Source organism: Legionella navarrensis, from assembly GCF_052527415.1.
This window is the reverse complement of record NZ_JBNVZR010000002.1, coordinates 170,731-228,401: the sequence shown is the minus strand read 5'-3', so window position 1 is coordinate 228,401 and position 57,671 is coordinate 170,731. Positions and strand designations below refer to the sequence as shown.

Here is a 57,671-nt window from a genome sequence, read left to right as displayed (position 1 = left end):
GCTGAGGGTATCCGTCAACACCAGATCGGATTCGTTCGCTGCCGTACCAATAACGGCCTGCAGGCTGTAGTCAATGGTGTCGCCTGCCGCAACAGCAGTACCGGTTGCAGGACTGGCAGATTTGCTCACCGCGATAATGGCTGGCGCTATCGGATGTGTGGTCGTACAGTTCGTACAGGTCGGTGCGGTAGCACTGCCACCCGTCGGTACGACGCTGTTATCTACCGAGACCGTTGCTGTCTGATTCACCGTGGCCGGATAGGTAAAGCTGTAAGTACCCGGTGCCGTGCCAGCCGGAATGGTACAGGTAATCACCTGACCCGATGCCGTACAGCCGGCCGGCAGGGTTCCGATGGTTTGGCCGGCACTCAGGGTATCGGTTAAGACCAGATCCGATTCGTTCGCTGCTGTACCAATAACGGCCTGCAGGCTGTAGTCAATGCTGTCACCTGCCGCAACAGTGGTACCCGTCGCAGGATTAGAGGATTTACTTACCGCGATAATCGCGGGGGCTATCGGATGAGTGGTCGTACAGTTCGTACAGGTCGGTGCGGTAGCACTGCCACCCGTCGGTACGACGCTGTTATCTACCGAGACCGTTGCTGTCTGATTAACCGTGGCCGGATAGGTAAAGCTGTACGTGCCAGGTGCCGTACCAGCTGGAATGGTACAGGTAATCACCTGACCCGTAGCCGTACAGCCGGCCGGCAGGGTCCCGATTGTCAGGCCGGCACTCAGGGTATCGGTCAGCACCAGATCGGATTCGTTGGCAGCCGTGCCAATCACCGCCTCCAGGCTGTAGTCAATCGCATCACCTGCGACAACAGTGGTACCGGTCGCAGGAACAGACGATTTGCTCACCGCAATAATCGCGGGTGCAATGGGATGTGTGGTACTGCAGTGCATACAGGCAACCCCAGAACTACTGCCACCAGTGGGTACTACCTTGTTCTTGATTTGCGTGATGGCCGTCTGATCCACCGTTACGGGATAGGTAAAGGTATATGTTCCCGGTGTTGAATTAGCGGGCAGAGTACAGGTGATGACAAGGCCTGCCACCGTACAGCCTGCCGGCAGGGTTCCCAGCGTCTGGCCCGCACTTAAGGTATCCGTCAGTATCAAATCTGAGTCGTTGCCAGAAAGACTGATGTCTGCCTGCAGCGTATAATCAACCGTGTCACCTGCCGCAACAACGGTACCACTCGCAGGGTTTGATGATTTGCTCACCAGAATGGTCGCTGGAGTAACCGTATGAGTTGTGCTGCAGTTCGTGCACGTTGGCGTGGTAGCGCTGCCACCGCTCGGCACCACCGTATTACTCACCGTGCCGCTTGCATTACCATCAACCGCAACATCATAAGTAAAGGTATACGTACCCGGTGCCGTGCCGGCTGGAAGGGTACAGGTAATCACCTGACCCGATGCCGTGCAACCTGCCGGCAGGGTTTCCAGTGTCTGGCCGGAACTCAGGGTATCGGTCAGTACCAGATCAGATGCGTTGGCCGCCGTACTGATTATCGCCTGCAGGCTGTAATCAATGGTAGTACCTGCGTCAACTGTAGTTCCGGTCGCAGGAACAGACGATTTGCTCACCGCGATAATCGCGGGGGCTATCGGATGCGTGGTGGTGCAGTTTGTACAGCTCGGTGCCGTGCTGCTGCCACCGGTTGGTACGACGCTGTTATCAACTGAGACCGTCGCTGTCTGACTCACCGTTGCCGGATAGGTAAAGCTGTAGGTGCCAGGTGCCGTGCCAGCCGGGATAGTACAGGTAATCACCTGACCCGATGCCGTACAACCGGCTGGCAATGTTCCTATGGTTTGGCCGGCGCTCAGGGTATCGGTCAACACCAGAGGGGAAGCGTTGGCCGCGGTGCTTATCACCGCCTGCAGGGTGTAGTCAATAATATCGCCCGGGACAACGGTGGTACCAGTCGCAGGACTTGCTGATTTGCTCACCGCGATAATCGCGGGGGCTATCGGATGCGTGGTCGTACAGTTCGTACAGGTCGGTGTGGTAGCACTGCCGCCGGTCGGTACGACACTGTTATCTACCGAGATCGTTGCTGTCTGATTCACCGTGGCCGGATAGGTAAAGCTGTAGGTACCAGGTGCCGTGCCGGCTGGTATGGTACAGGTGATCACCTGACCCGATGCCGTGCATCCTGCCGGCAACGTTCCTATGGTTTGCCCGGCGCTCAATGTATCCGTCAATACCAGAGGGGAGGCGTTGGCCGCCGAACTGATCACTGCCTGCAGGCTGTAATCAATGCTGTCTCCTGCCACAACGGCCGTACCGCTCGCCGGACTGGCGGATTTGCTCACTGCAATAATCGCGGGTGCTATCGGATGTGTGGTCGTACAGTTCGTACAGGTCGGTGCAGTGCTGCTGCCGCCCGTCGGGACAACACTGTTGCTCACCGAGCCGGTTGTGGTCGAGTTCACCGTGGCCGGGTAGGCAAAACTGTAGGTCCCAGGTGCTGTACCGGCTGCAATCGTACAGGTGATCACCTGACCCGATGCCGTACAGCCTGCCGGCAGGGTTCCTATGGTTTGCCCGGCGCTCAGTGTATCCGTCAGTACCAGAGGAGAGGCGTTGGCCGCGGTGCTTATCACCGCCTGCAGGGTGTAGGTAATGCTGTCGCCTGCTCCCACGGCGATGCCGGTAGCGGGATTGGATGATTTGCTTACGGCGATTATTGCCGGTTTGATCGGATGCGTTGTTGTACAGGTTGAACAGGTCGGTGCAGTGCTGCTGCCACCCGTCGGTACCACCGTATTACTCACGGAGCCCGTCCTGGTCGAATTCACCGTAGCCGGGTAGGCAAAACTGTAGGTACCCGGTGCTGTACCGGCTGCAATCGTACAGGTAATCACCTGACCCGAGGCCGTGCATCCTGCCGGCAGCGTTCCTATCGTTTGTCCAGCGCTCAGGGTATCCGTCAATACGAGAGGAGAGGCGTTAGCCGCGGTGCTTATCACCGCCTGCAGGGTGTAGGTAATGCTGTCGCCTGCTCCCACGGCGGTGCCGGTGGCCGGATTAGACGATTTGCTTACTGCAATTATTGCCGGTTTGACTGGATGCGTTGTTGTACAGTTTGAACAGGTCGGGGCGTTGGTGCTCCCACCCGTCGGGACAACACTGTTGCTCACCGAGCCGGTCGCGGTCGAATTCACCGTAGCCGGGTAGGCAAAGCTGTACGTACCCGGTGCTGTACCGGCTGCAATGGTGCAGGTAATCACCTGGCCCGATGCCGTACAGCCTGCCGGCAGCGTTCCTCTGGTTTGCCCGGCACTCAGGGTATCCGTCAATACCAGAGGGGAGGCGTTGGCCGCCGTACTGATTACCGCCTGCAGGGTATAGGTAATGCTATCGCCTGCTCCTACCGACGTACCGGTGGCCGGATTGGACGATTTGCTCACCGCGATCGTTGCCGGTTTGACTGGATGCGTTGTTGTACAGTTTGAACAGGTCGGGGCGTTGGTGCTCCCACCCGTTGGTACAACACTGTTGCTCACCGAGCCGGTCGCGGTCGAATTCACCGTGGCCGGGTAGGCAAAGCTGTAGGTACCGGGTACCGTGCCGGCCGGAATGGTACAGGTAATCACCTGACCCGAGGCCGTGCATCCTGCCGGCAATGCTCCTCTGGTTTGCCCGGCACTCAGGGTATCGGTCAATACCAGAGGGGATGAGGTGTTAGTCAAGCCGATCACCGCCTGCAGGGTGTAGGTAATGCTGTCGCCTGCTCCCACCGACGTACCGGTGGCCGGATTGGACGATTTGCTCACTGCAATCGTTGCCGGTTTGATCGGATGCGTAGTCGTGCAGTTCGTGCAGGAAGTGGTAGTCGTACTGCCGCCACCGCTGACAACCACGGAATTGCCTACAGAACCTGTCACACCAGGGTTGACGGTGGTCGTGTACGTGAAATTGTAGGTACCAGGTACTGTCTCTGCCGGTAGCGTACAGGTAATCACCTGCCCCGCAATGCTGCAGCCGGGAGGCATGGCTCCCGCCGTCTGCCCGGCAGTTAACGTATCCGTCAGAATTAAATTGGCCGCATTAGCTGCATTGGAAAGAACCGTTTGCAGCGTATAGGTAATCGTGTCTCCCGGTAAAACCTCTGTGCCTGTAGCCGGGCTGGACGATTTACTGACCGCCGCCGTTGCCTGAATCCGGGTGTTGGTCATCGTACAGAGAACGCTGGTATCGCTTACGCCTATGGTTAACTGATTCCCTGACAGAGGGGTATCGTTTCCCGTACAACTGAGCGTACTGTTGTAATTACTGGCCGAACCAGTGGTAAATGACTGCGAGATGGTTCCAACGTCACCCGACAAGAGGCTGACAGCCGAACTGGTTGTTGAGTTGTTCCCTGTCGAAATCGAATTGACGGAGGTGTTGCTGGGAAAGCCGGAACTGGATAAGGTGACCGCGTCATTAACCTTTCCATTGACCCATGTTGTTCTCAAACTCAGGCTTACCGGAGCTTTATTGGTGAACGTACAGGTAATGTTTGAGCCTGACACCGTTGCCGCTGCATTCAAGGTGACCTGACGTGAGCCCAGGTTAACCGTTGCTGTTCCACCCGATCCAAGCCCCGTGCAGGCAATGTCAGTCAGCGTAAAGCCCGCGACGGCTGCTTCTGTGATGGTAGTAGCCACACCAATTGATGTTAACGTTTGCGTTGTACCAGTTCTTATCGTACCAGGTGTAACCGTAGTAATCGCTTCCGCGCTGTATCCGTTTGTGCCAGTGAAATTGAAGGTACCTACGCCGCCTGTTGATCTCTTGCGGATGCGCATGGTGGGGTTTTCCCATTGAATGACGGCCATACCATCACCGCCGGGACAGCTCGAACCCGCACAATAGCCGCCAACAGCAATACCCGCGACGTATTGTGCGTCAGTGTTACCTTGCGGTACCCCACCTGCGTTGGCGGTACCGCTGCCTCCAGCAGAGCTACCGCCAACACTGCCAATAAACCCCGAGCCACCGCCACCGCCACCATTTGCGGTATTAAGAGCACTGGTAGGCTGGCATGGGCCACCACCACCGCCGTAATACCCACCGCCGCCACCGCCGCCACCTTCAGAAACAGCTGAAGTATCGCTTCCACCCGCCCCTCCCTGGTATTGGCTGCCACTGGTTGCGGGGGTGGCACAGGGAACAGGTGTAGAAACCGTACCGCCGCCAAATGAAGACGTTCCGGGAAGCCCTGTTCGGGTGCCACCCGTGGCACCCGAAGTACCACCACCACCTCCTCCCGGACCATAATTTGCGTCAAGGAAGCCTGTGGCTCCAGAGCTGGCACCGCCACCCCCTCCCGCAGACAACAATAGCGTGCCCGAAAAAGGCGCACCTCGCCAGATAAAGGTACCGCCACCACCACTGGAACCCCTCGCAAGGACACCTGCTCCACCAGGTCCGCCACCGCCAAAGGTACCTGTAAGGCTGGCTGTCTGCCCTCCCTTTCCTACCGTAATATTAAGTGTTTCGCCTGGTGTTACAGCAACAGCAGAGGCCAGAGTATAGCCGCCTGCGCCAGCGCCAGGGGACGCAGAATATGTCCCGTCAGGCCCCCCTCCTCCAGCCCCCCACAGTATCACATAAATAACCGTCACCCCGGAGGGCACAACAAAGGTCTGGTTAGCACCCGAGGCGGTATAGCGCCTGCATGAATCATATCCTGAGGAAGGTGTGCACGAAGTGACGGCAAATCTGTTTTGTTTCTGGGGTTGCTCCTTAGTTAACAGGGTTTGCAGGACATCGGCTGGATTGGCAAAAGGATTATCAAAATGAATGCGTGCGTAAGCCGGGGATAAAAAATTATCCCCGACAAAAACCAACAGCAGAACAAAAATTCTGCTCCAAAAAGTCCATTTCATTCTCATTGTGCCGAAATATAGTCCAGTTAAGCTTCGCTTCAATGCACATCCTGTTAATAACAGTCCATCATACCTGACTTTCCGGCTTCTGCGCGAGAATAATTGTCAATATTTCATTAACCTACCGGCATGCCGACATCAGGTATTTCTCAGAATCAGAGCCAGTATCGCGATAAACACAATCAATATCAGCGCCAGAACCCCAAGCGTTGAAAAGCTCTTGCTCAGATTTTCCCGGCTGAACAGATCCGGTCTGTTTTTAACCGTGCGGTATGTGTACCAGACAATCAAACCCGCCCCCAGCAAAGCCAGCAGTTGATAAAAAGTTTCCATTACTTACTCCCTGTTTTTTCAAATGCGAACGCATCCGAATACAATCTTGATTCAGCCACACCCGCGGCAACCAGAGCATCACGGGTGGCGTAGACCATGTCAAAAGGACCGCTGATGACTATCTGATAATCGGATAAGTCACGTGCGTGATTCTGCAGCACCAGCCCCGCCAGCGTCTCGGTCGAGCCAGGAGCGGACAACAAGGATTGATAGCGAAAATGACTGACATGAGCCTGCCATTGCCTGACCTTCTCGTCCAGATACAAATCGCTCTGCGACCGCGCACCCCAGTATAATGCAAACGGCCGTTGATCGCCGCTTGCCAGCAACTGTTCAATCATGGCATTGATAGGCGCAAAACCCGTGCCCCCTGCGATAAACAGGATGGGTAAGTCCGAGTCCAGTCGATCCAGATGACATTCTCCAAAAGGCAGGCGAATGCGCACAGTGCCTGTTTGCCTGATCTCCGTGAATAAGGCCTGATTGCAGGTATTCTGCGGATCATGGCGTATATGCAGTTCATAATTATGCGCACCCAGAGGTGCATTGGCAATGGAATAGCTCAGCCATTCTCCGGCCGACATCAGCTGCAGGTATTGTCCGGCCTGGTAATCCATGTAGCGCTCAGGCAGAAGATGCAACACCAGGATTTTATCCGTCACCGGATTAATGCGCGTCACCTGGGCATCCATTTCCACACTGTTCATAAAGAAATTCCCAAATCCTGCCAGTAAGCATTCACCGTATTTAACACGTCCTGGTCCATCACGATGGGCTTACCCCACTCTCGCTGCGTTTCACCCGGCCACTTGCTGGTCGCATCCATACCCATTTTGGAACCCAGCCCCGACACCGGCGAGGCAAAATCGAGATAATCAATAGGCGTGTTGTCGATCATCACCGTGTCTCGCAGGGGATCCATGCGCGTGGTCATGGCCCACACCACATCCTGCCAGTTGCGTGCATCAATGTCGTCGTCGCAGACTATCACAAACTTGGTGTACATAAACTGACGCAGAAAAGACCAGACCGCCATCATGACGCGTTTGGCGTGTCCGGGGTACTGTTTTTTGATGGTGACAACCGCAAGACGGTATGAACAGCCTTCCGGTGGCAGATAAAAATCCACGATTTCCGGGAACTGCTTTTGCAACAGCGGGATAAACACCTCGTTCAGGGCCAGACCCAGAATCGCCGGCTCATCCGGCGGACGGCCGGTGTAGGTGCTGTGGTAAATCGGATTTTTGCGCTGCGTCATGCGCTCCACCGTAAACACGGGAAAAGACTGCATCTCGTTGTAATAACCGGTGTGATCGCCGTAGGGACCTTCCAGCGCCTCTTCATTGGGATCGATGTAACCCTCCAGGATGATTTCCGCACTGGCCGGTACGTGCAGATCGTTACCGATACAGCGCGTCAGTTGTGTACGCTGCCCACGCAGCAGACCGGCGAAGGCGTATTCCGACAACGTATCAGGAACCGGCGTTACCGCGGCGAGAATGGTGGCCGGATCCGCACCCAGGGTCACGGCAATGGGAAAGCGCTCACCTGGATAACGCTGTTTCCAGCTTTGAAAATCCAGCGCGCCGCCGCGATGCGACAGCCAGCGCATGATAAGCTTGTTGCGCCCCAGAACCTGCTGACGGTAAATGCCCATGTTTTCCCGGTTTTGATCCGGTCCTCTGGTGGTCACCAGCCCCCAGGTGATCAGTGGCGCCACGTCACCCGGCCAGCAGGTCTGAATGGGCAGACGCGCCAAATCAACCTCATCATGCTCCCAGACCTCTTCCTGGCAGGGGGCACTGCTGACGTATTTCGGTGCCATGGTGAGTGCGTGCTTCAACAAAGGCAGCTTGCTGAAGGCGTCTTTAAACCCCTTCGGCGGCTCGGGTTCCTTCAGTGCCGCCAGCAGTTTGCCTACCTCGCGCAACGCGGCGATACTTTCCTCTCCCATCCCCATGGCTACCCGCTCCACCGTGCCAAATAGATTGGCCAGTACAGGCATGCCGGCACCTTTAGGCTGGGTAAAGAGCAGAGCCGGCCCACCGGCGCGCAGCGTCCTATCACACACAACCGTCATTTCAAGGTCGGGTGAAACCGGGTAATGAACCCGGGTCAGCAGACGGCGCTGCTCCAGTTGATCGATAAAGTCCCGTAAATCAGCGTATTTCATGGATGCTCATTGGTTGGAAAAATAAAAACAACGGTGATTATGACATAGGCCTGAGGATAAAAGGTAGGCGCAGACTGTCTGATACACAAATATACTGCGCTGGATAACAATATCCATTATATTTAATGAGGCCTCAATCCTTGCTGTCAGGCTGAGATCGTGAGTGGGCTATTTTAGCGACACCCCTGTTAACATTTTATTTTTGAGATGGACATCATAATGAATACGATTGGAATATTGCGGGCTATACGAACAGATGAGCTGGACATGATACGGCAATGGCGAAACGAGCCGGGAGTCAGGGGAAATATGTATACCAGCCATCTTATCTCCGCCGACGAACACCTCAAATGGTGGGAGCGGGTCAGTGCCGACGAAAGCTGCCGGTATTTTATGTACGAATACGAGGGCAAGGCGACGGGAGTTGTATGGTTTTATGCCATAGACAAAAACAGCCAGAACGCTTTCTGGGGATTTTTTGCCTCCCCTGATGCCCCCCGGGGAACCGGCTCCCGCATGGAGCGGCTTGCCCTGGATTACGCGTTTTCTACCCTGAAATTAAAGAAACTGTCCTGCGAGGTTTTATCCAATAATCCGGCCGTCGTGAAACTGCATCTCAAATTCGGGTTCCGGGAAGAAGGGCTCTTTCATAATCATCATTTTAAAAATGATGCCTTCCTGAATATTCACCGGCTGGCCATCTTTCCTGATGACTGGGAGCGCAAAAAACGGGAAATGCAGGAAGCTGTCGCATCATAAATCGCTCTGTGCCGGACAAAAACTCCGAACTGTCATTCCCGCGCAGGCGGGAATCTATCCTGGAGCTGGCCCCGAGCCTGATTTGACCATGGATCCCCGCCTGCGCGGGGAGGACAAATGATGCACTGAGCATAAATCGTCTGAAAGTTACTTCACCAGAAGCCTCTCAATCTCAAAAGCCTCGGCGTATTCAAAGCCATGCGTAGCCCCACGAAGCTGTGCCAGAGCCTTGACGGTTTCGTAGGATCGGCTGTGAGGATGCGCCCTCATCTCTTCATGATAAAAGCTCAGGGCCCGCATCTTGTTCTCGATAAATGCGCTGATGTTCACAATCATATTGGGATTGAATTTTGGCGTGGAGCAGCTGTTCCACTCCGTGCTTGAAAGCACTTCAAAACAATAAACCGCTTCAATACTGCTGCCGACCATAGGTCTCGAACAGGTCAAAACCGCCTGATGCGTCACCCGATGATCCACATTCAGATCATTGCAAAAATGCGTGTAGATGATCTGCGGCTGCGCTGCCTGAATAATCTCAGCCAGGGGCTTCACCACCTCCAGCAGAGGCACGCTGTCCATTTGATTATCGGGGAAATCAAGCTGCCAGATCTTACTCACCCCCAGATAATCGCAGGCATCGAGGCAGGCCCGGCTGCGTCCATCTACCTCGTCGCCTCGGGCAGACTCTCGTGATCCAACACCATTGGTCATAAACACAACGGACACCCGATCACCCTGAGCCACATGCCTGGCCATTGTGCCGGCACAACCCAGCGCCTCGTCATCAGAATGGGCGGCAACTACCAAAATATTTTTCATGTTCTGATTCTCCAAATCCCGGTTCGATAAAGACGCGGCAAAGCAACCGTCAGTGCGCCGGGCCTGCTCAGGCTATTATTAACAGTCCTGAAGACAATGCTGGTTTATAACGGCCAATGCCTGCTCATGCAGGGCCTTGTCGCGTGCAATGATTAATCCGCTGCTGTTTTCAAACGAGCCGGAAAAAGGAATTGCCCCGCCCCGCAAATCGCTCATGATCCCGCCTGTTTCATGCAATATCACTGCAACAGGTGCGACATCCCAATCACGAAATAAAACATCCTTTACAAATAAATCCGCACCGCCATCCGCCACCATGCAGGCTTTTAAGCCAAAGGATCCACACTCAAGGTATTGGCTTACGTTCATGGCCTGAAACAGGGTCTTGGCCACGCGTTGTGGCTGGGGGTAATTGTCAATCAGGTTGATGCGGCTGCTTTGCCTGAGGCGTGGCAAAGGCGTCCCGTTCCGTTTTGCGCCCTTGCCTCTAATCGCTGTCCAAAGCCTGTTTAAGACTGGTGCATACACGGCACCATATACCGGAACATTATTTTCAATATACGCTGCCTGGGTCACAAAACCGTCAAAACCATGATACCAACTGGCGGTGCCGTCAATAGGATCAATCAGCCAGTAGGCATCTGGTCGCTCAGCATGATGACTGGTATCTTCTTCTGACAGAATCGTGGCACCAGGAAAATGCTGCAGAATCATGTCGGTCAGACGTTGGTGCGCTTTTAAATCAGCGCTTGTCTTAAAGGCACTCGGCTCCAGAACGGAACGGGCCTCATGATCGTCACGCCAGGAACTGATGGCCTTGCCCAGCGCAACAAAATCCTGCTCAAACCTGTCGAGATTTGTTTCATTCATAAAATAGCCGCCATATAGTTATTCAACGCCCGTCGCAAATCATTATCTGGTTTGACGCCTCGTGATTCCAGTGAGGCCAGATCAAATGCGAACTCAGGATGCGCAATGGCGCAGTTGAACTCTGTTTTGAAGTGCTCATTACAATAAGACAATAAGCGATTGATAGAATAGACGTCAGGATACGCCACATTCACCGGATTAAATCCAGTGAATGTGGTTTGTGACAACTCATAGATGATCCGGGCGGCATCCATAACATCCATCGCAGCCCATATAATGGGCTTATCCGGAAGGCTCGGCGTTTTGCCATCTCTCAATGAGTGAATCAGATTGGCAATAAGACCAGATTGGCGATTTCCGCCAAACAAACCGGGAATCCTGACAGCCAGCGAATCCCGGCCACTTTGCCTCAGCAATAACTCGCCCTCATATTTACTGCGTCCATATTCTGAGGAGGGATTACCCGCATCAGGCTCCGAGCGTGACAGTTTCGTCGATTCACCATACACAGTCATCGATGAAATGTAGATTATCGGGCAATCGGTTGCCGACAGGAGGTTATCCAGCATCCGGGTATTATTGAGCGAAAGCTCTGCCTTCTGATAATCGGCCAGGGACTGCGGCACAAATGCCGCGCAATGGATAAGCAAATCGGGCGACAGTGATTTAAACCGCTCAGTAACCTGCTCTTTGTCTGCCAGATCGCAGGCGGCCTTATTGCCATCCGTGGTGCGGACAAGCTCCACAACAGGGGTGTTTTCCTGCTGGAATACCGAAACAAGATGCCTGCCTAAAAAACCATTGGCGCCTGTAATTACAATTGTCATCAGCTCAGATCGTCCCTGATTTATTAAACCATGCTCCAGTCAATCCACTGATCCGCCTTGATATCAACCCGCGCTTTCTTACCCAGCAGATTGTTTTTCTCATGCGGCTGAATGCCGGTACCGGGTCGCTTGGTTACCAGCATGGCCTCCGTAATGATATCCCCGGTTTTAATGTCCTGCTTCGCATGCAGGGAACGCCGGCCATTTACAAAGGTATCCATCTCTTCAATTCGCGGACCGTTTTTCGCACCATCACCCATGGCACCTTCAATTTCACGGATTTTTCGCATCATGGTGCATAATTCATCTGGCTCCATGGCAAAGGCATGATCAGGACCAGGCAGATTTCTATCCAGTGTGATGTGCTTCTCGAGAATGGAGGCTCCCATGGCAACGGCGGCCAGAGGAATGGTGTCGCCCATCGTATGATCAGAGTAACCCGTGACAACATTAAACGCCTGCTTCATAGACAGCATCGCTTTCAAATTGGACAGATGTGCTGGTGCGGGATACAGCGACGTGCATTGAAACAGTGCAATTTTGTTATTGCCTTCCTGGCGACACACATCAACCGCACGTTGAATCTCCATCCAGTCAGCGAGGCCCGTGGACAAAAGTACGGGTTTGCCGGTCTTCGCAATGTAGCGCACCAAATCGAGGTCAGGAATATCAAAGGACGCGACTTTATGTGCCGGTGCGCCAATAGCCTCCAGACCATCGACGGCATCATAATCACAGGGGGAGGAAAAGAAAATCACGCCCTTTTTCGTTGCGTAGTCACGCAGGGCCTGCTGCCAGTCGCGATTAAGCTCCAGCGTACGAATCAGTTCGTGGATATTGTCGTAGCCCTTTAAATAGTCAGGCATATGGGCATATCGGGATACATGATTCGAGGCCTTGAAGGTCTGGAACTTGACCGCATCCACGCCGGCTTCTGCCGCTGCATCGATATGCTGAAGAGCCAGGTCAAAATCCTGGTTATGATTGGAGCCAATTTCGGCAATCACAAAAACCGGATGCCCATCTCCAATTGTCTTGTCTGCTATTGTGAATTCCATCTCGCAACTCCTTGTGCTATGCCGGATATATATTATTGAACCAGTTTCTTTTCAGACAAATGGTTTCGCGGGGGAGGAAAATCGAGTCCTGGTCCACGCGGGCCTCCGCAAAGGGATCAAACCCTGCTGCGACACTGAGGCAGAAGGTTGTCGATATGCGAGGGTTTATTTCGAATGGTAAAACCTGACCATCGGCGGTCAGCATACACTGAATGTTGTATACGCCATGTGGCTTAAATACCGCATGAAAGGCTTTTACGTATTGAATGATATTTTCATTGAGATCAGTTCTTGCCCGGATGGTTATTCCCCGTTTTTGCTCAATCAGGACAGGAACAATGGCGGTCAGTTCACCCTGCCTGTTTCCAGCAACCAGAATGGTATATTCATCCCCCTTACCCAGCTGCTGAGCCAGTAAGGTTTCAGGCTGTGCCTTATACAATAACTGATAGGCGGCAATCTCCTGTTCCGACGTCAACACACAGACACCGCGGGAGCCTCTGCCAGAACGTGGCTTGACAATTAACGGAAAACCAATCTGGGCGGCCTCTGTTACCGGGCGCGTTTGCGGCACACTCAGTCCGGCTTTCTGCAGGGCATTCATGCAGTCAAGCTTGTCCAGCATCAGTCGAACGAAATCAGCAGGCGGCGCAAAAATTTCGGGGAGGTTTTTATGGCGGTTATCGCAAAGGACGGGCAGTTCTTCATCCACACCAGGAACAATCATATCAAGCTGCAGGCTGTCGCTGATTTCTGCCAGGCGGCTCAGGAACTGAGGATCATTGGCAAAGGGCAGCGATACTTTTCTGTCTGCCGGAATGCGGTCATCAATCGAATCGACACAGGCATCACCGAAATAGAGATCGTACTTATTGGATAAGAATCGCCAGAGCGCTTCCGTCGCCGCTCCCCCACCACCTGTAAAGAGTATTTTCTTTTTCATAGTATTCAATGGTCACTCATTGGTTAAAAATCCTGTTTTTACATCTGCTCATCATGCCGGGCATGAAAGATGGCTGATTTCATTCAGCAAATCCTGTAACAACGCACCATTGGCGCTAAAAAAATCATTTTTAGACTGCAGGCGCCTGATAATATCATCAGGCAGGTGATCGATGGTTTCTGCCAGGCGTGAGGTATCGTCGACGTATACCACCAGGTCTCGCTCGCTCAGGTCCTGACAGATCTGCTGCTGGTTGTCGGCCGCCTTGACAATAATCGACGGCAGCCCAACGTACAGTCGCTCAAGTATGCTGATTCCGGCAGCACTGATGGCCATATCAGCCTTCATCATCAAATCGAAATAGTAAGCTGGCTGAATATGAAAGTGGATATCAGGCCAGTCGCGATATTTATTGATAATATCGTCAATATAAGGGTTTTGCGCCCCCAGCACCACGTCCACGCGGCATCGGCTCCAGCGCGACTGAATCAGCTGAGCCAGCACAACATCTGTAAGATTTTTCGCATCCATCGAACCAAGAAAAACCAACAGAGAATGCACAGAGGATATCGGAGAGGCCTTTTTATCAAGACGTCCTCTGCGCACAGCTGCCAGGGCCGGATTGATCAGGGCATACCGCAGTCCCAGGAGTTTTTTACAGGAACGCGGAACCAGGCTGTCATAGCGGTTGAGGTAGTTATTGTAGGGGTTGTAATCCAGAAGTACATCACACTCGTGTGGCCGGTTGGCCAGGTCATCGATAACCATTAAGCGTTTGACATGGGCCTTAACGGCCAGCTCCCAGTCCCGGTTCAGGCCATACACGTCAGTGATCAGCAGATCGACCTCGTGTCCCGAGATGGCCGACAGCGTTTCGTCTGCGTCCTGCTGCTGGCTGACACCCAGCCATTTAGCGTAATCATCGTTTGCGCCAACAACAGAGTAAGCCTGTTTCTGTTGGGCTGAATAGGGAAGTAATTTACAGGCATGGGAATGCTTTAAGATCAGCTCATGGCAATTGCCGGGCAAGTCGCGACAAATAAAAAATACCGAATGGCCGGCATCCCTCAGACTGTCTGCCAGCACCATGCAACGCATGACATGACCAGAACCAATCAATATTGATGAATCAGCGCGAATAACAATCTGCATCCCTGTTTTTCCAATGTGACGTGTTTCATTTATCCCTGTAAGCAAAATCATGCTATCAGACTACTATTTACGAATCCAGAAATATTCCAGAAGATTGTTGCACTGAGGACTGAAAGGATTAGAATCAAAGGCAGGATTAATTTCAGAAGGATCTACCTGCCATGATGGTGCTCAACGATATCGACGCGTTTATCAAATCCGGTAATTTTCATTCAGCGGAAAGTCTGGCCATGCAGGCCGTTCTGGATGATCCGGACAACCTGGCCCTGCGATACAGACTGGCCTCAATTTACCTGCGCCAGAACAACCTCGAAGAAGCGGAAATCCAGCTTCAGTATTCCTATGAGCGAGCACCGGATCAGGTAGCAAATCTGGCCACCTATGCAACTGTTCTGGCACGATTAGGCAAGTTTGAACAGGCACTTTCCATTATAAAAAAATACGAAGAAAAGGCAGACATCAATGCCCGGATACTGTACACAAAAGTGGATATATTTGTTCGTCTTTTAAACTGGCCCATGGCTAAAAAATATATCACCCAATATCGGGAGGCCTTTGCGGAAAGTCTCGCCGTTGAGCTTAGCGCCTGCAATATTCATATCAAGCTGCGCGAGTTTGATGAAGCCCAGACACTGCTTGAAAAACTGCTGAAAAAAAATCCGGATAATGCCCGGATTAAAACCATGCTGAAAGAAGTGGAAGTCGAGTCTATTCGCTATAACAATTCATTGGAGCATGTCAATCAGTCGAGTAACAGTAATCTGACAACCTACCATGATTATTTGCTCAATGCCGATATCATCCGTGAATTTCAGAATGAGCGGTTATCCTGTGAAAAATATCGTGAGACCATGCAGCGCTTTCCAGACCGGATTGAGCCACGCATTCGTCTGATTGAGCAGCATCTGGCGCAGGGCATGTTCGATGAGGCGGCCTCATTATGGTCAGCTGTTCTTAATGATTTTCCCTACCATAACAGCCTGCTTTCACTTGAAAGAGCAACGCAGAGCTATTCCTGTGAAAAACAAATCTCCGAGCTTCTTTCTGAGACGAGCAGAAAAATACAGGAAAACGTCGGGAATGCAAACGGTCTCAAAAAAATTGCCATCATAGGCGGCTCCAACAGCATTATGCTGAAAGGATGGGCGCCCGCATTTAAGGAAAGCCTGCAGAGACTATACGACGTAAGCGTTAATAACTTTGGCCTTGGCGGCATTTCGAGCCTGTATGGTTTAACCATTATCAAGGAAAAGAAATTACTGGAACAATATGATCTGCTTATTTTTGAATACACGCTGAACGATGTCTACTTCAACAGCATTGATGGTTATCCGGAAGAGCTGATTCGTTCCATGACGGAGGAGCTGGCAAGATCAGCAGCCGAGTCGCGCTGCAAACTGCTTTTTCTTGAATTTGTGCCATTAAGTGAACTGGACAGACATCTGAAAAACGAGTCTGTTGTTCCCAGTATTTACAAAAAAACGGCTGAAAAATATAACATCAATTATTTCTCTGTAACGGACTATATAAAAAGCGAAAATTATTCCCGACCTAACATGGAGCAGCTCTATACCGATGAAATGCACTATACCTCAGGCTTTTCACATAAACTGTGTAATGAGCTGATTGGCTCGGTTTTCAGTAAGACCCTGTCGACAACGACCCATGCCCCCACCGAAGATACCAGCGATCCCTGCGACATTAAGCTGGATAAAATCAGGCTGTTAAAACCCGATCAGGTAAACATTAACGGCAATTGCAGGGAAATATATCGTGAAACAGCAATCATCAGAGCCAGTTTTTTAAATATTGATAAAACAGCGACAGTCAGTTTTGATCTCAGGCCGGGAGAGAGTCTTTTGGGGCTCATGATCAATTCGACGATTGCAACGGGATATATCAAGGTTCAGTTTGGAGAAGACAGGCTGTTCATCAAAAACATTTATGCGAACAGACCATCCAGCGACCATGAAAAACCAAGGATATTTTTAAGACAGTTTTCGCAGATCCTGCAGGCGAAAGAAACGACCCGGGTTATCATTACCCCCAATGTTACGGAAGACGACATCAAGAACCTGCCTGTTGATGTCACAGCCTACCCAGCCAGTACCCTTTGTCCGCTGGAGCAGCAGGAACTGGAGTTTTCAGGCATATTGATTGCCTGATTGCAGGCGTGGAAAAGGCTACGCTCCCATCAATGACTGGTGCGTGAGCGTAGCCGTTACAGGTTGGGCCTTGGCCTATTGGCACCTAATTAATTTGCTTCATTATTGCCCACTCTTTTTTGGTAACTCACCACGTCATCCCGAGCGCAGCGAGGGAGCTCCCTGCAGTGGCACATATGATAAGGATTGAGCCTTATCAGTTCCATCCAGCCTGTATTTTCTGATACGATTCCTGTGTTATCAGGAATCTGCGGTAACAACACAGTCCAATACAGCAAGGAATAGTATAGATATTCATACGGAATCATATGTTTACCTCTTGGCCAATAAACACCATAATGTTTTGTATACTGGTGTTACCAATGATTTGATACGCCGTGTTTATGAACACAAAAATAAACTCGTGGCTGGATTTACCCAAAAATACAATGTGGATCGACTGGTTTATTTTGAAGTTTGTTCAGGTATCGTTGTGGCCATTGAGCGTGAAAAACAAATCAAGGGGTGGTCTCGAAAAAAGAAGCATGATTTGATTAATTCATTGAATCCTGAGTGGAACGATTTGTATCGTTCGATATGTTACAGATCCTGCCACTGCAGGGAGATCCCTCGCTGCGCTCGGGATGACGTGGTGAGTTTGCAAAAAAATGGAATCAGCCTGGACGCCAACTTACCGCGGCTTGTTCACGGAAAATCAAGCAAAAATCCAGGTCTGACTTGAAGGGCCGGATTTATATGGTTAGGCCTCACGCCAGGGCCATTCGTGTCCTGGCATTCAGCTGCTGAATCAGCGTTTCATCCGTCTTGTATTTCAGTTGAATCCCGGAATTCAGCGCAGCAATGTCCTGATTTTCATCAAGCACCTTGAAAACGTTAGCGGTTGTTCTTTCGAGGCCCTCCGCTTTCAGTTTTCCACATAATGCTTCAAACATGTTCAAATCATCCGCGTAATCCAGCGTCAGGCGATAATTTCGAATCAGATTTTCAGGTAAATCAACATAATTTAACTTGAAAAACTCCGGATTATTCTCAAAATACCAGGTCATATACTCAGAAAGCTCGGCGCGATTAAAATAAGCCAAAACGCGCTTTAAGGCTGTCGCATTAATAATCTGGCAGTTGGTACCAACAGCAAAATGATTGGCTGTTGTGTAATCCGCGCCTGATTCAAAATGGCTTTTTAACAGCGCTTCAGCAATTTCTGGAGAAGTCAGCGGGCAGTCGGCTGTCACGCGGACAATCACATCAATGCCGAACTGCTCACTCGCAGCCACATATCGTGAGATAACATCATCCGGATCCCCCTGAAAAAATGACACGCGGCCACCCAGGGTATAATTTTTTAACTCCGCATCCTCATTCAATACGGAGGTTGCCAGAATCACCACATCCTGCGAAGGAATGTTCAGACAGTTTTCCAGACACATTTCAACAGATGGCTGACCATCAATCGGCAGAACTGCTTTTCTTTCCAGGCGGGTACTCTTAAGTCTGCCGCCAACAATGACACCGATTTTCGCCTGTCTGAAATCATCCTCGCAAATGGCCGAATCCAGCTTTTTATCATGCTTCAATACTTTCTTTTGTGTCTGAATATGCCGTATTTGATTAAAGGTCAGACCTGTCTGATCAGTTCGCCTGAATTTGATGTCTGCCAATCCTAACAATTGACCGGATTGCAGGTTGTTCCGTGTTACGGGTATCTGGATACTTTTTTCCAGATAGTTCTTTTCTGCCGCACTGATAAAATATCCTTTGGAAGCCTCAAGCCAGACGCCAATTTTTTTAAACAGCATCTCAAACTGTTGTGGCTCCAGAGAGGAGTAATAATCATATTTGGTCTGCGCTCTATCAAGACAAATATGCTTTTCAAGCAAATCACAGCCATGGGCCAGAGCCAGCACGGGAATATCCAGAGCAGCCGGTGTATTGGCATCAACATGATCAGCCATGCATACCCTGTTACTGAACAGGGACTTGATCACAGCTATTTTTTGCAGGGCTGTATCCTTAACTTCTGTTGGATACGATTGAAAGCCCACCTGCAGGATGATTTCACGAAAATGAAAGGCCTGAAACTCTGCTGCCAGCCTCACCACCTCGTCAAGCTCATAACCGGAAATATTCAGTATGACGTTGAGTGAGCTCAAATCCATTTGCCTGAGCGCTTCACGTATTTCGTAGTTTTCCAATACAGAAGCCTGAATTTTAACGCCATGAATCAAATGCTGATTACTGCGCAGTACATCAATACTGTAAACATCAAAAAGATCCAGCCAGACTTTGCCTATGTCTTGATGCGCCGTTGCAATAAGCTCCTGCCAGAATGCCTTGTCAAAGGTAATTTCCTCATAGGTTTTGTACCAGGAAAAATCTTTCAGCGCGAGGCCATCCGGGGAAAATATCTGAAATTTTATCGATTTATTGGGATAGTTAAACCTGGCTCCTGCCCGGACAATTTCCTCGAGAGTCGCCTTGTTCCCCGAATGTGAGTTCGCACATTCGATAATAAGCTCAGGATAGTATTGCGCTGTCATAAAAGTATCTCTTGTAATGTTGTAATAATGCAGTCCAAATCACTGGCGCTCAAACCTGAAAACATTGGCAGGCTGATCGCTCGACTATAGTAATGCTCAGCAACGGGGTAATCAGACGCATTGAATCCCATGCGCTGATAATAGGGCTGGCGATAGACTGGAATATAGTGCAGATTTACGCCGATACCTCTGTCGCGCAAAGCCTGAAATATGGCCGCATGACCTGAACCGGTTCGCTCCAGATCCAGGAGAACAGGGTATAGGTGCAGGGCGGAGCGGGCATCTGGGTTTTGGTACGGCGTTGTAACAGGCAGATCGCGTAAACGCTCATCGTAACTCAGGCGCAACTCATGTCGCCTGGCAACAAACTCATCCAGCCGCGTCAGCTGGCTGACACCAAGAGCCGCCTGAAGCTCCGTCATTCGGTAATTGAAACCCAGCTCCAACTGCTCGTAATACCATCCGCCCGCCATGGGATTTTTCATTAACGCAGGATCGCGGGTAATCCCGTGACTGCGCAGCAACTGCATCTTTTCCATAAGAGCAGGCTGATTGGTCGTTGCCATCCCACCTTCTGCCGTTGTAATAATTTTCACAGGATGAAAACTGAACACGGTAATATCAGAATACTGGCAGCCGCCAACGGGTCGGCCCAGATATTGTCCGCCAATGGCATGAGAGGCATCCTCTATGATCCTGAATCCATACTTCTGGCCAAGTGCGTGAATGCGCGTCATATCGCAGGACTGCCCTGCCAGGTGAACAGGAATGACAATCTTCGGCAGCTTTCCTTCCTTTTCAGCCCGGATAAGCTTCTGCTCCAGGCGATCAGCGCACATATTATATGTAGCCGGATCAATATCAACAAAGTCGACCTGTGCACCACAATACAAAGCACAGTTGGCCGATGCAACGAAGGTTACCGGACTTGTCCATAACCAGTCTCCGGCTCCCAGCCCCAGCGCAAGGCAGGCAACATGCAGGGCCGACGTGGCGCTGTTCATGGCAATGGCATATTCAACACCACAATAAGCAGCGAGGTTCTGTTCAAACTGCGGGACCATCGGTCCCTGAGTCAGAAAATCAGATTTTAGAACCGCAATTACGGAATCTATATCATCCTGGTTAATATCCTGTTTGCCGTAAGGAATCATTAAAATCCATCTCCGTGATAAGTCAAATTAGGGTCAAGCCATTTCTGGCAGATTGATTCCGCATAATTTTTTAATATTTTCACATAAATGCTCAGCATACATCATATGACCATAGCGGCTTAGATGATGGCCGTCTTCGTGTACCATCTTCGCCTTATCTGCCTCATCAAATTTTTCCATGTCCATAAAAATCGACACATCCGACCTGATATGCTCACGCAGCACCTCATTAAATTCATGTATCACATCATTCTGTCTGGCATTTTTACTTAACATTCTTTCATTCGTTGGCAGCATCCCAATCACGATCAGGGGTGTTTTCGGCCCCCATCGCAGCTTGTCTTCCATAATCTTTTTTACATAATCCGTAAAATTGGATTTGGGAATGCGCGTTTCGCCATCATCTTTCAGCCAGCAATCGACGATTCCGTGATGAATGATTGATATATCGGAGCTCATCCAGGAGAACAGATCCGGTGTTATTCCCGAGGGTCGCTGTATGGAAGAGCCTCTGACCGCATAATTCGATACAATCACTTCCTCGTCCATCAGGGATGTCAGCTTTTTTTTCAATAAGAAAGGATAGGTTTGATCAATACGAAAAAAGCTTTCCGGGGAATCCTGCAGATTTTTTTGGTTCCATGGCCGCGGCAGACTGAGCGAATCAGAGGCGATTACCACATGAAAAAAATTTTTATCATCCATTTTATCGTCATCCAGTAAAATTTTATTCGATTATTTCCGCAAGCTGTTCCGAGCGCGATTGATGCGCCTGTCTGGCCAGCTGACTCAGTTGATTGACTATTTTAGATACCAGTAATTCATTATTACCAAAATCCGCATTGATATGCCTCATCGAATGAAACCAGACATCGGTGCCTGATTCGTCAATTCTGCGCCAGTGCATCTCGGCATGCGTAGAAAAAATAAACCCGGAACAGCCCAGCGACCCGGCTAAATCACTGACCACGGAATTGGGCGTTACAACGTAATCCAGGCATTTCATCAACGAGGCCACGCTGTCAAAGTCGTTAAACTGATCAATATTATCCAAATCAATCAATTTCCCGGGATAACGGGCGTTTATCCAGCTGACTTCTTCGGAAGCATCATCGTATTGCAGGCTGACAAAGGTGATGCCTGGAATTTTAAAAATGGGTTCGATTTCCTGAATCGTCAGATAATGAACATTTCTCATGGCATTTGACAGGAAACTTCGCCAGCACAGGCCAACCAGAAGGGTGTTTTTGGGAAGCTGCTGTTTCAATCTGTCCGTTTTGGCGTGATCGTATTTCAGGTAAGGCTTGCCAGGAAACGAGGAATACTGTTTTCTAAACTGCCAGATATAATCCGTGAACAGTATGATTTGATCTGCCTCACCTACGGCCTGATGACCACGGTTATCCAGTGCATTAATCAAATCATTACCTGGCAGCAGGTTATAATCTTCGCGGGGATACTGCGGTGTAAAAAACCGGGTTCTTCTGACTGGAATAAAATGAATATCGGGAAAGGTGCGCTCAAACAGATCGAGCAGACGATAGTCGCAGGTCAGTTTAAAGTTACTGGCACCCAGCGCTTTTGTCATCTCCTGATACATTGAGGCAAAACGAATTTCCTCCGCTGGACCAGAACTGAAGATGATTAACAGGTTATGGGCGCTCAGGCTGCCGGTCTGGTTGTATTTATCAGCACCGTAATAGCGAATCAGTTTATTTCTGAGTGCTGTATCAAGAAAACACCGGTAGCCTTCTTCAATTTGCTGCAGGCCAAAATGAATCGGCATGATATGCCCTTCATCCGTAATGTCTATTTTTTTAATTCTGGCCTTCCGTGCATAGCTCATCGCCTCTTCAAAACGACCCAGTCCTTTGAGAAGACGCAGCAGTTCGGTCACATTATCATGCGTATACTGCTGATGGACTGATTTTTTTATCAGACTCAGAGCCCGCTCATTCTCGCCCATGGTAGAGAGAATTTTGGAGTAGGTGACGTATATTTTGTCAGATAACTCACCCGTTTTAATGATGGTTTCCATGGTTGATTTGGCACGCGCAAGCTCATCAATCTCGAGATAAGCCAGTGCCTTGTGTATGCTTTGATCATTATCCAGTCTTAAGATCGCACGTAAGACATTGTAATATTCCGGGTTGTTAAAATATTTTTTAAATACAGCCCAGCTTTTATTAATTCTGTCTGGATTGGTCTTCAACTGTAAGACCAGTCTTTCCATAAGGTAGTCAATATTTTCTTCTGATAACTCCGTTGGCGCATTTTCCAGCTCGATATGCAGGCCTCCACGATTATGCGCCATAAACGCAATCTTCTGTAAAAAGGAAGCAATCTGAACCGCAGAATTCGTATCGAAGGTAAGCTCAGCCAGTTGAGCCATTTTCATGAATAAAACCGTGGAGGCATGACCCGAAATAAATAACTGTTTTGCAGCCTCTATGGCTTCGCCGTAGTTTTTATATTCTTTGTGGGTATCATGCAGCTGCAAAAGAACCCTGGCGGATTCATCGTTAACCAGCTTTCTTGGCAGAACGGGATACTCTGGAGGCTCTGGATTGTCCTCAGATTGCTCCATAGGCTCTTCCATGATCGTGGTCCTGGAGGCTATCAAATCTACAGACTGGCTGTATTCTTCATTCTGGCCCAGTAACCAGCTCAATTGTCGGTGAACGTAATCGCCTGGATGAAAATCATTCAGGGCCAATAACAGGTCGTTATAAATATCCTTATCAATATAATCGCGGGTTTTGGTTAAAAATATATCACGTGCCTGGCTGCTTTCAATAGCCCCCGCCATGGAAAACATGAACACGGTCTGGTACAGCCTGCCCGGATTATTATCAATCATTTTTGAGAAATTGATTTTATCAACAAGACCGTCTTTTACCGCACCCTCCAGATTGTCTACAAAAAACAATTGTGGCCAAAACATGGAGCGGCTTTTCATGGCAAGATTTTCGATATTAGTCAGCGCAAGCAGGCGGCTTTTTTCAAACAGATTATATTCATAATCGGCTTTAATTTTTAAACAGGCGGCCTTCAGCCCGCGCTCACTGTTGTTTAAATCCGCCAGATAGCGTGGGTAGATTAAATACACCCCGGCAACCAGTTCCAGCAGGGTTCGGGTGGCATCTCTTCGCGGCATTTCGGTTCGGTCATCGGTTAATCCCCAGCCGGCATAAAATGCCGCGCCAACTACGGTAACCTTTATGCCTCGAATAAGCGCTTCCAGACCGGAAAGCGAGTTAATGGTATAGACGTGATCAACCGTTTCAAGAAAATCAATAATAGGCTCTTCTGGTGAAATGATCTGCGCAAAGCACTCAACTTTTTTCCGTTTTATCTTGTTTTTTTTGTAGCCATCATAGGTTTCGGGATGGGGCCTAAACAGCACTTCGGCATCGGGATTTTCAAGCCGTGCCAATTGAATCAGCTCTTCTGTCGACCAGCCATCGGGATTGCCATAACGTATGGCGGCATCCGAATAGACCTGTCCTAATACCGCAACCCTTTTGGTCGTTTTTATGGAGTGGATAGTAGTATTGGCAGAGAAACGTGCCGGGTTATATTTTGAAATCTTCAGTTCACTGATTGTATTCAAGACCCCTTCTGCTTTTTTAAGCAAATCAGGATCCTTATCGAAAGGCCAGGTATTCAGAATGGTTTCAATATCGGAAGGCTGAGTAGAATCATAATACAGGCCGGTTTTATCAAGGCATATCGAGTAAGGCGTGGCATGCGATGCTCCCAGCGCGGAAGAACGGACAAAACCATCTTCCATTCTATAGATGGGGATATTGTTTTTTAACGCATATTTTCGTAAAAAATAACCGTCGGTAAAGCCCCAGACAATGATGACGGACGGCTTTTCTACCAGCGAATAAATGGCTTTTACAAGCCCCATGCCAACGTGTTTTCTGGGTGAAAATACGGTTCTGTATTCAGGAAGGTAATCACTGGTAAAGCCAAATTTCCAATCATTAAACCCTACCATCAGAGCGATTGGCTTGGGATCCGATTTATTTTTCCAGTTGTCACCAACAAGATATAAGCGGGCAAAACCGGAAACATCACCATAGATGATAAACGGATCGAGAAGCTCGTAGGGATATTGATGACTCAGTGGTTTTTTTCCACGTAAAAGCAGCGTTATCCGGTCAAGAAAATAAGAGCGTACTTTTTTTCTTACATCACTTTGTTTTGTCAGATAGTCTTTTATTTCTTTTATATAACGCATGACGAACCCATCTCATCCTAATTCAGGCAGCATAACTCTTAAACTGGTTAATTTTTGGTGCCATGACCACGTTCCTGTGGTCACAGCGCCAGAAAATTTAAGACTAATCCATTACCAGTTCTTCGACTTTCAGTTTTTTCCCAAGACCAAGGGCATCTATATCCGCCCTTAGTTTGCTGCCCAGGGCCATTTCGTTGAATTGCCTGATTTCTGCCATGGTGAGGAAATGATCGTTCTTACCCGAACTGTATTCAAAAGAGTCCTCAACCGCGATGCCAACCTCTCCCATCGCATTCAGGGTGTAGTTCACGTCCCCGCGATGAAATTTGATAGTCGGTCGAATAACGTAGTGATCCATAAACTCAAGAGTCAGATGGGAATCATCTGCCGGACACATGATTTCGTGCAGCTTTTCACCTGGTCTTATACCGATGTATCGTTTTTCCAGGTTGGGAGCCATCACTTCAGCAAGGTCCACTATTCGCACGGACGGGAGCTTAGGTACAAAAATCTCTCCACCATGCATGCGCATAAAGCCTTTGTTTACAAAATCAACGCCCTGATCGAGGCTGATCCAGAATCGGGTCATGCGCTTATCAGTAATGGGCAGGTAAGTCGCCTTTTCCTTGAGCAGTCTCAGGTAGAAGGGCACGACTGAACCTCGTGAACCAACAACGTTACCATAACGAACAACAGAGAAAATGGTCCCATCCTTGCCAGCCATGTTATTAGCCGCAATAAACAGCTTGTCTGAAGCCAGTTTGGTTGCACCGTAAAGATTCACAGGATTGGCTGCCTTGTCAGTTGACAATGCAATCACTTTTTTTACACGATTATTGATTGCGGCGCTGATGATATTTTCAGCTCCATGAATATTGGTTTTAATGCACTCAAGAGGATTGTATTCTGCGGCAGGAACCTGCTTTAATGCTGCGGCGTGAACGACATAGTCAATCCCATGCATGGCCTCATTTAAACGTGCCTTGTCGCGAACATCCCCAATAAAATATCTCATACAGGGAGCATTTATGAACTCACTCATTTCTGCCTGTTTAAGTTCATCGCGGGAATACACTACGATTCTGTTAGGAGAATAATTGCTCAGAACATTTTTAATGAACTTCTTACCGAAAGATCCTGTTCCACCTGTTACCAAAATATTTTTATTATTAAACATAAGGCTATCCATAATTTAAATTTAATCCATTAACTAACTCCCGCTTTCACTATCACATAAGTTTCATAAAATCTCAACCACATACGATTCACAAGGCGCGGGCTTAAATTATCGATCTGTTGGTCATACCCAATCTTTTTGCTAGAATGTCGCGATGAAGCAGTTAAAGGGATCTTATCTTTGTATTCAATGCAGATTGTCAGTTACTGCCGGGGGGATGAATTCAGCCGGTTTGCCACAGGGTTTGTTGCAGCCATCAATTACCACTCACCCGGACAGCTTGTGCACCTGCATGTTGTTAACCCCCCTCTCAGTTTTTCAGAACAGGCAGCATTACTCAGGCAATCCGCCCGCGCCATAGAAATATCTTTCAGTACAGAAACATCCCTTACCGATAATGAACAGGACTTATTGCCCATCGTCCTTGATAAGTTGAGTAACGCAGACTGCAATACCCTGTATTTGCGCATCGACAGCCTGGTACAAAAGGACCTGCTCATTTTTTTAAACAGGCTGCATGCCACATCCATTGCTTTTTCATCCAATATGTTTAATGCAATGGCTCCGCCGGCTTTATGGATACAACCCTCTCGGGCAACATTCCGCTTTTTGAACAAGGCAAGGTCACAGAATCTTAAAAATACAGCTGATTTGATGAGGCTGATAAAACGGAGCCGATCTCCGCTTTATCAGGATTTAGGACAGGATCTGGTTTCCAGTCAGCTTTCAGACCATAGTGTTGTGTGCTGCAATGCCGAAGTGCGTCCGTTTGATAACACCTTAGGTCCGTCATTGTCATCAGAGAGACGAATCGCCGTCATCACGCGCCGGGTAGATCTGCCCTTTAAAGCAGGCATAAAGTACACCTTTAACAGCGCTCTGCGTAGAATTCATGACCATACACGCCTCTTTTGGCAGTATTTTCCCAAAATTATCCGGGATGCGCATGTACTCAATAATGAAAACGCCGAAATTATCTGCCTCCCGCATGAAAAAATTACGCCTGAGTTCATCAGCGGCCTGCCACATGAGGTTATTTATCTTCCACACGGCAACAAAATTCAGTTTCAGGATGACAGGCTCTTTTTTTATATGCAGGAAATCTATCCGTTTTTTTTTACTATCGACCGTAATGGCTGGGGCTCAACCAGCTCACACTATGGGAAGCATGCTTACGAGGATATTATCGACTGTCAACAGGCAGAAGCATTCTGTCAGGAAGTAAGGCAGTGCAAAACGACCAAATATCTGCAGCAGACGGCACCCATACCGCCGTTCGACGTATTCTTTCCCCTGCAGATACCCGATGATGATTCTCTGGTCTTCGGCTCCGCCTACAGTCTTCGCGATATTGTGCACGCGGTTATCGACTGGGCTGAGCAGTATAAAATCAGGGTTCTGTTCAAATGTCATCCAATCAGACCCTCACTGAGATATTTAGGAATGAAACGGCGTTCAGCCTGGGTCCAGTTTATCAAGGCAGGTGAACTACACGACATCCTGTCGCGCGCCAGGGTTGTTTTCGTTGCCAACAGCAGCGTTGGTTTTGAGGCCATGCTGCATTTCAAACCCATCGTTCATTTTGCCCGGGCTATATATGACGTCGTCGCAACGGCAGCTGAGCCCTCTCCACAGGCCATCCAGACTGCCTACCTGGCAGCCCTGCAGCAAAGCGATTTAAAGAAACGCTACTTACAGTTTATCCAATGGTATATTTTCAATACAGGCCATCTTGTCAGGCCACCCTCGCTGTCTCTTCTCATTGACAATCAGAAAATCAAAGTCCCGGTACAAGGCTACTGCGATGAGATGATTTCTTACAACAATCTTAACACTCTGCGCGATATTTATTCGTCTCGCCACGATGGGTTTTTGCGGTACGCGATCACCCGTTTTCAGACCATAAAAAATCTCCTTGCCCAATAAATTTTCAAGAAATAACAGAGACTGTTTTTTTTTATCATAATAATTGATTTTTCGGGTGAAAATGCTAATACTGACAATGACTTTAAATCATAATATAAGGATATATAAATGAACTGGTTAATAGGATTAGGTTTAATTGCTTTGGTAATTGGCGGTGCGTTAGCGTTCTCTCACGACAGCGATAACGACGGCTACACTGGCTAAAGATTTTTCGCAGTGAGCTTCACTTCGCCTGCTCTCCTCGTAGATTTAACATTTTTGAGTACTGCTGTATTATTTTTTCAGGAAAATAATACAGCAGTACAAAAACCAAACAAAAGTGCCCAGTGATTCTGGTCCTTGTTTTTGAAAGGGGCATTGGAAATGGCGACTCAGGTCAGAACTTCCTGGCAGGTAATGAGAGCATCCATTGTTGCATTACTCATTCGAAATATACAAAAAAAATTCATTACATCCATCAACAGCAGCCGCTCAATGGGAATTTTTCTCGTTTTTTTTGAGCCTGTATTGCACGTGGTCATCTGGATGGTTATGCGCTCATCCCTTGGCATGGCCAATTCCGGCGGGCTGGCCCCGGCGCTTTTTATCATGCTGGGTGCCATATCTTTTTTGTTTATACGTAATGCTTTTCAAAACAGCACCAATTTGATCAAGGCAAACAAGGATCTTTTCAATTTCAGGCAAATAAGACCAATTGATACGCTGCTTGCCACTGTCCTGTCGGAATTTTCCATTAGTTTCATCATTTTCATGCTGATTCTTGCCGCTTTCAGCTGGCTTGGAATTCCCTGGCAGGTTCACAATCTGTTTTATCTCCTGTTAAATACCCTGTCATTTGTGTGTCTTGCGCTGGGGGTTGGCCTCACACTGGCCATTGCCTGTTTTTTCTTTACCTTCATCAAAACAACCATGACGATCTTAATGCGTATTTTTTATATGTTATCAGGCATATTTTTCAGCGCTGAACTTTTACCTGAACCACTGCGCGAGATCATGCTGTACAACCCGGTTTTTCAGTACATCGAAATTATTCGTCAGTGTTTCAGTGGAGCGACCCTGCATCAGGACTATACCGATCCGGTCTATCTGTTTAAATGCAGCATCATATCCCTGGTATTTGGACTGGGATTGTATACCGTCAGTCGTGAGCGAATATTAATTGAGATACAGCAGCGATGATCATAGCTCAAAATGTAAGCAAATCCTACAAGGTTCAGGGCCGGCGCAAACTTGTTTTTGAAAACCTGTCTTTCCGGGTCGAGCGCGGCGAGCGCCTTGCCCTGGTTGGTCCAAACGGTGCGGGCAAATCAACCCTGCTGCGCCTGCTCTGTGGTGTTGAAAAACCCAATAAGGGAACGATAGAGCGCACCAGCACCATTTCCTGGCCCGTAGGCGTGGGAACTGGGTTCATGCCGCATTTAACGGCCAGGGAAAATACAAAGTTTATCTGTCGATTAATGGAAGTTGGGCGCGAAGAAATGCAGCAGAAAATTGCCTTTATTGAGGCATTTGCTGAAATTGGCGATTATTTTGACATGCCGCTTAAGACCTATAGTTCGGGGATGCGCTCACGCGTAACCTTTGGCATTTCGATGGCTTTTGACTTCGACTTTTATGTGGTTGACGAAAGCTTATCGGTGGGTGATGGTCAGTTCAAAAAAAAGAGCGAGCAGGTCTTCGCTCAAAAATCACAGGACAAGGGCATGCTGATGGTTTCCCACAGCATGGGAACCCTGCGCAAATTCTGCAATCGAGGTATTTTTATCAATAAAGGGAACATTCTTCAGTCAAATGACATTGAGGAAATAATTGGCCTGTACGAATCCCTGACTAAAGTCGTTGCGACGGTATAAATCACGCTTGAGGATTAATGAGGAATGGCGTAGGATTAAATTTCTTTCGAATATGGACTGGTGGAAAGCCGTTTGAAAAGATTTAAAGGGATTTACAGGCAGGTTGCTGCTTTATACAAGGATAAGCGGTTTAAAAAAACCAGCAGGCGTCTTGCGAAGCTGTACCAGGTCAAACGTATTAAAAAGGCATACAGGCAGGTTGCCTCACTGTCACGCAAATACCTTGTGCCCAAAATTAATCAACAGGCAAGGCTGACCTATGCTCATGCTCATCCGGCATGGACCAGGGCCCGCTCTACCATCGAAACGCATAAATTATTCAGCGCCGTTGTGCTGGCTCCCTGGCTGCTCTGGGCGCTGTATGTTGTTTTCATACAATCTCCAATGTATGTCAGTACCGCAAAAATCATCATTGAAAAAGACCTCGATCAATCACCCATTACTATTTCTGCCGGAATTTTTGGCAGCAGCGGCCCTGCCAACACCGCTGAAACATTCCTGACCCGGGAGTATTTAATTTCACGGGAAGCCATGAGCTCGCTGCAAAAGAGCCTGGATCTGAAAAACCACTACCAGTCCAGCCGGATTGACCTGCTTTCGCGTCTTAAAAGCGACGCCAGCGATAAGGCATATCTTGATTACTATCGCAAGATGGTCAACGCCTCGGTCGACACCAAAACAGGCGAAATCGATATTGAGGTGAGGGCATTTTCTGCCGAAAGAGCGCAACAGCTGGCGGCATCCCTGATTGAAGAGGCCCGTGGTTTCGTCAACCGCGTGTCTAACACCGTGGCCGACAAACAATACGCCTTTGCCAAAAAACAACTGAAAGAGTCCAAAATCAAACTCTTCAAAATCAGCAGACAGGTGCTGGAATGGCAGAACACCAATGGCATGTTTGACCCGACTGAGTCCGCCAAGGTGGTGGGTAACGTGATGGCACAGCTCAAAAGTAAACTGGTTGAAAAGCAAACGGATCTGATTGCCTTTTCGTCGTTCATGCAGCCCAACTCCAGTAAAATTATAGCCCTGCGCGAAGAGATTGAAGCGCTGAAAACACAGATCGAACGACAGACCTCGGACCTCTTGAGCAAGCGCGAAGACGATGGGCATCTGAACCAGATTATGTCGGACTACGAATGGATCCAGTTAAAACTGAAATTTGCGCAGGCAGAATACCGCTCCGCTCAACAGGCCTTTGATGCCGCCGCCGTTAATGTGGCCAAACAGAAAAACTCGGTTATTGAAATTGAGTCGCCTAATCTGGCCGACGAATACGAGTATCCCAAAAAGTTTTATGAGCTAACCAATCTGTTTATTTTGTTGCTGGTCTTGTTCTTCCTGATCAAGATGACTATTAATATTGTTCAAGAGCATATTGACTGATGAAAAATATGAATCGCCTGTTTCTCCTGCTGATCTGCCTTGTCGGTCTGATCTGTTTCAATCCGCTCTTTGCTCAGGCTGCGGCCAACACGCCGTCCGGGCTGTCCGACAGCGAAACCAATGCCGGGCTGATTGCCTTTGATCAAAAAAACCATGAGGATGATGACGACGACGAGTCAACCAGTGCCACCCAGTTTTCGTCACTGGCATTTTCATCGCCTCAAAACACACGTCACTCCAATAACAACATCAAAATTAACCAGCAGGATCGTGTCGGTGCGTTTATACATGACCAGTTGCCTGTTTTTGGGCAAAATCTGTTCGGCACGCAATGCCTTAAATTCAAACAGACACGCTTCTTTAATCCGAAATACCTGATAACCGTGGGCGATCAGATCAATCTGCAGATGTGGGGCGCCTATCAGTTCAATAAGGAGCTGCTGGTAGACACCCAGGGGAATATATTCATTCCCGAGGTAGGCCCGGTCAAGGTAGAGGGCGTTGAAAACCGTCATCTGAATAATGTGATTCAACTGCATGTTAAAAAAATATTCAAACGCGACGTCAGCGTGTACGCCGATCTGGTATCGGTACAGCCGGTACAGGTTTATGTGACGGGCTTTGTTAATTCCCCAGGCCTCTACGATGGCCTGTCGTCCAACTCCGTAATTTATTTTCTCTGCGCCGCGGGCGGCATTAACCTGAAGGAAGGCAGCTTCCGCAGCATTCATGTCCTGCGTAACAGCAAGGTCATTCATGATATAGACCTGTATGATTTCATCCTGCGCGGCCAGATAGAACCCTTCCAGCTGCATCAGGGCGATACCATCGTGGTTAACTCGCAAAAATACAACATTTCAGCCGCGGGAGCGGTCAAAAACCCCTATCAATACGAATGGAAATCCAAAACCATCACCATGGCAACGCTGGCCAACCTGGTAAACGTGGACCCCAGCGTCACCTTCGTCCGAATACAGCGTAACTCCGGCAACAAACCCCTGCTGATTTACAAACCCATCAGCGAAGCGATGCGCATGGATCTGCAATCTGGAGACAGCGTCAGTTTTGTTGCCGACAACGAGGTTGAGCAGATCATTGTGACGGTCAAAGGACAGGTGAAAGGACATCATCAATATGTGTTGAAAAGCGGCTCGACTCTGGCGGATTTGATGAAGCAGGTACAGGTAACGCCGGAAGCGCGCCTGCAAAACCTGCAGCTTTTCCGCGAATCCATTGCCAAACAGCAGAAAGAGGCCATCAGCTCCAGCCTGGCTCGTTTTGAGCGGCAGGTGATGACCAGCACGCCCACCTCCGATGAGGACGCCAAAACTCAGGCGGCTCAGTCTGATATGATCATGAAGTTTATCCAGGGCGCCAAAAATGTTAAAACCCAGGGGCAGATTGTGATTGGCGACATGTCGCGCTGGTCTGAAATTCCACTGGAAAACAATGACATCATCAACGTTCCTGCGGCCACATCGGTTGTAACGGTCAGTGGTGACGTGGTTAACGCGGTGTCCATCAAGGCCGAGCCTAATTACGGGATTCAGCATTACATCAACGCGGCAGGTGGCTTTAACCAGACAGCCGACACGTCCAAGGCTCTGTTAATCAAGCAGAACGGTAACGTCTATCTGCTGGCTCTGACGCGAGGCAAAAACAGTTCCGTCAGGATTGAGGGCGGTGATCAGATCATCATCGTATCCAAAGTCACATCAGAGGGCTGGAAGCTGACCGGAGTGATGTCCAAAATAGCCTACCAAATGGCGATTGCTGCCCGGGTAGCACTAACCGTGTAATGGATGCCGGCCATAACTCATGGCCGGGCAACAGAGCATCTGAACGAGAGCGACGTGCCCGGCCTATCCCTTGACCAGATCCGCCAGCAGTGACGGAACATCCGCGTGAATTTTTGGCAGCATGCGGTGTTCTCTGGGGACGAAACCGAAGCGCTCGCAGGTTTCCACAAAGGCAAACAGCTGATCGTAATACCCTTCAACATTCAGGAAGCCAAAAGGCTTGCTGCCCAAAAGACCAAGGCGCATGGCACTCCAGGTTTCGAAGATTTCTTCGAGCGTCCCCAAACCGCCGGGGATGGCAATAAAGCCATCGGATTTTTGCAGCATCAGATGCTTGCGTTCCGCAATAGTATCCACTATCAGAAACTCGTCCATGGTTTTCAGTGGCTCTTCGATATCCATCAAACCTCTGGGCATGATGCCGATAACCGTTCCGCCCTCTTGTTTGGCTGATATGGCCAGATCACCCATCAGACCCAGCCCCGATCCCCCATAAACCAGGGTTATTTTTCGTCGGGCAATCTCAGCCCCAAGCTCAATGGCCGCCTGCTTAACAGCCGGATTGCTGCCCTCGCGCGCGCCCAGAAACACACAAATCGATTTCATGACATCTTGTCCTTTTTTTAATTTTTAACGGTATAATAAGAATCATATCACTCAACTGGAACAAGCGTGCGTAAACTTTCTCTGATTGACAGAATGCTTAACGAAGTCGATACGGCACTCAGAACCCTGCTGCCGCCTCAAAAGCGAATCAGCAATCGTCCCTCACCAGCTCAGAACATGGATGATGCGCCTTTGTCAGCACGAGAAAAAAAACACGCCGCCGGCCTGATGCGCGTCAATCACGCCGGTGAGGTGTGCGCTCAGGCGCTTTACCAGGGACAGGCCTTAACAGCACATTTGACCAGAATCAGAAAGCAGATGGCAGAAGCCGCCGCAGAAGAAGTGGATCATCTCGCCTGGTGCGAACAACGCCTGCAGGAGCTGGACAGCAAACCTGGCCTGCTTAATCCCGTCTGGTATTTCGCCTCGTTTACGCTGGGCGCCCTGGCCGGCCTGGCAGGGGACAAAGTCAGTCTGGGTTTTGTTGCCGAAACGGAAGATCAGGTCAGTGCTCACCTGCAAAAGCATTTACGCAGACTACCGGCCCAGGATGAAAAATCACGCACCATTTTAATGCAGATGCAGGCAGACGAAGAGCATCATGCCGATCAGGCCAGAGAAGCCGGCGCCATCCCCTTGCCAGAGCCTGTAAAAAAATTAATGTCAATGACCTCACAATTAATGACTCAAACAAGTTATCATATATAGTACTGTTTCCATTTGGTTTTGACAGGTAAAAATATTTTAACTCACTGCCAGCGTACCGCGGACAAGCCGCGCTACGCTGGCGTCTTAGAGTGCCAGGAAAAAACGATGAAAACAGTATGAGAGCACAAGTATACAGGGAATGTGACTTTCCATAGGGAAGAGAGAGGGATTGCTTAATGATGCACAAGGGTTTGGTTTGGGACAGGCTGTTTCACTCAGCGGCCATGCTGTTTGCGTTTGCAGTTCTGGCATCCATGCTCAGTATTTTAGTCGTCCTGTTTCAATTCAGCGCCCTGTCGATGAAAACCTTTGGCCTGGATTTTATCTTTAGCCAGTCATGGGACCCCAACACCAATCAGTTTGGAGCGGCAGTACCTATTCTGGGCACGCTGATTTCTTCGTTTATTGCCTTATCGATAGCAACCCCCCTGAGTTTAGGGATAGCGGTTTTTTTGACACAAATCTGCCCGGCCAGAATAGTGCAACCCATCCGCATAGCTGTAGAACTGCTGGCCGGTATTCCCAGTATTGTTTATGGCATCTGGGGACTCTTTTTCTTTGCTCCTTTTTTTCAGGAAACAATAGCGCCGCTTTTAAGCAACACCATTGGGAAGCTGCCTTATATCGGCCTGCTTTTCAGTGGTCCATCCATGGGCATAGGCGTTCTGCCTGCGTCAATTATTTTAGCGATAATGGTTGTACCCTTTATCTCCGCGGTCACTCGTGACGTGCTGGACATGGTTCCCCATGAGTTAGCAGAATCAGCATATGCCATGGCAGCAACGAAATGGGAAGTCATCAGGCAGGTCATTCTACCGTACAACAAGGCAGCGATACTGGGAGCTGTCATGCTGGGACTGGGCAGAGCGCTCGGCGAGACGATGGCTGTTGCCTTTGTCATCGGCAACTCTCATGAGTTTAATCTCTCGCTTTTAATGCCCGGCTGCACCATTTCGTCCGTTTTAGCCAATGAATTTACAGAGGCTTCTGGAGGGCTTTATACCTCATCATTAGTTGAACTTGGCTTGGTTTTGTTTTTAATAACCACATTCATATTGGCGATTGCGAGAGCATTGTTATTAAAATTTGCTAAAAAAGAAGGGATTAAACGATGACAGGTTATTATCGCCGTCGGCAAATAAGTAATGGTCTCTGGTTGACTCTTTGTGTTGCAGCCGTTCTCTTCGTCCTTTTCTGGCTTGGCTGGATTCTGTATATTTTATTGCTTGAAGGACTGCGGAATTTTGAATTTTCAGTTTTTACGCAGATGACCCCACCACCCAATACAGGCGGTGGGCTGGCTAACGCCCTGTGGGGAAGCTTCTTATTGGTAAGCTTTGCGGTGTTACTGGCAACACCCATCGGAATCATGACAGGAATCTATTTATCTGAGTTTTCGCAGACGCCCATAATGTCTGCGATCATTCGCTTTACCAATGATGTATTTCTGAGCGCACCCTCTATCGTCATAGGACTTTTTGTCTACCAAATCATGGTCAGACCTGTGGGTCATTTTTCAGGCTGGGCTGGCGTCGTTGCTCTTGCTCTTATTGCGATACCCCTGATTGTACGCACTACCGATGACATGTTAAGTATCATCTCCCATAATCTGCGTGAGGCTGCCGCGGCCCTGGGAGCGTCTCAGTGGGTTATCATTGTCAAGGTTGTCATGCGCCAGGCAGGCAGGGGAATTATTACGGGTATTCTGCTGGTTATCGCCCGCATCAGTGGCGAGACAGCTCCACTGCTGTTTACCGCATTGAACAATCAATTCTGGAGCAGTAACCTGCAGAAACCCATCGCAAACGTGCCTAATGTCATCTATCAATTTGCCATGAGTCCTTATGAAAACTGGCAGCAACTCGCGTGGAATGGCGCTTTTATTATTACATTATGGGTTTTAGCCTGTAATTTGCTTATTCGGTTACTTACTAAAAACAATAAACATCGGTAAGGTTTGGAAAATGGACTCTCTTCCAGTAAAAATAGCAGTAAAAGACCTCAGCTTCTGGTATGGTCTTGATCAGGTTTTATTTAATATCAATATCACGTTCAAAGAAAAACTCATTACTTCCATTATTGGTCCTTCGGGTTCAGGAAAGTCGACTTTTCTGCGAACATTAAATCGAATTTTTGAACTGCAGCGACGGCATCGTTTAAAAGGCGAAATACTGTTTAATCAGGACAACATACTGGATAAAAACTATGATGTCCGCCTGTTGCGCAGTAAGGTAGGCATGGTATTTCAAAGACCAACCCCCTTTCCCATGTCTATTTTTGATAATGTTGCCTTTGGACTCAGACTGCGTGAAAGAGTAAAAACCAGCATCCTGGAAGAGTGTGTGGAGCGGTCTCTTCGCAAGGTAGGTCTCTGGGACGAAGTTAAAAATAAGTTATCTCACAGCGCCATAGGCCTGTCCGGCGGTCAGCAACAGCGTCTATGCCTGGCCAGAGCCATTGCCATCGAACCTGAGGTTTTGCTTCTGGATGAACCCTGCTCAGCGCTGGATCCCATTTCAACACAGCGTATTGAAGAGTTGATATTAGAACTGAAAAAAGATTACACCATCATCATTGTTACACACAATATGCAGCAGGCATTGCGAATTTCCGACTACACGGCCTACTTTTTCATGGGCAAGCTGCTTGAGTTTAATACAACCCATGAAATTTTTCACAACCCACATAACGAATCTACGCTACAATATGTGAGAGGCCGACTGGGATGACAATCAGGAGATAACAACATGGGATGTTTCTATCAAAAGGGAATGCTTGCAGGAATCCTGTTTACAGGAATGACTTTTTTAGCTTCGGCTGTAAATGCGGCAGAACTGACCGGAGCGGGCGCGAGTTTTCCGGCACCGCTTTATGCCAAATGGTCGGCAGATTATAAAAACGCCTCTCAAATCGCGGTTAACTACCAATCAATCGGTTCAGGTGGCGGAATCAGACAGATTGAAGCAAAAACAGTCGATTTTGGCGCCTCCGACATGCCCTTAAGCGCGGCAGAGTTAGACCAGCATAATCTTATGCAGTTCCCTACGGTCATTGGCGGTGTTGTTCCCATTATCAATATCCCGGGAATGGAAGCAGGCAGGCTTAAATTAACCGGCCCGGTAATGGCCGGCATTTTCTCTGGTAAAATCACAAACTGGAATGATGACGCCATCAAAAAAATAAATCCTGATATACAACTGCCTGATTTACCAATTACCGTTGTGCATCGCGCCGATAGCTCAGGTACCAGCTTCCTCTTCACGACCTATCTTTCTGATGTTGACTCCGATTGGAAAGCGAAAACGGGAGCAGGAACTACCGTCAGCTGGCCTGTGGGTTTTGGCAGCAAAGGCAATGAGGGCGTTGCCGCCTATGTTCAGCGCATCAAGGGGGCAATTGGTTATGTTGAGTATGCCTATGCCTTTCAAAATAAAATGATTTACACCCTCATGGAAAATCAGGCCGGAAAATTTGTATCTCCTGGTATTGAGTCTTTCAAAGCGGCAGCAAAATCTACCGACTGGGATAAAAAGCCTTCTTTTGATGTCATCCTCGTTAATCAAATGGATGAAGGCGCCTGGCCAATCTCAGGAGCGACCTTCATTTTAATTTACAAAACCCAGGACTCAGCCCAGACTGGCCAGGAGATTCTGAAATTCTTCGATTGGGCCTACAAAAACGGCGCACCGGCAGCGGAGTCTTTATACTATGTCCCCTTACCCGAGAGTCTGGTCAGCAAGATTCAAGACAGCTGGAAAAACTCTGTCAAAGATGCGAAAGGCCAGGCATTATGGCCGATTGCCTCTCAATAAAACAGAACCTGCGGGTCACTGAAAAAATTGCAGCCCGGATTACGACTGCGCCTAATCCGGGCCACGTGTCCGTTGTGAAATCCATGAGTTTTTGTCCAGCACAAAGAAAATTTCAAAGGATAACAAGACCTTAATTGATAAATCCCCTTCTTCTGCGATATACTCGCCGCGAATCTGAGCCAGACTTTCATCACAACACAGATTCCGAAAAGTTATTAAGGCGTAAAGGAATACAGGATGAAACTGGATTTATCTGTAAAGGACCGAACTTCTTCACTCTCAGGCGTTTCTGCTTCTGTTTTAACAGCCGTTCTTTCCCTGAACGTTATTACCCCGCCGCAGGCTCAGGCCGCTTCCCCCGCATCGCAGGAACAACAGATCAGGGCCCTTGAAGAAAGAGTGCGTGTTCTTGAAAAGCTGCTGCTTCAACAAATGAACAGCGGCAAAGTCACGGTGGCTTCGCGTCAGAAGATCGTGCCACGGAAAACCAAACCTGCCCCGCACCGGGCCAAACCGGCACCCAGACCCGCGATTGTCAAAGCAGCTCCACCTCCGCCAACGTCTGCCTTGTCAAAAAATAAAAAGATTTATTTAGACGGAATAACCATCACACCCGTTGGTTTTTTTGCCGGAGAAGGCGTGTACCGCTCACGCAGTGAACAAACGGATATCGGATCCACATTCAGTGGCATCCCGCTGGGTAACTCTCCCCTGCACTATATGAATGAAGCCAGGCTCTCTGCCCGCCAGTCCCGTCTCGGCGCACTGATGGAAGGGCAGGTCAACCCTGACACCCTGTTGTCCGGTTATGTTGAGCTGGACTTCCTCGGTAACGGCACGGCCAACTCCAATGAAAGCAATTCCTTTGACCTTAGAATGCGTGAATTTTATGCCAATGTTGACTGGAATAAGTGGGGGTTCCATCTCCTCGCCGGCCAAAACTGGTCGCTGGCAACCACCAACTTTAAAGGGATCACACCCCGCAACGAGCCAGTCCCCCCGACTATTGACGCGCAGTATGTTGTTGGCTATGTCTGGAAACGCCAGACTCAGCTGCGTATTGTGAAAAATATGGGCGAGCTGCTTACGGCGGCCCTGTCTATTGAAAATCCACAGACCACCTTTGGTGGCACCCCATGCGGTACAGCCCTGGGCAACGGCGTGCTCAGCCAGTTCTGCTCAGCCCCAGGCGTTCAGTCTCTGCCGTCAACTACAAACTTCTCGCTTAACCATAAGCCTGATGTTATTGCAAAACTGGCCTATGAGCAGGTCTTTGGCGATCATCGCGTGCACATTGAAGGATTTGGACTGTATCGCAGTATGTATAACAGAGTGCAGTGGTTCCCTAACGTCAACATCAATACGAACACACCAGCCGGAGGACTTGGCGCAGGCGCGGTTATTGAGGTTCTACCCAAACGACTTGACCTCCAGGGCAACCTGCTTGGCGGCCGAGGGATCGGCAGCTATGCATCAGGTCTCTTGCCTGACGTGACGATTGCCTCAAATGGTTCTTTAGCACCCATTCCAGAAGTTGTGTTTATGGTGGGTGCGACCCTGCATGCTACCAAAAAGCTTGATCTCTACGTGTTTGGCGGCCAGGAAAAACAAAAGGCCAGGTACTTCCAGGTTGGAAATAACTTCTTTGGCTATGGTGTTCCCAATGCCAATAATACCGGCTGTTCCGTGGAAAACCTTGGGGTTTGTGCCGGAAACACCCGCCTGCTCTGGCAGGTTACGACTGGCCTGTGGAATAAGTTCTATCAAGGCTCATATGGCGAATTACGTGGCGGTCTTCAATACTCTTACACGGTTAGAGAACTCTTTGCAGGAACGGGTGGCCAGGCCGATGTCGCTTCACCGAAAAATATTGGCTACCACACCAGTGATCACATGGCTTTTGCCAGCCTGCGTTATTATCCTTTTTATGTGCCTCCACAGCCGGTATCTGAGAGCTATACTAAATAGGAGACCGGTTAAAACAGAACTGATACGTTTAACGAGGTTATATTAAGATGGATTTTAATTCACTCTACAATCAGAAAGCGTTCCAGTCCGTTGATCGCAACTATGCTCGCGCGCTTTTTAAAAACTCTGCGCTGATTAGCCTGTTTCCTGATGAATACCTCTTTCATCAGGGAGCAATAGGTCGGGGCATATATTTTGTTCTCAAGGGAAGCATGAATGTCATCCTGGAAATTGAGCAGGAAAATAATTTACCCAATAAAGAACTTATCCTTGATACATTAGAGCCTGGTACCTGTTTTGGTGAAATATGTTTTCTTGAAGAGCAGCCCCGTACCGCAAGTGTGAAAGCGGCCGAATTCTGCGAATGCATTTATCTTGACAGACAGGTACTGTCCAATGGATTGCGTCTTAAAGACATTAACGCCTATCAATTGAACGTCAACCTGGGTCGCATGGTGGCAAGCCGGCTGGGAAAATTAAATCAGAAGATATACGAGCTCTGCAAAAGTGAGCCCTCGTTTATTGATAAATTTTCCAGTCAACGCCCTTAACGTAGCTCTGCTGTTTTGCCGTGAATGTGATTTTACCAGGCAGGATCGCAGCTTGGCATGTCAGAAAGGCGATAGATTCTGTATAATGGCATAACATGCGTGATAATCAGGGAATCAATATGAATAAGGCTTTTTTTACCGGACTATTGGCAGCCGCAGTCGCTCTGTCCCTGTATTTGTATCTGACCTGGCCTCCCGCCGCGCAACCTACGCCACAATCCGAAATTTTTAACAGCCAGATTGCTGCCTTTGACTACGATGGCCTGCACAAGGACGTGACCAATCAACGCCTGTTCAATGGCGACGCGGTTATGTTTCTGAGGTTTTCATCAGACAACAAGGTATATTTTTTCAGCTCACTGGCCGAGCTTCAGGCCTATGATCCCGGTCACAGCGGTTTTATCGCGCTGAACACGCCAGGATTTTCCGACTACATCCTCGGCCAGTACTTTAAGGACAGCCGAACGATTGAGTATCAGTCCATGCAAAAATCCGGAATTGCGGGCATCACGCTGACGTACAATGACCAGGGACAGGCGATATCGGGCACGGTCATTCTGGCAGATAATTCACATCGTAACATCAGTATCGTCCCCATCAACGACAGCTTTTTGCTGCTGGCCACCCTGAAATCATCGAGTGAGATGAATATAAATTAATGACAGGCGGCAGTGGATGTTGATCAACGGCATAGAAATTCAGCTTACGCGCAGGTTCGTTAAGCAACTGCGTTTAAGTATTCATCCGCCCGAGGGCATGGTTCGGGTTACCGCTCCCTGGTTCGTCAGTCAGGCCGAGATTCATCGCATGATTACCAGCAAAATGTCATGGATAGAAGAAAAGCAGGCCGCCTTTCGTTTGCAAAAGACTGCGCCAAAACCGATGTTTGTATCGGGCGAAACACATTATGTCCAGGGCAAGGCTCACAGCCTTCAGCTGATTGAAAAAGATGGGCGTCCGAGGGTGTTTACGCAGGAACCCTCGATGCTGATAATGCAGATTTCAGCCAGCGCCTCGGCAGCCGAGCGTGAAGCGGTACTAAACGCCTGGTACCGGAACGAACTGAAACGGCTCGTTCCCTCATTGATTGAAAAATGGGAGACCATCATGCAGGTCAAGGTACTGGAGTGGCGCATCAAAAAAATGAAAACCCGCTGGGGAACCTGTAACGCCCGCGCGCGCCGGATATGGCTGAACCTTGATCTGGCCAGGCAATCGGGCGACAGCCTGGAATACGTAATCGTCCACGAGCTGGTGCATTTTTTTGAACGGCATCACAATGCCCGGTTCAAAGCCTATATGGATACGTATTTACCAGACTGGCGTTCCCGCAAGGCCCAGTTAAATGCAATAAAGCCGTAGGTTGGGCCAAAGGCTTAACCTACAAACATAACGCCATCCTCTCAAAGCCGGAAAAGGACAGGCTGTGATGCTTTCGTAATGGCTGGGTGCTGCTGTCGAAGGTCAGTGCTGGAAAACGGTCCAGCAGGGCCTGAAACACCAGATTCATTTCCAGGCGCGCCAGTTTCGCCCCCAGACAGAAATGAGCACCGTATCCATAGCCAAGATGCGCCTGGCGCGCTTCCTGAACTATCAACTCATCCGGACGCTTAAAATAAGTCGGATCACGATTGGCGGCGTGCGTTGAAATAAAGATAACCGATCCGGCTTTAATGAACTGTCCACCCAGCATCGTATCCTGTCGGGTCACTCTGAAAATAAAGGTAACCGCCGGATCAAGACGGCTGCACTCCTCCAGATAGCGATCAAGGTACTCTCGCTGCTCAGCCAGCATGTGCCACAGACCTGGCTCAGACAATAAAATATACGCATTATTGCACAACTGATCGGTGGTGGAGACCTGTCCCGCGACCAGCATCATCACCGCCTGAGAAATAATGTCGTCATCCGTCAGGTCAAAGGCCTGTTGATGAATCAGCAGGCTGCTTAAAAAATCATCCCCGGGATGCGATCGACGCTGCTCAATCAAGCCTGCAAAATACTCATAAAGCTTTTGGGCACTGTGATTTACCTTGATCCCATCCGCATCCAGATAGCTGGTGGAGCCACCAAAAAACTGCGTCATGTTGTTGGACCAGCGGTAAAAATCCTCGCGCTCACCGGCTGGAATGGCAAACAGCTCAGCCAGGGTGCTGGAAGGGATGATCTCAGCCAAATCCCTCACAAAATCAAAACTCCCCTGTTCAATAATCTTTTGCAGGCAATGTGCAATAGCCTGTTCTATGACAGGCTTCAACTTCTCGATGCTCTGCGTACCAAAGCCATGGTAGCAGATACGGCGCCGACTGGTATGAGCCGGAGCGTCACTCATCACCATCATACGACCAACCACTTTGAAAAAATCCTGGATCAGAGACAAATTCATTTCTGGCATGCGGGATATAAAAAAGGGGCTGCGATCACAACTGAACGCCTCGCTCAACAAGACCTCTTTCGCCAGATCATAAGACGTGATCACCCAGAATTTACCTGGCTCCCACCAATAGATATCGCCCATTTCCCGTACCAGACGACTGAACTCTTCCGGCGTAGACCGCTGTTTTAACTGCATCAGTGAATACGTTGTCATAAAATCTGAATCCTTCTTAAATGCCGTGGCGTGGTTTTGTGAAAGGCATGGCGACCGTGCAGCAGGGAGACGTTATCAGCAATCAGATAATCGCCCGCCTGCCATTGGTGTTGATAACAATAAGCTGACTGACGCATTCGTGCGCTAAATCCGGCCAGAATGGCAGACGATAGCATTGGCGATTGATTCTGTACGGTCACCGTTACGGGGTTCAGATAGGTCTCACCGACTGGCTCGGCAAAGCGCAGCATGGTGCGCCCACTGTCTGGGTGTTGATTGACCAGATTCCGGGTAATATGACCGCCATAATGCGCCAGCTTTTCCGTGGCAAAACTTAACTGATACTGGCGCCATTGTGCCTGTTCTTCTGCACTGGCCTCGTCCCACACCCGCTCTGTGTTAACAAAGAGGGTTTCACCACCACTGCCTGCTTCCGGCGCTTCGATACAGTGAAATAATAAAAACCGCGGTTCCTGATAAAATGCACCATCCCAGTGCAAAGGCACATCCCCTTCAGTGAACAGATAGTTTCTGGTGTCTTTATCCACCTTCATTTCCATCACCGGACCAAAATCCCAGGACAGAAGCCTGGCCTGTGACTGGCACCAGGATAATAATCTATCCCGGTCCAACTGCTGGAAACCCCGTAAAAGCACGAGTTTTTCCTGCGTTACCGTACTCAGCACGCCCTGCAGACAAAGATCGGTCAAATGATCGCTTTTGTCCGGTCTTATCACACAGGGTTGAAAATGATTAATCCACATCAGCAGGCCTCCAGTACATAATGATCATGTTGCAGTCTTGCTCCCAGGCGCTCGGCATCGGCGCGCTTGATCAGCTGCCAGCCCTGCTGGTTTTTCAGCAGCACATTGTGCCATGGCGTGGCCCAGCGGTTGCCGGCTGCCAGAAACTGTATGCCGAGCTTCTCAGAACCACAGGGCTGCGGATGAATGGACAAACGCAAGCCCAGGGGAAAGCGGGAGGCCAGCAGATTGGACCAGGCATTGGAGCGCCGGATAACCTCATAGGTAATTTTTTTGGCTTCGTTTCGCACTTTGTTTTTTGATTGCTCCGGTTTTAAAAACAGCAGGTCTTCGGTCATAAAACGATGTATTCCGTTAAACTGATAGAGGAACGCTTTGTCCATTTGCAGGCGTCGCTGCATACGCTCCAGCGACTCACCGTACTCCAGCATCAGTCTGGCCCGCATGGCCGGCTCCTCGAGGCCGGTGTACTCATTTTCCAGCGACCAGGTGCTCAGATAGGTCAGTGACTCCTCAGCCAGAATTCGCTCAATACCCTGCTGATAAACACTGACCTCGTCATCGCTGACAAAGACCAAATCATTAAATACACGACCATCCGAACAAATCAGCAGCCTGATGCCAGGCGGATGCAGGCAGTGCAGTCGCTGACACAGGGCATTCAGGTTACGCAGCGCCATGACTTCAGCCAGATCCGGCTGAGCTGAAATAGTTTTCAGGCGGTTGGCTGATTTAGCAGGAAATGCCGGCAATATCAGCATCAAAGGCTGCTGAGTCTGGATCGCCTGCCTGATTTTTTGTTTAGGTACTGCCTGACAATTAGCGCAGGTCAATCCATGATTGCGCTTATCAAGATGCTCACTGTGCCGCACATTGGCCATCAGTATCGCCATCATGTTATGAGCCGTTGTCTCTGTCTGATTAAGTAACATGCTTTTCCTCCTTTTATTCTCTCTACTGAGCAATTTTTTAATCTTTATAATATTTGCCCTTCCAGTGCATCATTTGTCCTCTCTGCGCAGGCGGGTAGCCATGGTCAAATCAGGCTCCGGGCCAGCTCCAGGATAGTTTCCCGCCTGCGCAGGAATGACAACCCGGAGTTTTTGTTCAGTACAGACATGTTCTCAAGAGCGCTCAGTCAGAGTAGAAGGATTATTGATAAATTGATAATATCGATTTTTTATTTTGATGATTAGACAAAGCTATCATGATGGATTTTGACGCCCTGCAGGTATTTGTCAGCGTAGTTGAGCGCGGCGGTTTTCACGCAGCCGCTCATCATCTGTTTAAGTCACAACCGGCGATTAGCAGCAGCATCAAAAAGCTGGAGGAACAGCTGGAGTTCCCACTGTTTGATCGCCGACAGTATCGTCCGGTACTGACGGCTCAGGGAGAAAAACTGTATCAGCGCGCTAAAATCCTGATGACGCACTGGCGCCATATGAATCAGTTTTCTGAGCTATTGCAGGCTGATATGGAAAGTGATATCACCATCGCTGTCGACGTTTTTTTTCCGATGATCAGGCTGAAGGATCTCTTCAGTCAGTGGATGACCGCCTACCCACAGACGCACTTTCACTTTCTGTCCGAATCGCTGGGGGGTGCCTGCGAGCGTCTGACGCAGGGACATGCGGACATGGTAATCAGTGAAAACCTGATTCATCAACAGGCTATTGAAGTCATACCTCTGCATTCCGAGCCGTTACTGGCCGTGGCCAGTCCGGATTTTATTGCGCGTCATCAGGAGCAGTTATTTCATCTGGACGCACTCAGTGCGTGTCTGCAGGTGATTTTGAAAGATTCTTCCAAAACGGATTTTTCCTTTGGCGTGGTAGCGCATTGCCGTCACTGGACGGTCAGCGATGTCAGCAGTAAGAAAAACATTATTGTTGCCGGGCTGGGCTGGGGACGCCTGCCGCGTCACGCCATAGAAAAGGAGCTACAGGATGGGCGCCTGTGCCTGCTGCGGGGGCATCATTTTGACGAGCGGGTGATTAGCCTGTCTGCCATCCGCCTGCAAAAACCCTCCCACGGCCCGATCGCCGCCAGGCTGTGGGAGGATTTGCTGAATTTGAGGGCTGACCGATAATCTCCCCTATCTTCCTTCCCTTCAAAAAACGCTTAATTTACAGCGAGCAAAGGCGCTTCCTGTTCCTCATCATCGTCGTCGTTATCCGTTAACTGCGTTCTCGCAGAAGGAGCTGCCTCTGTTATCAGTGCTGGCGTAGCAGCCCTGAAGAAAGCTGGTTGCAGACATTGTTGCAGAACCTGAGCATTTTTATGCTCGTCAGATAGCTTTTGAACCAGGTTCGCCAAGGGATTAAAAATCAGCTCAATGAATTTATTAATGCAATAAACCGACAGCCATACCCCTGTCAGCTTGCCTGCAACCACTGCTGCCGTTGTAGCAATACCAGCCATAGCAGCGCTCAAGCCCATCAGAGTAAACAGCGCCGTGAAGGGGATCAAGGGGAGAACAAAGCTTAAAGCGATAAAGATCCCGACAATCAAGGCCAGACCAGCGATACCCAGGCCTAGTTTTACCCGTTCCTCTACGCGGCTGGACGGCCTGCGGAAGGCCGCCAGATACGCCTCCATTGCAGCGGCCCTGGTCTCAAGACTGTTATTTTCAATAACAACCTGTCGCAACATTGCGGCAAGCGCTTCGTATTTTGCAACCATTGGCATGTATACACTTTCTTCCCCAATCGCATTTTCCAGAGCCAATACCGTCCGCTCAATGGTTTGTTTGATCTCATCATCCAAAGCGGATTGAGAAATCCGTTTCATGGCCTCTTCCACCACCTCTTCGCTGGCCTGCATACGCGAAGCTAATGACTCATATGCAGTGCGGTGCAGTTCAAAAACGGCTTGTTCCTTACTCAGCGCCATTTTTTCCCGCTCAGAAAACAAATGAAAAGCTGTTCGTGTCACATCATCCTCCTTGTGAATTGAGTTTTGCGTCCGTACTTTACAGGGAGTACCTGTGTTTGGGAAGGGGGCGCTAGAGCGCTGAGCAATATCTACGCTGCTGTCAATGCTCTGTGTTCGCTGTAAAGGTGGGCAAAGAAGATGATCCCTCGCATCGCTCGGGATCAAAGATGGGAAAAGTTATTTAATGTGTTTACGCATTTTATGAATAAGGCGAATCTGAGCAACGGCACGGGCCAGCTCTGTAGCAGCCATGGCATAATCCACGTCTGCATTTTTATTGGCGATTTCCTCTTCTGCGCGGGCCTTGGCAGCCAGAGCAGCAGCTTCATCCAGACTGTCCGCACGTTCAACAACATCAGCCAGAACGGTGACGTAGTAAGGCTGCACTTCAAGCATGCCACCCGATACGTAATAGACTTCCTGAGCTCCACCCTGGAGTGTCACCCGGATTTCACCGGGCTTCAAAACGGTCAGTAAAGGTGCGTGACCGGGTGTGATACCAATCTCACCCAGTTCACCTGTTGCCACAACCATCTCGACAACGCCGGAATAAATGGCCTGTTCCGCGCTGACTATGTCCAAATGAGTTGTTATTGCCATAGTATCCTGCCTCATAAGGTTTTGGCTTTAGCGACCGCTTCTTCGATGCTGCCGACCATGTAGAAAGCCTGTTCGGGCAGATCATCATACTCACCCGCCAGAATCCCCTGGAAGCCTTTGATTGTATCTTTCAGGGAGACATACTTACCAGGCGAGCCTGTGAATACCTCTGCCACGAAGAAAGGCTGAGACAGGAAGCGCTGAATTTTACGGGCACGTGTTACCACACGTTTGTCTTCTTCCGACAGCTCGTCCATACCCAGAATCGCGATAATGTCTTTCAGTTCTTTATAACGCTGCAGAGTCTGCTGTACACGACGTGCAGTGTCGTAATGCTCCTGACCAACGATTAATGGATCCAGCTGACGTGATGTAGAGTCAAGCGGGTCCACGGCAGGATAAATACCCAGCTCAGCGATTTGACGTGACAATACAACCGTCGCATCCAGATGCGCGAAGGTGGTGGCAGGAGAGGGGTCAGTCAAGTCATCCGCTGGTACGTATACGGCCTGAATGGACGTAATAGAACCGGTTTTGGTTGACGTGATACGTTCCTGCAGCATACCCATCTCTTCAGCCAGCGTTGGCTGATAGCCTACCGCTGAAGGCATACGACCCAGCAGCGCGGATACTTCTACCCCGGCCAGAGTATAACGATAGATGTTGTCAACAAACAGCAGAACGTCACGGCCTTCATCACGGAATTTTTCAGCCATGGTCAGACCAGTCAGAGCAACGCGCAAACGGTTGCCTGGTGGCTCGTTCATCTGTCCGTATACCAGAGATACCTTGTCCAGTACGTTGGAATCTTTCATTTCATGATAGAAGTCGTTACCTTCACGGGTACGCTCGCCCACACCGGCAAATACGGAGTAACCGCTGTGCTCGATAGCGATGTTACGAATCAGCTCCATCATGTTTACCGTTTTACCTACACCGGCACCACCGAACAGACCAACTTTACCACCCTTGGCAAACGGGCACAGCAGGTCAATCACCTTAATACCGGTTTCCAGAAGCTCCTGGCTGCCAGCCTGATCGTCATAACTGGGAGGCTTGCGGTGAATAGCCCAGTGCTCTTCGGCACCGATAGGGCCTGCATCGTCAATCGGACGACCTAAAACGTCCATAATACGACCCAGTGTCTTTTTACCGACAGGAACCTGAATAGGCTCGCCGGTGTTCTCAGCCTTGAGACCACGCTTCAGACCGTCGGTGGTGCCCATTGCGATCGTGCGGACAACGCCATCACCCAGCTGTTGCTGGACTTCGAATACCAAATCACCGTCAACCAGTTTTAACGCATCGTTAATTTTGGGAACATTGTCACGTGGAAACTCAACGTCAACAACCGCGCCAATTACTTCAACTACTGTACCTAAACTCATGTTTAACCCTCTTATGTAGCCGCCGCACCACCGACAATTTCGGCCAATTCCTGAGTAATTGCCGCCTGTCGGGCTTTGTTATAAGCCAATTGAAATTCTTTAATCAGTTCGCCTGCATTATCCGTCGCACTTTTCATGGCGATCATTTTTGCTGCCTGTTCGCAGGCGATGTTTTCAACAACAGCCTGATAGGTTTGCAGCTCAATGTATCGCTCGAGCAGAGCATCCAGCAACTCTTTGGCATCGGGCTCGTAAATATAGTCCCAATGGTGTCCAAGGTTTTTGCTGTCTTCTTCTGCCTTGGGCAGAGGTAACAACTGTTTAACCGTCGGCTTCTGAGTCATGGTATTGACGAACTCGTTATAAACGATGTGCAAAGCGTCAATTTCACCCTGATAAAAGGCATCCAGCATTACTTTTACGGCACCAATCAAATCACTGACACCAGGCTTGTCACCCAGGTGATCAACACTGGCAATCACACGTCCGCCAACGCGCCTGAAAAATGCCTGGCCTTTTTTACCGATCACACAGACATCTACGTCTTTTGACTCTTGCTGCCATTGACGCATGTGCCTTAAAGACTCACGCAGCAGATTCGCGTTCAGGCCACCGCACAAACCACGGTCGGTGGTAACCACGATCAGCCCGACACGCTTAATATCCCGAACCGTCATGAACGGATGGCGGTACTCGGAATTGGCGCGCGCGATGTGTTTGACCACATCATATATTTTTGTTGCATAAGGTTTGGATGCGCGCATACGTTCTTGCGTTTTGCGCATTTTACTTGCTGCAACCATTTCCATCGCACGAGTGATTTTCTGCGTGTTTTTAGTACTCGCAATCTTCGTACGGATCTCTTTTGCTCCAGCCATATCTTGCTTCGCCTGTAACATTCAGGGTATCAGCACATATGCTGACACCCTGCGTAATCAATTAAACCACCAGCCAGGAATTACCAGCTTCCAGTCCGTTTAAACTCCTCAACTGCCGCTTTGAGTTGCGCTTCAATCTCATTGTCGTAAGCGCCCGCTTCGTTGATTTTGTTTACCAGAGCGGCATGTGAAGCATGCATGTACCCACGCAGTGCTGATTCAAAGCTGCTGATCTCGTTTACAGGAATATCATCCAGATAGCCTTTTTCGGCTACAAACAGAGAAATCCCCATGTCTGCGACTGTGAATGGCGCGTATTGTTTCTGCTTCATCAGCTCGGTAATACGCTGACCACGCTCCAGCTGCTTACGGGTTGCATCATCCAGATCAGACGCAAACTGAGAGAAGGCTTCCAGCTCTCGGAACTGCGCCAGTGCCAGACGTGTACCACCACCCAGCTTCTTCATGATCTTCGTCTGCGCTGCACCACCTACTCGTGATACCGACAGGCCTGAGTTAATCGCAGGACGGATACCGGAGTTAAACAAATCCACGTCAAGGAAAATCTGACCATCGGTGATGGAAATCACGTTGGTTGGTACGAATGCGGAAACGTCACCCGCCTGCGTTTCAATAATTGGCAGAGCGGTGAGAGATCCTGTACGTCCCTTGACTTCGCCGTTGGTCAGGCGTTCAACTTCTGTCGCATTGATACGGGAAGCACGCTCCAGCAGACGAGAGTGCAGGTAAAAAATATCCCCAGGATAGGCTTCACGACCTGGTGGTCTGCGCAGCAGCAGAGAAATCTGACGATAAGCCCAGGCCTGTTTGGTCAGGTCATCGTATACAATCAGCGCGTCTTCGCCACGTTCCATGAAGTATTCACCCATGGAGCAGCCGGAGTAGGGCGCGATAAACTGCAGGGCAGCTGCGTCAGAGGCCGAGGCAACAACCACAATTGTGTGAGCCAGAGCACCATGCTCTTCCAGCTTGCGAACCAGTGCGGCAATAGAAGATGCTTTCTGGCCGATAGCCACGTAAATACATTTAACACCGGTATTCTTCTGGTTGATGATGGCATCAATGGCGATAGCCGTTTTACCAGTCTGGCGGTCACCGATGATCAGCTCTCGCTGTCCACGACCTACAGGAATCATCGCATCAATCGCCTTTAATCCTGTCTGTACAGGCTGGTCAACGGATTGACGGGAAATAACGCCTGGCGCTACTTTCTCAATCGGAGACATTTTAGCCGCTTCAATAGGGCCCTTGCCGTCAATGGGATTTCCAAGGGCGTCTACTACACGACCCAGAAGACCAGGACCAACTGGAACCTCCAGAATTCGGCCAGTACAGCGGCCTTTCTGGCCTTCAGACAGGCTGGAAGCATCACCCATGATAACAGCACCTACGGAATCACGCTCAAGGTTAAGAGCCAGACCGTATATGCCACCGGGGAATTCAATCATTTCGCCCTGCATAACGTCTTCAAGACCATGCAAACGAACAATACCGTCTTTCAGGCTGACGATGGTGCCTTCGTTACGTGCTTCGGAATCTACATTAAAACTTTCAATTCTCTTTCTAATCAGTTCGCTTATTTCTGACGGGTTTAATGCGACATGTTCTGACATGAAATCTATCCTCTTTATTTATGCGGCCAAACCAGTAGCAAGTTTGTTTAATTTGCCACGTACCGAACCATCAATTACCAAATCACCGGCATGAATCACCGCACCGCCGAGCAGGTCGGGGTCCAGGGCGATATCCAGCGTGACCTGTCGTTGCAGGCGCTTGCCCAGCGACTGTATTAACTGAGCCTGCTGGTCAGCAGACAGAGCCGAGTGGCTGACAACCCTGACAACCATTGTTTTTTCCTGTTCGGAACGCAGGGCATCAAACAGTATGACAATCTGTGGCAAAACCAGCAGCCGCTTGTTGTGAGCCAGTGTCTCAACAAACGATTTCTGACAGGGAAAATCATCTGATTTTTCTGCTCCTGCCAGAGTCAGCAGCAAATCGCAGTGCTGCTGGCTGTTGGTGGCCGGATTGGTGATAAAGGAGACGGCCTGTTCGTCTGTCACCAGCGACGCCAGTGTATGCAGGTAGTTTGACCATTGCTCCAGCTTCCTGACAGACAGAGCATGTTCAAATATTGCTTTGGCATAGGGTCTTGCTATCGTTATGCTATCGGCCATGGCTAAATCTCTTCAATCAGGTTATCCAGCAATCTGCTGCTGGCCTGCGCGTCGATTTCCTGCTTTAAAATGCGCTCAGCACCTACGACTGCCAGCTGGGCAACCTGTCTGCGCAAACCATCTTTGGCACGGTTCACTTCCTGTTGAAGCTGTTCCTGCGCCAGTTTAGCCTGTTTCTGCATTTCCAGACGGGCATCTTCTTTCGCTTCTTCAATCAGCAGAGCAGCACGTTTGGTTGCCTTGTCGACGATTTCCGAGGCCTGTGCCTTTGCCTGTTTCAGCTCGTCTTTGACACGATGCTGAGCCAGTTCCAGCTCTTTACGACCACGCTCAGCAGCCGACAGACCATCAGCAATTTTATCCTGACGCTCTTTCAGAGCCTTTTCCAGCGGAGGCCAGACAAACTTCATGGTGAACCATACAAACGCGGCAAAAACCATCATTTGTACGACTAATGTTAAATTAATATCCAACGCTATTTCTCCTGTAACAGGTCAGGGCGCCAACGCACCCCTCTTCGGTGTTATCAAGAACCAAGATTGCTTAAGAACGGATTAGCAAAGGTAAAGAACAGAGCAATACCAACGCCGATCATGGTTACCGCGTCAAGCAGACCGGCTACGATGAACATTTTAACCTGTAACATGGGTACCATTTCAGGCTGACGGGCAGAACCTTCAAGAAACTTACCACCCAGTAATCCAAAACCAATAGCGGTTCCGAGTGCACCCAGGCCGATGAGTAACGCGACTGCAACTACCGTCATACTCTGAACCTGTGCTATTAAATTTGCTGCTTGCATAACAATCCCCTTAATGGACAATGATTAAAAAAACTAGTGGTCTTCGTGAGCCAGACTGAGATAAACGATAGTCAGTACCATGAAGATAAACGCCTGTAATGTGATTACCAATATATGAAATATCGACCAGCCCAGTGACAGAAGAAATTGCGCCACAGACATGGTCACCGTACCCGTAATCGTGGATGACGCAGCGTTTAAGGTCAGCAAGGCTATCAGAATAAAGATCAGTTCGCCAGCGTATAAGTTACCGAATAACCGCAATGCCAGAGAAATGGGTTTGGCAATCAGGCCAACCAGCTCGAGCAGCAGATTGAATGGTACAAAAAGAGGATGATTAAATGGCTGCATGGTCAATTCACGCACAAAACCCTTAACACCCTTGATCTTGATGCTGTAGAAAATAATCAGCACGAAGACGGCGATAGACAGACCGAAGGTCATGTTCAGGTCATTGGTTGGAACGACCTTCAGGTAATGCACACCGGTGTGCTTGGCCAGAGCGGGAAGCACATCAACCGGCAGGATATCCATGAAATTCATCACAAATACCCACATAAAAATGGTCAGCGCCAAGGGGCCAATCAGGTTGGCTTTTCCGTGGAAGCAGTCCTTGACCTGGCCATCTGCAAACTGCAGCATCATCTCGGCAAAGTTCTGCAGTTTACCGGGCACACCCGTGGTTACGCGGCGGGCACCAAAGTAAAGCAGACCCAGAACCAGAGCACCCAGAGTAATGGAAAAAAACAGGGTATCCAGATTCAACGACCAGAAACCACCGGTTGAACCCAGGGTCATGCTCTTCAGATCGAAGGTCAGGTAAGTTAAATGATGTTTGATGTAATCTGTGCTTGATGCCATTTCAGTCACTTTCGAGCCTATTTTTGTTTGTTAGCAATAATCAGTGGCGCAAACCAGTGCGACAGAACCACTGCGATATAGGTTAAAAAAAAGGTTAGAGGAGCCACCTTATAAAATACAAATACCAATGTAAACAGGGCTACGGAAAAAATAATTTTCAGACCTTCACCCACGTACATGCTTTTGGCTATCTGTCTGGCTGAGCGTGCGCCCTGGTATCGGAACACGTTTCGCGCAAACAGTAAAGCCGGCAAAAACGCGACCATGCCCCCGGCAAAGGCCGACAGAGCCTCGCGTCTGCCACTCAGCGCAAACAACGCCAGTGATATTAATAAACACAAACCAAACTGGAACCAGAGCAATCGGCTTACTTTGTGCAATTCATATCCAGCTTATATAAAATAATTTCTCGCTCAGGCAGAAAACGCTCTGCAGCACCCTTTCACGGGCGGATTATAAAGTAATCAATGTGGATAAGCAACGTCAGACATTAAATTATCACCTGACGCAAACGCGCCTCTTCTGGCAGATTTTGAACAAAGTGCCTATAATGTTAATAACGATACCGGGATGAAAAAATCCGGTAGCGGGATGTACTCAGACTGTTTGCTTTGTGCTTTTTTGTATGACGGATTACCAGTACTGCGCGGGCTGCTGCGCTGCCAAAGAACGAGTCTGATGGTCGGAAACGTGTGAATACATCATGTTCCGTATGACGTTATCTGCTTAAAGGAATCTGCTATGTCTGAAAAGCAACAAGGTACCGCTCAAAGCATGCGTGTGAAAATGCTTAACCGCTATTCTGATGGCCTTCATCACAAGCACGATAAAAACCACTCTCCCTATCGGCAACACTGTCGATCGCACCCAGTACAACACAACAATGGCTATGATCTGGAAGAAGAAAATGCTTCGACAGGCATGGTTCGTGCAATAAAATTAAGAAAAATTCGAAAACGACTGGATAAAGGTCGCATCCATTGATAAAGTTACTGTTAACCTCCAGGTTAGCCACTTCCTGGTTTGGGGCGGTTCACTGCGACCTGTTTTTAAGCAGGTCGCATGTTTTACCCACCACCAGCAGGTTTTTCACTCAAATTAAAATACCGCATCAGTTTCACAACCCGTAGAACGCCTCTGGTGCTCCTCGCTATCTCAATAACACGCAATGCCTGATGTGGTCGCACATCCCCCATGATATAGACAATACCGTCTACTGTAATGATCTTGAACTGATTAGGATCGATGGCAGAATCTGTGATAATGCGGCTGCGAATTTTGGTGGTTATCCATGAGTCATTGAGATTTTGTCCGGATTGATCTTCTACGGCAACCTGAAAAAACAGCTTGCGGTAACCTGACAGGCTGTTAATACGCTGCCTCGCGATGCGGCGCAGTCTGGCATTTGGCAGATGCCCCGCCAGCAGAACATCGCCATTAAATACCGCCAAATCAAGACAGGCGCCTTCCTGACGAAACAGTTTATCATCGAACAGGACGTGGTGTGCTGTCATGGATAAACTGTAGTCATCTATCTTTTTATACACATTATGGCGATCGTAAACCAGTGTCGCTCCTGTCCAGATACCACTGAAACAGGAGGTCAACAGGCTGGTGCCAGCCACAATGATCGACAAAAACAATCCCTGTTTTCTGCTCATATCAACTTATGTATTGAAACACCTTAACCACCTTGCGAACGCCTTTGACTTTTCTTGCAACATCAACGGCCAGATTAGCCTGTTCATGCGTTGCAATACCCATCAGGTACACTACGCCATTTTCGGTCACAATGCGAATGGAGCCAGACTCCAGTCCTTTTTTGTTGAGCATAAGGCTGCGCACCTGACCGGTGATGATGGTATCTTTAGTACGGGTACTCATACTGATGGGGTAGCCAATACTTATCTCATCATAAACACGCCTTACACCGGCTGTGTTTTGCGCCTTTTTTTCCGCCAGAACCCGCAGAGACGCGGCTGGTGTCTGCCCAACCAGCAACACAACCTGATTAAAACTTATCACGATGATGCGCGAATCATGAAAACGCGGATCTTTAACCAGTGATTTGTGTATCACATGAAAAATACGGGTATCATGCTCGAGCGTTGTCACACTGCGCTTATCATAAACAATCATTCCAGCAGCGGCACCAACCACCGCCACAGCAACACAGCCACTCAGGATCACAGAAACCAGTAACAAAGCCAGGGAACGGCACTTCATAATTTACTCCAACATTTGTCCAAACAGAGATTGATCGATTAAATCGCAAAAGCAATGCAAAATAAACAGGTGTGTTTCACGAATACGCGCATTACTGTCTGTGACAACACGCAATTCGATATCCTCCGGCCCGAGGTGATTCGCCAAAACGCCGCCATCATGGCCACTCAGCGCGATAGTATCCATGCCCCGATCGTTCGCGGCATTGACCGCACTCAAAATACTGCTCGAGTTACCGGATGTGGTCAGAGCCAGGAGGACATCGCCCTCCTGTCCAAGTGCGTGGATTTGACGGGCGAAAATCTGATCATACTGACTGTCATTGGCAATGGCCGTCAGAGAACCAATATCTGCGCTCAGACTTATCACGGGCAGAGGAGGGCGCTCCACTTCAAAGAGATTCAGCATGGCGGCTGAAAAATGCAGACAGTTGCCCGCCGAGCCGCCATTACCACAGATTAAAATCCTGCCATCGTTCAGCAGGCAATTCACCAGGCGTTGCCCGGCGTTGGCAATAGAGGCGGACAGGGCTTCCGCGATGGCCATTTTTGCCTCGACACTGTTCCCAAACATCTGGCGGACACGATCTTCCATCAACGACATAATTATAATTCCTGATTGTACGTTACGGTTTAAAAACCCATTCCAAACGCATTTTTTACCCATTCAATCTGAGCATCGTGGCCTTGGATACTGACCACATCAAAACGGCAGGAATGTGTGTTATACATCTTTTTTGTTGTCATGTAGTGCGTGGCTGTTTTCATTATTTTCTTTTGCTTGCCATAGGTAATGCTCTCCAGAGCGTTACCGTATTCAGCAGATATTCTTGAGCGGACTTCAACAAACACCAGCAAATCGCCTTCGCTCATGACCAAATCAATCTCGCCCCAGCGACATCGATAGTTACTGCCCAGCCAACGCAGCCCCTGACGGGTTAAAAAATCACGCGCCTGTTTTTCTGCGGCAAAACCAATGGTCTGTGACATGCCTTTCTCCTAAACGCTTCCATGAATGGGCACGGCCACACCATTTTTAAACTGCCCCCAGGCAGGAATCCTCGCTACCTGGCGGGCGTGGTTCAGGTACAAAATATCCCCCTGATCCTGCAGACTCATGGCTGGAAACAGCATCAGCTGATTCAGCCGGCTGGATAACCTGTAGCTGTCAGCGCCAAGGGCATACAAACGGGTGTAACTGTTAAACTGCTCCGGCCAGTTTTTATTTGCCAGCTGGTGCTTAAATACCCAGGGCATATCGCAGAAAATCAAACCATTCAAATCCCGGTCGCGCAGGGTATTGGTATTTCCGGCGTAGACGCTGGATGTAGCATATACTGGGACGTCGCCGGCAAAATAATACCTGAGCAGGGGCATGATTTGACGTGCGCGTGACGGGTAGGCTATCAGGAAGATCATATCGAAATCCTGCCGGCGCTTCGTCATGAAGGCGGCAGTTTGCCCCGGCAGAGGTTTAACCTGCTTTTCCTGAGCTGATTTTTCAGACACGTGCAACAAATCGCGTACTGCTTTGCCTAAATCGGTCGTGTTATCATAAGCCATTCGCTCGACCACCGTGGCGCCGGATTTTTGCCACTGGGCGCTGAACGCAGCAACGACATCATCACCCCAGGTACCGGAGGGAGCAATTACCAGGGCTTTCGACAAACCATTGTTATGCGCCTTAATTGCCACCTGACGTGCTTCATTGACTGGC

The 57,671-nt window shown here is 49.2% G+C and carries 53 protein-coding genes (2 of these 53 only partly in view); 19 read left to right on the top strand and 34 right to left on the bottom strand.

Annotation, left to right across the window (positions count from 1 at the left end; translation table 11 throughout):
• From ACQUTA_RS02730 to ubiD, 4 genes are all read right to left on the bottom strand, one after another.
• Positions 1 to 5,889 carry part of the coding region annotated (locus ACQUTA_RS02730) for a prealbumin-like fold domain-containing protein (protein ID WP_444986655.1) on the bottom strand (this coding region is incomplete at its 3' end). 924 nt of the annotated region lie to the left of the window's left edge, so 5,889 of the 6,813 annotated nt are shown.
• Between the two features lie 138 nt (positions 5,890 to 6,027).
• Complete coding sequence (locus ACQUTA_RS02725; RefSeq protein ID WP_444986654.1) at positions 6,028 to 6,222, bottom strand: hypothetical protein; 195 nt, start codon at positions 6,220 to 6,222, stop codon at positions 6,028 to 6,030.
• The gene (locus ACQUTA_RS02720; protein ID WP_444986653.1) at positions 6,222 to 6,929 is read right to left on the bottom strand and encodes an NAD(P)H-flavin reductase; all 708 of its coding nucleotides are present in this window, start codon (positions 6,927 to 6,929) and stop codon (positions 6,222 to 6,224) included. Before ACQUTA_RS02720 ends, ACQUTA_RS02725 begins: the two co-directional genes overlap by 1 nt.
• Positions 6,926 to 8,395, bottom strand: a complete 1,470-nt coding sequence (gene ubiD, locus ACQUTA_RS02715) for a 4-hydroxy-3-polyprenylbenzoate decarboxylase (protein ID WP_444986652.1) — start codon at positions 8,393 to 8,395, stop codon at positions 6,926 to 6,928. Before ubiD ends, ACQUTA_RS02720 begins: the two co-directional genes overlap by 4 nt.
• Positions 8,396 to 8,614: 219 nt before the next feature.
• Here ubiD and pseH point away from each other — a divergent pair, with 219 nt between their 5' ends.
• Entirely contained in the window at positions 8,615 to 9,154 is a 540-nt protein-coding gene (gene pseH / locus ACQUTA_RS02710; RefSeq protein ID WP_444986651.1) for a UDP-4-amino-4,6-dideoxy-N-acetyl-beta-L-altrosamine N-acetyltransferase, read from the top strand.
• Between the two features lie 147 nt (positions 9,155 to 9,301).
• Here pseH and ACQUTA_RS02705 read toward each other — a convergent pair whose 3' ends face one another.
• From ACQUTA_RS02705 to pseG, 6 genes are all read right to left on the bottom strand, one after another.
• Positions 9,302 to 9,973: a PIG-L deacetylase family protein gene (locus tag ACQUTA_RS02705; RefSeq protein ID WP_444986650.1), complete on the bottom strand. Its 672-nt coding sequence runs from the start codon at positions 9,971 to 9,973 to the stop codon at positions 9,302 to 9,304.
• 78 nt (positions 9,974 to 10,051) lie between these two features.
• On the bottom strand, positions 10,052 to 10,843 hold the full coding sequence (locus tag ACQUTA_RS02700; protein ID WP_444986649.1) for an inositol monophosphatase family protein: 792 nt from the start codon (positions 10,841 to 10,843) through the stop codon (positions 10,052 to 10,054).
• A complete protein-coding gene (locus ACQUTA_RS02695) occupies positions 10,840 to 11,670 on the bottom strand; it encodes an NAD-dependent epimerase/dehydratase family protein (protein ID WP_444986648.1) in 831 nt (276 codons plus the stop codon). Before ACQUTA_RS02695 ends, ACQUTA_RS02700 begins: the two co-directional genes overlap by 4 nt.
• A 23-nt stretch (positions 11,671 to 11,693) precedes the next feature.
• Positions 11,694 to 12,728 carry an N-acetylneuraminate synthase family protein gene (locus ACQUTA_RS02690; RefSeq protein ID WP_444986647.1) on the bottom strand — a complete coding sequence of 345 codons (1,035 nt, stop codon included), beginning with the start codon at positions 12,726 to 12,728 and terminating at the stop codon, positions 11,694 to 11,696.
• Positions 12,729 to 12,744: 16 nt separating this feature from the next.
• A complete protein-coding gene (locus ACQUTA_RS02685; RefSeq protein WP_444986646.1) occupies positions 12,745 to 13,671 on the bottom strand; it encodes an ATP-grasp domain-containing protein in 927 nt (308 codons plus the stop codon).
• A gap of 51 nt (positions 13,672 to 13,722) precedes the next feature.
• Positions 13,723 to 14,823 carry a UDP-2,4-diacetamido-2,4,6-trideoxy-beta-L-altropyranose hydrolase gene (gene pseG / locus ACQUTA_RS02680; protein WP_444986645.1) on the bottom strand — a complete coding sequence of 367 codons (1,101 nt, stop codon included), beginning with the start codon at positions 14,821 to 14,823 and terminating at the stop codon, positions 13,723 to 13,725.
• Between the two features lie 161 nt (positions 14,824 to 14,984).
• Between pseG and ACQUTA_RS02675 the strand changes: the two genes are divergently transcribed.
• Entirely contained in the window at positions 14,985 to 16,988 is a 2,004-nt protein-coding gene (locus tag ACQUTA_RS02675) for a tetratricopeptide repeat protein (protein WP_444986644.1), read from the top strand.
• Between the two features lie 211 nt (positions 16,989 to 17,199).
• The gene (locus tag ACQUTA_RS02670; RefSeq protein ID WP_444986667.1) at positions 17,200 to 17,709 is read left to right on the top strand and encodes a GIY-YIG nuclease family protein; all 510 of its coding nucleotides are present in this window, start codon (positions 17,200 to 17,202) and stop codon (positions 17,707 to 17,709) included.
• A gap of 25 nt (positions 17,710 to 17,734) precedes the next feature.
• On the opposite strand, the gene ACQUTA_RS02665 is transcribed toward ACQUTA_RS02670, so the two are convergent.
• From ACQUTA_RS02665 to pseB, 5 genes are all read right to left on the bottom strand, one after another.
• Positions 17,735 to 19,525 carry a cytidylyltransferase domain-containing protein gene (locus tag ACQUTA_RS02665; RefSeq protein WP_444986643.1) on the bottom strand — a complete coding sequence of 597 codons (1,791 nt, stop codon included), beginning with the start codon at positions 19,523 to 19,525 and terminating at the stop codon, positions 17,735 to 17,737.
• Entirely contained in the window at positions 19,522 to 20,679 is a 1,158-nt protein-coding gene (pseC, locus tag ACQUTA_RS02660) for a UDP-4-amino-4,6-dideoxy-N-acetyl-beta-L-altrosamine transaminase (protein ID WP_444986642.1), read from the bottom strand. Before pseC ends, ACQUTA_RS02665 begins: the two co-directional genes overlap by 4 nt.
• Positions 20,680 to 20,712: 33 nt before the next feature.
• Positions 20,713 to 21,384, bottom strand: coding sequence for a GDSL-type esterase/lipase family protein (locus ACQUTA_RS02655; protein ID WP_444986641.1), 672 nt, complete (start codon positions 21,382 to 21,384; stop codon positions 20,713 to 20,715).
• Positions 21,385 to 21,406: 22 nt separating this feature from the next.
• A complete protein-coding gene (locus tag ACQUTA_RS02650) occupies positions 21,407 to 24,928 on the bottom strand; it encodes a capsular polysaccharide export protein, LipB/KpsS family (RefSeq protein WP_444986640.1) in 3,522 nt (1,173 codons plus the stop codon).
• A gap of 103 nt (positions 24,929 to 25,031) precedes the next feature.
• Positions 25,032 to 26,105 (bottom strand): UDP-N-acetylglucosamine 4,6-dehydratase (inverting), encoded by a 1,074-nt coding sequence (pseB, locus tag ACQUTA_RS02645; RefSeq protein WP_444986639.1) that lies wholly within the window; start codon positions 26,103 to 26,105, stop codon positions 25,032 to 25,034.
• 189 nt (positions 26,106 to 26,294) lie between these two features.
• Here pseB and ACQUTA_RS02640 point away from each other — a divergent pair, with 189 nt between their 5' ends.
• From ACQUTA_RS02640 to ACQUTA_RS02620, 5 genes are all read left to right on the top strand, one after another.
• A complete protein-coding gene (locus tag ACQUTA_RS02640; RefSeq protein WP_444986666.1) occupies positions 26,295 to 28,031 on the top strand; it encodes a capsular polysaccharide export protein, LipB/KpsS family in 1,737 nt (578 codons plus the stop codon).
• Positions 28,032 to 28,394: 363 nt separating this feature from the next.
• The gene (locus tag ACQUTA_RS02635; protein ID WP_444986638.1) at positions 28,395 to 29,210 is read left to right on the top strand and encodes an ABC transporter permease; all 816 of its coding nucleotides are present in this window, start codon (positions 28,395 to 28,397) and stop codon (positions 29,208 to 29,210) included.
• Entirely contained in the window at positions 29,207 to 29,884 is a 678-nt protein-coding gene (locus tag ACQUTA_RS02630; protein ID WP_444986637.1) for an ABC transporter ATP-binding protein, read from the top strand. The genes ACQUTA_RS02635 and ACQUTA_RS02630 overlap by 4 nt, the downstream gene beginning before the upstream one ends.
• A 72-nt stretch (positions 29,885 to 29,956) precedes the next feature.
• Positions 29,957 to 31,270 carry a KpsE/RkpR family capsule polysaccharide export protein gene (locus ACQUTA_RS02625; RefSeq protein WP_444986636.1) on the top strand — a complete coding sequence of 438 codons (1,314 nt, stop codon included), beginning with the start codon at positions 29,957 to 29,959 and terminating at the stop codon, positions 31,268 to 31,270.
• Positions 31,270 to 33,069 (top strand): polysaccharide biosynthesis/export family protein, encoded by a 1,800-nt coding sequence (locus tag ACQUTA_RS02620; RefSeq protein WP_444986635.1) that lies wholly within the window; start codon positions 31,270 to 31,272, stop codon positions 33,067 to 33,069. The genes ACQUTA_RS02625 and ACQUTA_RS02620 overlap by 1 nt, the downstream gene beginning before the upstream one ends.
• Before the next feature lie 63 nt (positions 33,070 to 33,132).
• Here ACQUTA_RS02620 and ACQUTA_RS02615 read toward each other — a convergent pair whose 3' ends face one another.
• A complete protein-coding gene (locus ACQUTA_RS02615; RefSeq protein ID WP_444986634.1) occupies positions 33,133 to 33,675 on the bottom strand; it encodes an LOG family protein in 543 nt (180 codons plus the stop codon).
• A 66-nt stretch (positions 33,676 to 33,741) separates the two neighbouring features.
• Between ACQUTA_RS02615 and coq7 the strand changes: the two genes are divergently transcribed.
• The 9 genes from coq7 to ACQUTA_RS02570 all read left to right on the top strand — a co-directional run bounded on the left by coq7 (position 33,742) and on the right by ACQUTA_RS02570 (position 42,076).
• Complete coding sequence (gene coq7, locus ACQUTA_RS02610; protein ID WP_444986633.1) at positions 33,742 to 34,383, top strand: 2-polyprenyl-3-methyl-6-methoxy-1,4-benzoquinone monooxygenase; 642 nt, start codon at positions 33,742 to 33,744, stop codon at positions 34,381 to 34,383.
• A 176-nt stretch (positions 34,384 to 34,559) separates the two neighbouring features.
• Entirely contained in the window at positions 34,560 to 35,498 is a 939-nt protein-coding gene (gene pstC / locus ACQUTA_RS02605; RefSeq protein WP_444986632.1) for a phosphate ABC transporter permease subunit PstC, read from the top strand.
• Positions 35,495 to 36,337 carry a phosphate ABC transporter permease PstA gene (gene pstA, locus ACQUTA_RS02600; RefSeq protein WP_444986631.1) on the top strand — a complete coding sequence of 281 codons (843 nt, stop codon included), beginning with the start codon at positions 35,495 to 35,497 and terminating at the stop codon, positions 36,335 to 36,337. The genes pstC and pstA overlap by 4 nt, the downstream gene beginning before the upstream one ends.
• Before the next feature lie 10 nt (positions 36,338 to 36,347).
• The gene (pstB, locus tag ACQUTA_RS02595) at positions 36,348 to 37,112 is read left to right on the top strand and encodes a phosphate ABC transporter ATP-binding protein PstB (protein WP_444986630.1); all 765 of its coding nucleotides are present in this window, start codon (positions 36,348 to 36,350) and stop codon (positions 37,110 to 37,112) included.
• A gap of 18 nt (positions 37,113 to 37,130) precedes the next feature.
• The gene (gene pstS, locus ACQUTA_RS02590) at positions 37,131 to 38,195 is read left to right on the top strand and encodes a phosphate ABC transporter substrate-binding protein PstS (RefSeq protein WP_444986629.1); all 1,065 of its coding nucleotides are present in this window, start codon (positions 37,131 to 37,133) and stop codon (positions 38,193 to 38,195) included.
• A gap of 237 nt (positions 38,196 to 38,432) precedes the next feature.
• Positions 38,433 to 40,163: a hypothetical protein gene (locus tag ACQUTA_RS02585; RefSeq protein WP_444986628.1), complete on the top strand. Its 1,731-nt coding sequence runs from the start codon at positions 38,433 to 38,435 to the stop codon at positions 40,161 to 40,163.
• A 47-nt stretch (positions 40,164 to 40,210) separates the two neighbouring features.
• Positions 40,211 to 40,714: a cyclic nucleotide-binding domain-containing protein gene (locus ACQUTA_RS02580; RefSeq protein WP_444986627.1), complete on the top strand. Its 504-nt coding sequence runs from the start codon at positions 40,211 to 40,213 to the stop codon at positions 40,712 to 40,714.
• Positions 40,715 to 40,833: 119 nt separating this feature from the next.
• On the top strand, positions 40,834 to 41,373 hold the full coding sequence (locus ACQUTA_RS02575; RefSeq protein WP_444986626.1) for a hypothetical protein: 540 nt from the start codon (positions 40,834 to 40,836) through the stop codon (positions 41,371 to 41,373).
• 16 nt (positions 41,374 to 41,389) lie between these two features.
• A complete protein-coding gene (locus ACQUTA_RS02570) occupies positions 41,390 to 42,076 on the top strand; it encodes a M48 family metallopeptidase (protein WP_444986625.1) in 687 nt (228 codons plus the stop codon).
• Positions 42,077 to 42,095: 19 nt separating this feature from the next.
• Here the strand turns inward: ACQUTA_RS02570 and ACQUTA_RS02565 are convergent, their stop codons facing one another.
• The 3 genes from ACQUTA_RS02565 to ACQUTA_RS02555 are packed head-to-tail and all read right to left on the bottom strand — an operon-like array spanning position 42,096 to position 45,000.
• Positions 42,096 to 43,304, bottom strand: coding sequence for a cytochrome P450 (locus ACQUTA_RS02565; protein ID WP_444986624.1), 1,209 nt, complete (start codon positions 43,302 to 43,304; stop codon positions 42,096 to 42,098).
• Positions 43,301 to 44,068, bottom strand: coding sequence for a TauD/TfdA dioxygenase family protein (locus tag ACQUTA_RS02560; RefSeq protein WP_444986623.1), 768 nt, complete (start codon positions 44,066 to 44,068; stop codon positions 43,301 to 43,303). Before ACQUTA_RS02560 ends, ACQUTA_RS02565 begins: the two co-directional genes overlap by 4 nt.
• Positions 44,068 to 45,000: an L-tyrosine/L-tryptophan isonitrile synthase family protein gene (locus ACQUTA_RS02555; RefSeq protein WP_444986622.1), complete on the bottom strand. Its 933-nt coding sequence runs from the start codon at positions 44,998 to 45,000 to the stop codon at positions 44,068 to 44,070. Before ACQUTA_RS02555 ends, ACQUTA_RS02560 begins: the two co-directional genes overlap by 1 nt.
• A 275-nt stretch (positions 45,001 to 45,275) precedes the next feature.
• Between ACQUTA_RS02555 and ACQUTA_RS02550 the strand changes: the two genes are divergently transcribed.
• A complete protein-coding gene (locus ACQUTA_RS02550; RefSeq protein WP_444986621.1) occupies positions 45,276 to 46,157 on the top strand; it encodes a LysR family transcriptional regulator in 882 nt (293 codons plus the stop codon).
• A 32-nt stretch (positions 46,158 to 46,189) separates the two neighbouring features.
• Here ACQUTA_RS02550 and ACQUTA_RS02545 read toward each other — a convergent pair whose 3' ends face one another.
• From ACQUTA_RS02545 to ACQUTA_RS02500, 10 genes are all read right to left on the bottom strand, one after another.
• A complete protein-coding gene (locus ACQUTA_RS02545; protein WP_444986620.1) occupies positions 46,190 to 47,002 on the bottom strand; it encodes a hypothetical protein in 813 nt (270 codons plus the stop codon).
• A 177-nt stretch (positions 47,003 to 47,179) separates the two neighbouring features.
• On the bottom strand, positions 47,180 to 47,602 hold the full coding sequence (locus ACQUTA_RS02540) for a F0F1 ATP synthase subunit epsilon (RefSeq protein ID WP_444986619.1): 423 nt from the start codon (positions 47,600 to 47,602) through the stop codon (positions 47,180 to 47,182).
• Positions 47,603 to 47,613: 11 nt separating this feature from the next.
• The gene (gene atpD, locus ACQUTA_RS02535; protein ID WP_444986618.1) at positions 47,614 to 48,990 is read right to left on the bottom strand and encodes a F0F1 ATP synthase subunit beta; all 1,377 of its coding nucleotides are present in this window, start codon (positions 48,988 to 48,990) and stop codon (positions 47,614 to 47,616) included.
• Positions 48,991 to 49,001: 11 nt separating this feature from the next.
• Positions 49,002 to 49,868, bottom strand: coding sequence for a F0F1 ATP synthase subunit gamma (gene atpG, locus ACQUTA_RS02530; protein WP_444986617.1), 867 nt, complete (start codon positions 49,866 to 49,868; stop codon positions 49,002 to 49,004).
• Between the two features lie 80 nt (positions 49,869 to 49,948).
• Positions 49,949 to 51,502, bottom strand: a complete 1,554-nt coding sequence (atpA, locus tag ACQUTA_RS02525) for a F0F1 ATP synthase subunit alpha (RefSeq protein ID WP_444986616.1) — start codon at positions 51,500 to 51,502, stop codon at positions 49,949 to 49,951.
• An 18-nt stretch (positions 51,503 to 51,520) separates the two neighbouring features.
• Positions 51,521 to 52,066 carry a F0F1 ATP synthase subunit delta gene (locus ACQUTA_RS02520; RefSeq protein WP_444986615.1) on the bottom strand — a complete coding sequence of 182 codons (546 nt, stop codon included), beginning with the start codon at positions 52,064 to 52,066 and terminating at the stop codon, positions 51,521 to 51,523.
• Positions 52,067 to 52,068: 2 nt separating this feature from the next.
• Positions 52,069 to 52,539: a F0F1 ATP synthase subunit B gene (locus tag ACQUTA_RS02515; protein ID WP_444986614.1), complete on the bottom strand. Its 471-nt coding sequence runs from the start codon at positions 52,537 to 52,539 to the stop codon at positions 52,069 to 52,071.
• A gap of 53 nt (positions 52,540 to 52,592) precedes the next feature.
• On the bottom strand, positions 52,593 to 52,868 hold the full coding sequence (gene atpE / locus ACQUTA_RS02510; RefSeq protein ID WP_444986613.1) for a F0F1 ATP synthase subunit C: 276 nt from the start codon (positions 52,866 to 52,868) through the stop codon (positions 52,593 to 52,595).
• Between the two features lie 33 nt (positions 52,869 to 52,901).
• Positions 52,902 to 53,729 (bottom strand): F0F1 ATP synthase subunit A, encoded by an 828-nt coding sequence (atpB, locus tag ACQUTA_RS02505; RefSeq protein ID WP_444986612.1) that lies wholly within the window; start codon positions 53,727 to 53,729, stop codon positions 52,902 to 52,904.
• A 17-nt stretch (positions 53,730 to 53,746) separates the two neighbouring features.
• The gene (locus ACQUTA_RS02500; protein WP_444986611.1) at positions 53,747 to 54,109 is read right to left on the bottom strand and encodes an ATP synthase subunit I; all 363 of its coding nucleotides are present in this window, start codon (positions 54,107 to 54,109) and stop codon (positions 53,747 to 53,749) included.
• A gap of 361 nt (positions 54,110 to 54,470) precedes the next feature.
• Between ACQUTA_RS02500 and ACQUTA_RS02495 the strand changes: the two genes are divergently transcribed.
• Positions 54,471 to 54,713 (top strand): hypothetical protein, encoded by a 243-nt coding sequence (locus ACQUTA_RS02495; RefSeq protein WP_444986610.1) that lies wholly within the window; start codon positions 54,471 to 54,473, stop codon positions 54,711 to 54,713.
• 83 nt (positions 54,714 to 54,796) lie between these two features.
• On the opposite strand, the gene ACQUTA_RS02490 is transcribed toward ACQUTA_RS02495, so the two are convergent.
• The 5 genes in view from ACQUTA_RS02490 to ACQUTA_RS02470 are tightly spaced (at most 29 nt apart) and all read right to left on the bottom strand, a layout consistent with a single transcriptional unit that may run on beyond the window.
• Entirely contained in the window at positions 54,797 to 55,390 is a 594-nt protein-coding gene (locus tag ACQUTA_RS02490; RefSeq protein WP_444986609.1) for a BON domain-containing protein, read from the bottom strand.
• A gap of 1 nt (position 55,391) precedes the next feature.
• Positions 55,392 to 55,955, bottom strand: coding sequence for a BON domain-containing protein (locus ACQUTA_RS02485; protein WP_444986608.1), 564 nt, complete (start codon positions 55,953 to 55,955; stop codon positions 55,392 to 55,394).
• 3 nt (positions 55,956 to 55,958) lie between these two features.
• Positions 55,959 to 56,558, bottom strand: coding sequence for a D-sedoheptulose-7-phosphate isomerase (locus ACQUTA_RS02480; RefSeq protein WP_444986607.1), 600 nt, complete (start codon positions 56,556 to 56,558; stop codon positions 55,959 to 55,961).
• A 29-nt stretch (positions 56,559 to 56,587) separates the two neighbouring features.
• The gene (locus ACQUTA_RS02475) at positions 56,588 to 56,944 is read right to left on the bottom strand and encodes a YraN family protein (protein ID WP_444986606.1); all 357 of its coding nucleotides are present in this window, start codon (positions 56,942 to 56,944) and stop codon (positions 56,588 to 56,590) included.
• A gap of 9 nt (positions 56,945 to 56,953) precedes the next feature.
• A protein-coding gene (locus ACQUTA_RS02470) for a penicillin-binding protein activator (RefSeq protein ID WP_444986605.1) crosses the window boundary here: on the bottom strand, positions 56,954 to 57,671 show its end. The gene runs 1,103 nt beyond the window's last position; only the last 718 of its 1,821 coding nucleotides appear in the window; the start codon falls outside the window, past its right edge; its stop codon occupies positions 56,954 to 56,956.

Coding starts and splice junctions, on each gene's coding strand:
- ACQUTA_RS02725 (WP_444986654.1), bottom strand. CDS start 6,222: ATGGAAACTTTTTATCAACTGCTGGCTTTGCTGGGGGCGGGTTTGATT.
- ACQUTA_RS02720 (WP_444986653.1), bottom strand. CDS start 6,929: ATGAACAGTGTGGAAATGGATGCCCAGGTGACGCGCATTAATCCGGTG.
- ubiD (WP_444986652.1), bottom strand. CDS start 8,395: ATGAAATACGCTGATTTACGGGACTTTATCGATCAACTGGAGCAGCGC.
- pseH (WP_444986651.1), top strand. CDS start 8,615: ATGAATACGATTGGAATATTGCGGGCTATACGAACAGATGAGCTGGAC.
- ACQUTA_RS02705 (WP_444986650.1), bottom strand. CDS start 9,973: ATGAAAAATATTTTGGTAGTTGCCGCCCATTCTGATGACGAGGCGCTG.
- ACQUTA_RS02700 (WP_444986649.1), bottom strand. CDS start 10,843: ATGAATGAAACAAATCTCGACAGGTTTGAGCAGGATTTTGTTGCGCTG.
- ACQUTA_RS02695 (WP_444986648.1), bottom strand. CDS start 11,670: ATGACAATTGTAATTACAGGCGCCAATGGTTTTTTAGGCAGGCATCTT.
- ACQUTA_RS02690 (WP_444986647.1), bottom strand. CDS start 12,728: ATGGAATTCACAATAGCAGACAAGACAATTGGAGATGGGCATCCGGTT.
- ACQUTA_RS02685 (WP_444986646.1), bottom strand. CDS start 13,671: ATGAAAAAGAAAATACTCTTTACAGGTGGTGGGGGAGCGGCGACGGAA.
- pseG (WP_444986645.1), bottom strand. CDS start 14,823: ATGCAGATTGTTATTCGCGCTGATTCATCAATATTGATTGGTTCTGGT.
- ACQUTA_RS02675 (WP_444986644.1), top strand. CDS start 14,985: ATGATGGTGCTCAACGATATCGACGCGTTTATCAAATCCGGTAATTTT.
- ACQUTA_RS02665 (WP_444986643.1), bottom strand. CDS start 19,525: ATGACAGCGCAATACTATCCTGAGCTTATTATCGAATGTGCGAACTCA.
- pseC (WP_444986642.1), bottom strand. CDS start 20,679: ATGATTCCTTACGGCAAACAGGATATTAACCAGGATGATATAGATTCC.
- ACQUTA_RS02655 (WP_444986641.1), bottom strand. CDS start 21,384: ATGGATGATAAAAATTTTTTTCATGTGGTAATCGCCTCTGATTCGCTC.
- ACQUTA_RS02650 (WP_444986640.1), bottom strand. CDS start 24,928: ATGCGTTATATAAAAGAAATAAAAGACTATCTGACAAAACAAAGTGAT.
- pseB (WP_444986639.1), bottom strand. CDS start 26,105: ATGTTTAATAATAAAAATATTTTGGTAACAGGTGGAACAGGATCTTTC.
- ACQUTA_RS02640 (WP_444986666.1), top strand. CDS start 26,295: ATGCAGATTGTCAGTTACTGCCGGGGGGATGAATTCAGCCGGTTTGCC.
- ACQUTA_RS02635 (WP_444986638.1), top strand. CDS start 28,395: ATGGCGACTCAGGTCAGAACTTCCTGGCAGGTAATGAGAGCATCCATT.
- ACQUTA_RS02630 (WP_444986637.1), top strand. CDS start 29,207: ATGATCATAGCTCAAAATGTAAGCAAATCCTACAAGGTTCAGGGCCGG.
- ACQUTA_RS02620 (WP_444986635.1), top strand. CDS start 31,270: ATGAAAAATATGAATCGCCTGTTTCTCCTGCTGATCTGCCTTGTCGGT.
- ACQUTA_RS02615 (WP_444986634.1), bottom strand. CDS start 33,675: ATGAAATCGATTTGTGTGTTTCTGGGCGCGCGCGAGGGCAGCAATCCG.
- pstC (WP_444986632.1), top strand. CDS start 34,560: ATGATGCACAAGGGTTTGGTTTGGGACAGGCTGTTTCACTCAGCGGCC.
- pstA (WP_444986631.1), top strand. CDS start 35,495: ATGACAGGTTATTATCGCCGTCGGCAAATAAGTAATGGTCTCTGGTTG.
- pstB (WP_444986630.1), top strand. CDS start 36,348: ATGGACTCTCTTCCAGTAAAAATAGCAGTAAAAGACCTCAGCTTCTGG.
- pstS (WP_444986629.1), top strand. CDS start 37,131: ATGGGATGTTTCTATCAAAAGGGAATGCTTGCAGGAATCCTGTTTACA.
- ACQUTA_RS02585 (WP_444986628.1), top strand. CDS start 38,433: ATGAAACTGGATTTATCTGTAAAGGACCGAACTTCTTCACTCTCAGGC.
- ACQUTA_RS02580 (WP_444986627.1), top strand. CDS start 40,211: ATGGATTTTAATTCACTCTACAATCAGAAAGCGTTCCAGTCCGTTGAT.
- ACQUTA_RS02575 (WP_444986626.1), top strand. CDS start 40,834: ATGAATAAGGCTTTTTTTACCGGACTATTGGCAGCCGCAGTCGCTCTG.
- ACQUTA_RS02570 (WP_444986625.1), top strand. CDS start 41,390: ATGTTGATCAACGGCATAGAAATTCAGCTTACGCGCAGGTTCGTTAAG.
- ACQUTA_RS02565 (WP_444986624.1), bottom strand. CDS start 43,304: ATGACAACGTATTCACTGATGCAGTTAAAACAGCGGTCTACGCCGGAA.
- ACQUTA_RS02560 (WP_444986623.1), bottom strand. CDS start 44,068: ATGTGGATTAATCATTTTCAACCCTGTGTGATAAGACCGGACAAAAGC.
- ACQUTA_RS02555 (WP_444986622.1), bottom strand. CDS start 45,000: ATGTTACTTAATCAGACAGAGACAACGGCTCATAACATGATGGCGATA.
- ACQUTA_RS02550 (WP_444986621.1), top strand. CDS start 45,276: ATGATGGATTTTGACGCCCTGCAGGTATTTGTCAGCGTAGTTGAGCGC.
- ACQUTA_RS02540 (WP_444986619.1), bottom strand. CDS start 47,602: ATGGCAATAACAACTCATTTGGACATAGTCAGCGCGGAACAGGCCATT.
- atpD (WP_444986618.1), bottom strand. CDS start 48,990: ATGAGTTTAGGTACAGTAGTTGAAGTAATTGGCGCGGTTGTTGACGTT.
- atpG (WP_444986617.1), bottom strand. CDS start 49,868: ATGGCTGGAGCAAAAGAGATCCGTACGAAGATTGCGAGTACTAAAAAC.
- atpA (WP_444986616.1), bottom strand. CDS start 51,502: ATGTCAGAACATGTCGCATTAAACCCGTCAGAAATAAGCGAACTGATT.
- ACQUTA_RS02520 (WP_444986615.1), bottom strand. CDS start 52,066: ATGGCCGATAGCATAACGATAGCAAGACCCTATGCCAAAGCAATATTT.
- atpE (WP_444986613.1), bottom strand. CDS start 52,868: ATGCAAGCAGCAAATTTAATAGCACAGGTTCAGAGTATGACGGTAGTT.
- atpB (WP_444986612.1), bottom strand. CDS start 53,729: ATGGCATCAAGCACAGATTACATCAAACATCATTTAACTTACCTGACC.
- ACQUTA_RS02495 (WP_444986610.1), top strand. CDS start 54,471: ATGTCTGAAAAGCAACAAGGTACCGCTCAAAGCATGCGTGTGAAAATG.
- ACQUTA_RS02490 (WP_444986609.1), bottom strand. CDS start 55,390: ATGAGCAGAAAACAGGGATTGTTTTTGTCGATCATTGTGGCTGGCACC.
- ACQUTA_RS02485 (WP_444986608.1), bottom strand. CDS start 55,955: ATGAAGTGCCGTTCCCTGGCTTTGTTACTGGTTTCTGTGATCCTGAGT.
- ACQUTA_RS02480 (WP_444986607.1), bottom strand. CDS start 56,558: ATGTCGTTGATGGAAGATCGTGTCCGCCAGATGTTTGGGAACAGTGTC.
- ACQUTA_RS02475 (WP_444986606.1), bottom strand. CDS start 56,944: ATGTCACAGACCATTGGTTTTGCCGCAGAAAAACAGGCGCGTGATTTT.